This window comes from uncultured Amnibacterium sp. (genome assembly GCF_964250715.1).
Lineage (GTDB): Bacteria > Actinomycetota > Actinomycetes > Actinomycetales > Microbacteriaceae > Amnibacterium.
The window spans coordinates 170,747-225,167 of the sequence record NZ_CAXUGX010000005.1; the positions used below are offsets into that span (position 1 = coordinate 170,747).

The window sequence follows — 54,421 nt, forward strand, 5'->3', positions numbered from 1 at the left end:
GGCGCGACGGCGCAGGGCAGCGTGCCCGCCAATGCGACGCTCGTCTTCGTCGTCGACGTGCTCGGCAAGCAGTAGGAGCCCGGCGCAGTCACCGTGGTCACCCCGATCCCCAATGAGGAGCGGCTCTTCAGCCTGGTGCTGGCGCTGCTCGCGACCGAGACCGGCCTGACGAAGGCCGATGTGCTCTCCAGCGTGCAGGGGTACCGCCAGCGATACCGGCAGGGCGGCGAGAACGCCAGCCTGGAGCGGCAGTTCGAGCGCGACAAGGACGACGTGCGCGACCTGGGCGTACCGCTGGAGACGATCGAACCGATCGGCGACTCCGGCGTGCAGCGCTACCGCATCCCGAAGGGCAGCTACGACCTGCCCGGGGACGTCCGGTTCACCCCGCAGGAGATCGCGCTCCTGAATCTGGCCGCGCTCGTCTGGCGGGAGGGGTCGCTGTCCGGCGACTCCCGCAGGGCGATGATCAAGCTCCGGTCCCTGGGGATCGAGTCGGACGAGCCCTTGCTCGGCTACGCGCCCCGGCTGCGCGCGCGCGATACGGCGTTCGCGCCCCTCTCCTCGGCGATCGAGCGACGCGCGATGGTGCGGTTCGACTACCTGAAGCCCGGCGCCCCGGCCGCGGAGGGCCGGCTGCTCGCGCCCCTGTCGCTCGTGCAGTTCGGCGGCCGGTGGCACGTGCACGGCATCGACCAGGCGCGACGGGAACCCCGCACGTTCCTGCTCAGCCGCATCGTCGGCGACGTGGTCACCACCGGCGCGCGGTTCGAGCCGGCACCGGGCGACCCGGCCGCGGACGCGCTGGCGGCGCTGCGCCGCGTCACCGCGGCGAACCGTGCGCTCATCAGCGCCCGCCCCGGCTCCGACGCGAGCGCTCGGCTCGCCCGACGCGGCACGGTCCGTGACGACGGGCTGCTCGAGGTGCACTACCCGGATCCGGCCCTGTTCGCGGACGAGCTGGCCGGATTCGGCCCCGAGGTGCGGGTGCTGCAGCCGGCGGACCTCGTCGACGCGGTGCGGGAGCGGCTGGCCGCCACCGTCGCCGCGCATGTTGACGCGCAATGCGACGCACCTCGGGGGGCGGCGCGATGACCGATCCGCAGCCGCAGCGGGTGCAGGACAAGCTCGCCCTGCTGCTGGCCCTCGTGCCCTACCTGCTCGACAACGACGGCGTCACCGTGCAGCAGGCGGCGGCGCAGTTCGACGTGCCGCCGCAGCGGGTGCGCGACGCGGTGATGCTGATCGCCGTCTCCGGCGTGCCGGGGGAGAGCCGGCAGTATCAGCCGAACGACCTGTTCGACATCGACTGGGACGCGTACGAGTCCGAGGACCGCATCCAGCTGACCCATCAGGTGGCGATCGACGAGGCGCCCCGGTTCTCGGCCCGCGAGGCGGCCGCCCTGATCGCAGCGCTGCAGTATCTGTCGGCGCTGCCCGAGAACGCGGACCGTGCGGCGCTCGCCACCCTGACCGCCAAACTGACCCGGGGTGCCTCCACACCGCCGTCGGCGCTGGCCGTGGACTCCGCCGGCGACCCCCCCGCGCTGCCGCTGATCCGGGAGGCGCTGCAGGCCGGCGCCGTGCTGCGCTTCCAGTACCTGAACGGCCGGGACGAGCGGGAGGAGCGGGTGGTCGAGCCGTTGCGGGTGGAGTCGGTGGACGACTCCTGGTACCTGCGTGCCTGGGACCAGACCCGCGCAGCGCTCCGCACCTTCCGCCTGGACCGCATGCAGCGGGTGCGGCTCGACCCCGACACAGCCGCCGTCCGGCCGGACGACGTGGTACTGCCGGAGCGCATCTTCACCCCGTCGCGCGACGACCTCACGGTGGTCGTCGACCTCGCCCGCGCCGCCGTGCCGCTGCTCGCGGACTACCTGGGCGACCGGCCGGTGCTGGAACCCAGTCCCGACGGCGCCGACCGAACCCGGACGCGCCTGCGGATCGCCCACCTGCACGGTTTGAAGCGGCTCGTGGCGGGCCGGGCGGGCCTGATCCGCGTCGTCGAACCCGAGGACGCGCGCCGCGCCGTGGCGGATTGGGCGGCGGAGGCGGCGGCTCAGTACCGCGACTGATCGAGCACCGGGCACGAGGCCTGCGACCCGTTGACGCCGGACGCGCGCGGCGGGCTGGCGGTGTCGGAATTGCGGATTACACTCCGGGAAGGCGGGTCGTGCCCCACGACTCCCGCCACGAACGGCTTCGGCCGGACAGATACGGCTTCGGCCGAACAGGAGTGCGAAGCATGTTGGCTGGACTCAGCGGTATCCACATCGTCATCATCGTCGGCGTCGTCATCCTGCTCTTCGGTGCGACCCGGCTGCCGGTGTTCTCGAAGAGCCTCGGGCAGTCGATCAAGATCTTCCGCAAGGAGATGCACGACGTGAAGTCCGACATCGACCAGGACCACAAGAAGGACCGCACCGTCGCTGACGACCGTGCCGAGCCGGTCGTGGTCTCGAACGAGCCGCCGGCCGGCACGGCGCCGCGCGACTCCTCGGTCCGCTGACCGCGACCGCGCCGCGCGCGACGGCGCGCGGCAAGAATCCCGAGGGGCGTATGCCCCTCGTCCAGCACCTGCTGGAGTTGCGCAAGCGGCTGATGTTGGCCGCCCTCGGTGTGGTGCTCGGTGCCGTGGCCGGCTGGTTCGTCGCCCCGACGGTGCTGCAGTCATTGAGCGCACCCCTGCGGGGAGAGGGCAGCACCTCCCGGCTCTCCTCCGCGACCTACACGAACATCACGTCGGCGTTCGACGTGCAGCTCGAGATCGCGATCATCGTCGGTATCGTGCTCTCCAGCCCGCTGTGGCTCTACCAGATCTTCGCCTTCTTCACGCCGGCGTTCACCCGCACCGAGAAGCGCTATGTTTTCGGGTTCTTCTTCAGCGCGGTTCCGCTGTTCCTCATCGGCTGCGCCTCGGGCTGGCTGCTGATCCCGCACATCGTGACGCTGATGACCGGCTTCGCCGCGCACGGCGCCGCCACGCTGATCGACTTCAAGGGCTATCTCGACTTCGCGCTGCGACTGATGCTCGTGATCGGTATCGCGTTCGTGTTGCCGGTGTTCCTGGTGCTGCTGAACTTCATCGGCGTCGTCTCGGGCGTCGCGATCATGAAGGCCTGGCGCATCGCGATCCTGGCGATCACGCTCTTCACCGCGATCGCCACCCCGTCGGCGGACGTGATCTCGATGTTGCTGCTGGCGATCCCGATGGTCGTGCTGTACTTCGTCGCGGTCGGGGTCACGATCGTGCACGACCGGCGCGTCGCAGCCCGGCAGGAAGCCCTCCTCAGCAGCGACGTCGACGCGCTGTAGCGTGCCGGCCCGGACGCCGGGTTCCGCCGCAGCCGTGCTGAGCCCTGCCGAGCGATACGCCCTCGCGCGTGATCGCCGAGAGCATCCGGACGTCGACGCGTTCGAGGCGCAGTTGGCATTCGACCTCGACCCGTTCCAGCGGCAGGCATGCGGCGTACTCGCGGACGGCGGCGGGGTGCTGGTCGCGGCGCCCACCGGTGCCGGCAAGACGATCGTCGCCGAGTTCGCCGTGTACCTGGCGATGGCGACGACACATCAGAAAGTGTTTTACACCGCGCCGATGAAGGCGCTGTCCAACCAGAAGTACAACGAGCTGGCGGAGGCGTGGGGCACGGAGTCGGTCGGCCTGTTGACCGGCGACACCAGCGTCAACCCGCGGGCGCGCGTGGTCGTGATGACCACCGAGGTGCTGCGCAACATGCTCTACGCCGGCAGCGACCTGCTGGCGGACCTCGCCTTCGTCGTCATGGATGAGGTGCACTACCTGGCCGACCGCTTCCGCGGCGCCGTCTGGGAAGAGGTGATCATCCACCTGCCCGCGGCTGTACGGCTCGTCTCCCTGTCGGCCACCGTCTCGAACGCGGAGGAGTTCGGCGAGTGGCTGCAGGCGGTCCGCGGCGACACGAGCATCGTCGTGTCGGAGGAGCGGCCGGTACCGCTGGAGCAGCACGTGCTGATGCGCACCAAGCTGGTCGACCTGTTCGCCTCCACGGGCGCCGCCGCCTCCGGCACCTCCCGCGTCAACCCGGCGCTGGCGCAGATGGCCCGGTACGGCGGCCGGGTGCTCTCCAGCCGACAGATGGAGGATGTGGGCCGCTACCACTCCAAGGGCGGCAACCCGCGGCGCTTCCAGATGCCCCGCAGCGACCTGACCGGGCTGCTGGCGGAGCAGCACCTGCTGCCGGCCATCTTCTTCATCTTCAGTCGGGCCGGCTGCGACGCCGCCGTCCGGCAGGCGATGCGCGACGGCATCCGGTTGACCGAGGGGTGGGAGCGCGAGCAGATCCGCGCCATCGTCGACGAGCGCTGCCGCACCCTGCTGGACGAGGACCTGGCCGTGCTCGGCTACTGGCAGTGGCTGGAGGGACTGGAGCGGGGGGTCGCCGCTCACCACGCCGGGCTGCTGCCGGCCTTCAAAGAGGTGGTCGAGGAGCTGTTCCAGCGCAAGCTGGTGAAGGTCGTCTTCGCCACCGAGACTCTCGCGCTCGGCATCAACATGCCGGCCCGCACCGTGGTGCTGGAGAAGCTGGAGAAGTTCAACGGCGAGAGCCGTGTGCCCATCACCCCCGGGGAATATACGCAGCTGACCGGCCGCGCGGGCCGCCGCGGCATCGACGTGGAGGGTCACAGCGTCATCTGCTGGCAGGAGGGGATGGATCCGCAGGCGATCGCGTCGCTCGCGTCGCGGCGCTCCTACCCGCTGAACTCCTCCTTCCGGCCCACCTACAACATGGCCGTCAACCTGATCGAGCAGTTCGGCCGCGAGCGCACCCGGCAGATCCTGGAGTCGTCGTTCGCGCAGTTCCAGGCCGACCGTGCCGTGGTCGACCTGGCCCGCAAGGCGCGGCAGCAGGAGGAGTCGCTGCGCGGCTACGAGAAGGCGATGCACGACGAGACGGGTGCGTCCGGCGACGTCGCGGAGTACGCCTCGATCCGACGTGAGATCAGCGACCTGGAGAAGAAGCCCGCCGGAGGCGAGCAGCTCTCCGCCGGCAAGCGGGAGGCCCGACAACGGCAGATCGTCGAGCTGCGTCGGCGGCTGCGGGCGCATCCGGCGCACTCCTCGCCCCGCCGCGAGGAGCTGTCCCGCTGGGCGGAGCGCTGGTGGCGGCTGAAGCGGCAGACCGACGAGGTGCAGCAGCAGATCGCCACGCGCACCGGCGCCGTCGCCCGGGTCTTCGACCGCGTCACCGACGTGCTGCTCAGCGAGGACTATCTGCGGGTCGGCGACGACGACGTCGTGCGGCTGACCGGGCACGGCCGCATGCTGAGCCGCATCTACGGGGAACGCGACCTGCTGCTGGCGGAGAGCCTGCGGCGCGGTATCTGGCAGGGCCTCGACGCGCCGTCGGTCGCGGCGCTCGCCACCGTGTTCGTCTTCGAGGCGCGGCGGGAGGAGGGGGTCGTCGCCCAGCACCTGCTGCCGAAGGGGCCGTTCCGGCCCGCATACGAGCAGCTGACGGTGCTGTGGGACCGCCTGGACGAGATGGAGCGCGCGCACCGGCTGCCCGGATCGACCCCGCCGTCGGTGGGGCTCTGCGCACCGATGCACCGTTGGGCCCGGGGCGGCGCGCTCGACGCGGTACTGCGCGACGCGGACCTGGCCGCCGGCGACTTCGTGCGGTGGACCAAGCAGACGATCGACCTGCTCGACCAGGTGCACCAGGTGGCGACCGGGCAGGTGGCCCACACCGCGCAGCAGGCGCTCGACTCCATCCGCCGAGGGATCGTCGCGTATTCCAGCGTCGGCTACTCGAGCGCAGGCTAGGGCGTCGAGATGGTCGCTGACCTGCTCGACCGGCCGCTGCAGGTGACCCGCCCGCCGGTCCGTCGGCCGCGCCGCGCGGTCGGCCCGCTGGTCGTCGCACTGCTCCTGTCCATCGGCTCCGGGGTGCTGCTCGCGCTGGCCTATCCCGCCGCGAACATCTGGGTGCTGGCGTTCCCCGGCGTCGCCGGACTGCTGCTCTCGCTGCGTGGCCGGTCGTTCTGGAGCGGGGTCCTCGTCGGATTCGCCGGCGGGATGGCCTACTACCTGGCCCTGATCAGCTGGGTGTCGCTGTTCCTCGGCCCGGTGCCGCTGCTGGCGCTGGCCGGGCTGATGTCGATCTACATGGGGCTGGGCGGCGGTCTGATCGCGATCGCCTACCGGGCAGTCCCGGCGGTCTGGACGGGTCGGTGGGGGCGCCTCGGCGTCACGCCGTTCGTGGTCGCCGCCTGCTGGGAGGCGCGCGAATCGGTCGCGAACACCTTCCCGTACGGCGGGTTCGCGTGGGGTCGGGTGTCGCTCAGCCAGGCGACCAGCCCGTTCGCTCCGCTGGTCGCCTGGGTAGGCCTCTCCGGTCTGACCTTCCTGCTCGTCTGGTTGACCGCGTTCGCGCTGGCCGTGGTGCTGGAGCCGCGGGCGACGTTCGGGCGGATCGGCGCCCGCAGAACCTGGTCCCGGGCGGTCGCGGATGCGCTGCCGAAGGTGTTCGCGGTGGCCCTCGCGGTCGCCGCCCTGCTCGCGATCCCGCGGGTGCCGCTGCAGCAGACCGGGTCGATCCGGGTGGCGGGCATCCAGGCCAACACGAAATCGGGCTACTTTCAGGCGAGCCAGGTCGCCTACCCGGGCCAGATCCTGGACCAGAACATCCGCGCGACCCTGCCGGTCGTGGTGCAGCGGCCCGACCTCGTCGTCTGGCCGGAAGGAGCGAGCGACCTCTCGCCCCTGACCTCCGAGGTGGCAGCGAGCGATTGGACCGCGGTCGCTCGCGTGACCGGTGTCCCGCTGCTCGGCGGCGTCATCACCGATCGCGGCGGCAAGCTGTACAACTCCTCCCTGCTGTGGGATGCGCAGACCGGGCCGACCGCGATCTACGACAAGGTGCACCCGGTGCCGTTCGGGGAGTACGTGCCCGATCGGGCCTTCTGGACCCCGTTCGCGCCCGACCTGCTGAAGCTGATCGGCCGCGACTACACGATCGGCACGCGCAGCCCGGTGCTGACCGTGGGGGAGACCCGCATCGGGGTGAACATCTGCTTCGACATCGAGGACGACGGCCTGATGATCGGGTCGGTGCGCGACGGCGCCGAGGTCCTGATCGCGCAGACGAACAACGCCGACTTCGGCCGGACCGAGGAGAACCTGCAGCAGTTGGCCATCGCCCGGATGCGGGCGATCGAGACCGGCCGCGCCCTGATGTCCGTGTCGACGGTCTCCTCGACGGCGGCGATCGGGCCGGATGGCCGCACCCTCGGCGCGATCCCGTCGTTCCGGCCGGGCGCGCTCGTCACGGACCTGCCGCTGCTGACGGGCACGACTCCGGCCGTCGCATTCGGGGTGCAACTGGGCATCGCCATTGCGATCTTCGGCGCCTTCGCGCCCCTGATCGCCGCGCTCGCCCGTCGCCGACGCCCCCGACAGCCCTCCTGATCGCGCGGAATTCAGGAGAAATCGAGGAATCGAAGTCCGCAGGGTGCCAGATCGCCTGAATTCCTTGCGATCGCCTGAATTGCTCGGAGCCGGGCGACGGCTCGGGCGCAGTCGGTCAGCTGGCCTTCTGATCGTTCGTCTTGCCGCGCCGCGACCGCAGGTAGGTGAGGCGCTCCTGCAGCAGCTCCTCCAGCTCGTCGCGGCTGCGCCGCTCGAGCAGCATGTCCCAGTGGGTGCGGGCCGGCTTGACCTCTTTTGCCGCGCCGGCAGCGACGCTGCCGTTGTCGTTCAGCAGCACGCCCTCCTGGCTCGTCTTCGGTGACGTCCATCGCTCGGGGATCTCCGCGTCGGCGGCGAAGATCACGGAGAAAGTGTTGCCGTCGGCCGCTCGATAGTTGCGCGTCTGCCGTTCTGAGAACACGACGCCCTCTTCGCTCTGGAGGCTCTGACCCCCGAGACGCATGCCGCGCAAGCTTCTGTCCGCCATTGCTGTACCCCTTCCCCGCAGGGTCCGCTGTCGGGGCCCCGCTCTCCGTTGTAACCGCTGTTCGGAGTGCTCCGCGCTGTGGACTGCCTTTCCCAGGCATCTCCCAGTAGATGGAACGGTCGTTCCACCCCTGCGCAGTCCAGGCGGCTCAGCCCAGCAGTTCAGCCCTGCGCCTCAACCCACTACCTCAGCCGCCAGGTCGGGCCGATCGGTCACGATGCCGTCCACTCCGGCGGCGACCAGGGCGCGCATGCGCGCGGCGTCGTTGACGACCCAGACGTGCACCTCGGCGCCGGCCGCGTGCACGCGGGTCAGCAGACCGGGGGAGTCGAGTCGCACGCCGAGGATCCGCTCGGGTACCTGCAGCGCGTCGACCCCGTGCAGGGCCAGGCGCAGCAGCGGACCGACACCGCCGGCCGCGGCGAGCACGCCGAGGGCGGCCGGCGCTGCCGACGGTGACGTCGCTACCGGCTCGAGGGCCCGCACCACCGGGTGGGACCGCCGGCGCGCGAACGAGGTCACGAGCACACGGTCCGCCGCGGCCGACGCCCGGATGTCGCTGACGACGGGCGTGACTGCCGCCTGCGCCTTCACGTCGATGTTGAACCGCGCTTGCGGCAGGGCGCGCAGCGCCTCGGCCAGTGTCAGCAGGTGCGGCAGGCGGTTCCGCAGCGCCGCGAGCGTCAGGTCGGCGACGCGGTCGTGGTCGGGATCGAATTCAGCATCGTGCATCAGTACGGCGACCCCATCGGCGGTCGCGCGCACATCGGTCTCCAGGTGGGTGGCTCCGGAGTCGAGCGCGTCCTGGAACGCGATCAACGAATTCTCCGGCGCACGCCGGGCGAAGCCCCGGTGAGCCAGGATCCGCGGCAGTGGCGGGTCGAACCACGCCGTACGGGTCACGGCGCGGCGGTCTGCCCCGCCCCACCCGGACCGAACGCCCGCCCGACGCCCTTCAACGCCTCGGTCAGCTCGCTCGGCACGATCCACAGGGTGTTGGAGTCGCCTTCGGCGATCTTCGGCAGGGTCTGCAGGTACTGGTACGCGAGCAGCGGCCCGTCCGGGTTCCCGGCATGGATCGCGTTGAACACGGTGGTGATGGCCTCCGCCTCGCCCTTGGCCCGCGTCACCTGGGCCTGCGCCTCGCCCTCGGCGCGCAGGATGTCGGACTGCCGGGCGCCCTCGGCCTGCAGGATCGCGGCCTGCTTGGTGCCCTCCGCGGTCAGGATCTGCGCGCGACGGTCGCGCTCGGCGCGCATCTGCTGCTCCATGGCGCCCTGGATGCTGACCGGCGGCTCGATCGACTTCAGCTCCACCCGGTTCACGCGGATGCCCCACTTGCCGGTCGCCTCGTCGAGCACCACCCGCAGCTGTCCGTTGATGTTGTCCCGGCTGGTGAGCGCCCCCTCCAGGTTCAGCCCGCCGACCACGTTGCGCAGGGTCGTGGTGGTCAGCTGCTCGACCGCGACCAGGTAGTTCGCGATCTCGTAGGTCGCGGCGCGCGCGTCGGTGATCTGGAAGTACACGACGGTGTCGATCGAGACGACCAGGTTGTCCTCGGTGATCACCGGCTGGGGCGGGAAGGAGACGACCTGCTCGCGCAGGTCGAGCAGCGGCCGCAGCCGGTCGATGAACGGCACGAGCAGATTGAGGCCCGGGGTGAGCGTCTTGTGGTAGCGCCCGAGTCGCTCCACGACGCCGGCCCGCGCCTGCGGAACGACCCGGATCGCACGGCCCAGAACGACGAGGACGAAGATGACGACGATGATCGCCAGGGCGATCAAGAAGATCTCGCCGAGGAACGCGCCGGAGTCGATGGTGTTGATGGTCAGCCTTTCGTGCTGTCGGGAGCGGTGATCGGGTGCGGGGCGGGCGCGACCACCGCGGTTGCGCCGTCGATGGCGACGACGGAGAGGCGAGCACCGGGCGGCACCGTCACGCTCTCGTGGGCGTCGTCGAGCCGCGCCGTCCAGGTTTCGCCGTTCGCCAGCTTGGCGAAGCCGGCTCCGTCGACGAAGGCGACGGTCGCCCGCGCCCCCATGCCGGACAGGGCATCCACATTGGTCAGGTGCACGTCGCGACCCTTGACGAGCACCCGCCAGAGCAGCGGCCGGATGAGAAAGACGAGCAGCCCGGACAGCACGGCCGCGGAGAGCACCTGCACCCACCAGTCGGCGCCGAGCAGGCGGGTGCCGAGCCCGCCGATCAGACTGCCGGCGGCGACCATCAGGAACAGCAGGTGGAGCGTGATGAGCTCCATCACCACGCAGGCGACGGTGATCACGATCCAGACGATCCAGGTGTACTGGAACAGGTCGGGCATCAGCCCCGGTGCCTCCCTCGGCGTTCCGAGTGCACCTCGCGCCGTCTCATTCGCCCGGCCTGATTCATCCGGCCCTCATCATTCATTTGGGCCTCCGGTGATCGCCACGGTACACCGCGGTGACGCCCGGTAGGGTCGCCCGAGTGACGATTGCCTCCGACGCTGCCGACGGATCGCGGAAACGGGTGCTCATCACGGGTTCCTCGCGCGGGATCGGCGCGGACACCGCGCGCACCCTGGCGGGCGCCGGAGCCCGGATCGTCGTCAACTATCGCGAGAAGGCGCGCAGAGCCGACGCCCTGGTCGCCGAGATCGCGTCATCCGGCGGTACCGCCGTCGCGATCGGGGCCGACCTGACCGATCCCTCCTCGGCGCAGGCGATGCTCGAGCAGATCCGCACCGACTGGGGCGGCCTGGACGTGCTGGTCTTGAATGCCTCCGGCGGCATGGAGTCCGGAATGGCCGAGGACTACGCCCTCCGGTTGAATCGGGACGCCCAGGTCGGCCTGGTGCGGGCGGCGCTGCCGCTGCTCGGACCCGGCTCGCGCATCGTCTTCGTCACGAGCCACCAGGCGCACTTCATCGCGACCACGCCCACGATGCCGCAGTACGAACCGGTGGCCCGCAGCAAGCGGGCGGGGGAGGACGCCCTGCGTGCCCTCATCCCGGAGCTGACCGCCGCAGGAGTGGAGTTCGTGGTGGTCTCCGGCGACATGATCGAGGGCACGATCACCGTGAAGCTGCTGGAGCGCGCCAACCCGGGGGTCATCGCCCACCGTCGCGAGTCCGCGGGCCGCCTCTACTCCGTCGCGGAGTTCGCCGCCGAGGTCGCCCGGGCCGTCGACGAGCCCGTCCCCGAGTCGCACACGCGATTCGTCGGCGACGTCGCCGACTTCACGCCCGTCGCGGGGGAGTAGAGCACCGGTGCGCGTGCGGGACACCTCGCGGCTGATCGTCGCCGACGACCACGACGCCGTGCTGCTCTTCCTGACCTACGGCAAGAACCATGACGTGCCGCCCAGGTGGATCACGCCGGGTGGCGGCGTCGATCCCGGCGAGGACTTTCCGGCGGCCGCCGTCCGCGAGTTGGCGGAGGAGACGGGACTGCGCGTCGATTCCGTGGGGGCGGCGTTCGCGGTGGTCGAGGCGGCGGTCGATCAGCGCTGGCATCCCTACGACCGGGGTACCTGGGCGTGGTTCGCGATCCGCACTCCGCGGTTCACGCCGAGCAGCGCCGGATGGATGCCCGACGAGCACGTGGACATCGTCGAGCACCGGTGGTGGACCCTGGCGGAACTGCGGGCAGAGGCGCCGTCGTTCGAGCCGGACGACCTGCCCGCGCTGATCGAGCGGGCGCTCGAGCTGCTGCACGCCGACGACGCCCGCTGACCCGGCCATGCTGCTCCACGCCCCCTCCAGGCCGGCCCTCGACTCCGGAACCCGTCGCTGGCGCAACGCCGTCTTCGCGATTTTCGCGCTGACGGGGTTCGTGTTCGCGAACTACGTCGCCCGCATCCCGAATGTGCGGGACCTGCTGCATGCCGACGACGCCCAGATGGGGCTGCTCGCGGGAGGGATCGCGGTGGGCTCGATCGTGGGTCTGCTGCTGGCCGGCACGCTCGTCGCCCGCTTCGGTACCGTGCGTACGTTGGCGGTCGCCTACACGGTCGCCAGCCTGGGCGTGATGGCGGCCGGGTTCGTCGCTCAGGTGTCGCCGACCATCGCGGGCCTGCTCATCGGCCTGTGCCTGCTCGGCGCCGGCCACAGTGTCACCGACGTCGCCATGAACGTCTCCGGCGCGGCGAACGAGCGGCGCATCGGCCGGGCCCTCATGCCGCTGTTCCATGCCGCCTTCAGCATCGGCACGGTGGTGGGCGGCGGGACCGCGGCGATCTCGTTGGCCGTCGACCTCCCTGTGGGTCCGCACCTGATCGGTGTCGGTGTCATCGGCGTGGTCGGCACGATCGTGACCAGCCGCTTCCTGCAGCCGGCGGAGCCCAGGCCGGCGACGGGTGCAGTGGAGCTCCCGTCCACCTGGCGCAACCGCCTCGGGGCGTGGCGCGACCCGCACGTGCTGCTCATCGGCGTCACCCTGCTGGGGATGGCATTCGCGGAGGGCAGTGCGAACGACTGGCTGCCGCTCGCCTTCGTCGACGGTCACGGGCTGAGCAATCCGCAGGGCGCCGCCGTGTTCGCGGTCTTCGTCACCGCCATGACGGTCGGCCGGATCGGCGGGGTGCCGCTGCTGCGCCGCTTCGGCCGGGTGGCGGTGCTGCGGGGATCGGCGGGCTGCGCCGTTGTCGGAATGCTGGTCGTCATCCTGGTGCCGAGTGCGCCGATCGCCGTGGCCGGGTCGGTGCTGTGGGGTCTCGGTGCGGCGCTCGGGTTCCCGGTCTGCATGTCGGCAGCCGCGGATGATCCGCGCCGGGCTGCGGCGAGCGTCAGCGTGGTCGCCACCATCGGCTATTGCGCGTTCCTGGTGGGGCCACCCCTGATCGGCGCGCTCGCCTCCGTCTCCACCCTGCTGCAGGCGCTGCTGCTGGTCCTGGCGCTGGTCGTGGTCTCGGGGCTCACGGCCGGTGCCGTGCGGGCGCGGACGCCGGCGCGCCGGCCGGCCTGAGCCGTACGGTGCCCACCGTCCGACGGGGAGCGCCGGTCGGCGCCGATCATGGTCAGGAGCGTTCCGCGACCAGCAGGATGGCGTCTCCGGCCGGTGCGGCGAGCGCCAGCGCAGGCTGCCGGCCGGTCGCGACGAGCACCGTGCCGCCCTGCTCGTCCCGTTCGGTGACGGTGATCACCGCGTCGGGCAGCAGCCCGCGTTCCCGGAAGTAGCCGAGCCGGCCGGGGTCGGCGTCCGAGATGCGGGTGATCCGGTAGCGCCCCGGCGCCGCGGCTGCGAGCGGGACGACGTGGTCTGGGTAGGCGAGAGTGCCAGCGGGGGAGGGGATGGGGTCACCGTGCGGATCTCGCTCCGGATGGCCGAGGAGGGCGTCGATCCGGTCGATGAGCACGTCCGAGACGGCGTGCTCCAGCCGCTCGGCCTCATCGTGCACCTCGTCCCAGGCGTAGCCGAGGCTCACGACCAGGAACGTCTCGATCAGCCGATGCCGCCGAACCATCCGCACGGCGTGGCGCTCGCCGTCCGGCGTCAGCGTGATCGCCTTATAGGGCTCGTGCACGACCAGCCCATTGGCGGCCAGCCGCTTGACGGTGTCGGACACCGTCGCGGTGGTGACCGCGAACCGCACCGCGAGCGCCGTGGCCGAGATCGGCGATCCGCCCCACTCCTGAGCAGTCCAGATGGCCTTCAGGTAGTCCTGACTCGTTGCGGAGATCTCCACCCGCTCAGTCTGGCCCGCTCACCCCACCTACCCCTGCCCACCTACCCGGCGAAGAATTCAGGCCATCCCGAGAAACGCAGGCAGATCGGCGCGCGTCGCGCCCTCATTCTTCGAAATCTCCTGAATTGCTCGCAGCACGCCCCACCGGGGCGCGAGCCGATAATGGACATTATGTCAGCTCGGGCGAACTACCGGCCGGGCTCGGGCGGTCAGCCGGCCAGTGCTCGGCGGAGGAACTGGTCGAGGGTGCTCATCGCGGCCCGGCTGCTCGTGCTGTGCGGCGCGATGCCGGACGAACCGTGGAACGCCCCGCCCCACATGTGGAAGTCGACGTTGACGCCGTGCTCGCTCAGGCGCCGCGCGTAGTCGATCGCCTCGTCGCGGAACGTCTCGACCGACGCGACGTCGATGTAGGTGCGCGGCAGGCCGGACAGATCGGTCGCGCGCGCGGGTGCCGCGTAATACGAGACGTCGGGTCCGCCTCGACGCTCGCCGAGCAGCGAGGTCCAGCCGAACAGATTGTCGTTGCGGTCCCAGACGCCCTCCCCGTCGAGCATCATGCTGCTGACCGTCTCGAAACGGTCGTCGAGCATGGGGCACGACAACACCTGATGGGTGAGCTGAGGGAACCCGTTATCGCGCGCCATGAGCGCACTCCCCGCTGCCAGGCCTCCCCCGGCGCTTCCGCCGAAGATCAGGATGCGGTCGGGGTCGCCGCCCCACCCAGCGATCTCCCGCCCGGTCCAGGCCAGACCCGAATAGCAGTCCTCGACCGGGACCGGGTCAGGGAACTCGGGCGCGAGTCGGTACTCGACCGAGACGACCACGCAGCCGATCTCGACCACCAACGGCACCAGCACATGCAGGCCGTCGGTCTTCGACCCCATGATCATGCCGCCGCCGTGCGTGTGGTAGATCACCGGCCAGGGTCCCTCCCCCGTGGCCGGTCGCAGGATGAGCAGCGTGACTCCGTCACGATCGGGCAGCTCGATCTCCTCGACGACGACGGCTCCCCCGGACGTCAGATCGAACTGGGCACTGCCCGGCAGGCCCTTGGCGGCGGCCGCCCGGATGGCCGGCAGCAGTTCGTTGGTGATCGGAGCGCTGACCGAGTGGTACGCGTCGAGAATCGGGGTGAGTTCGTCATCGAACGGCGGATGGATCGGGGTTGTTCCAGACATGGTGGACGCTCCTGCATCATCGAAGGGTGGTGGTTGAGCCACGTCTTCATGGTCTGTCGGCGGCGTCGTGGTGTCCCCCGCCGAACGCTCGCGAGTGGTCCAGAGCGACCCGCCGAACGGCGGTCGTCCTCAGCGTGCGGTCGGCTCGATGCGCCGAAGGAGCAAGCCGATCTGCAGGCGGATGCGGCCGATCGGCGACACCACGTCGAAACCGAGCGCGGCCGACAGGCGTGGAAGGTGGAGCTGCACCGTCGAGTGGTGCAGGCCCGCCGCCGAAGCGATCGCGCGCACACTCGCGCCGTCGGCGATGGCCTGCAGCTCCGCGATCGACCAGTTGCGGGCAAGAACGCCCTCGATGACACCGCGGTCGGGATGGATCCAGCCGGACGACTCCGCCGCCTCGAGGACGGTCAGCAGGGGTCCGAGCGACTCCGCTGAGAATCGACCACCCTGCCCGGACAGCCGCCAGGCGAACAACGCCGACCGCCACGAATGCTGCAGCGCCAGGGGCGATGTCGGCACCCCGATACCGCCGGCCGCATCCCAGGACGTGTCCGGCTGCAGCACAGCACCGCGAACGGGACCCCACGGCGTCGCCATCAGGGCGCTCGGCCAGCGGGGCGGCCACTCCTGACCGACCGCCGAGGCGACCGCGCGGTATTTCGCCTCGGGATCCAGATGCAGTCGCGCGGCGGCTGCCCAGCGCGCCTCGGATTCGTCACCGGCCGCATCGGTGGACAGGAGCACTTCCAGTGCCGTGTGAAGCCGGTTCTCCTCCGGATCGCGGCCTTCGGTGATCTCGATGGCCAGCGCCACCCGGTCGAGCACCATCCGATGACCTGGTGCCGATGCGGCCCCGACCTCCAGCCAGACACCTGCTCCGGTCGTCACCTCGACACGCGGGACACCGGGATCCGGATTCCGGTAGCGCACCGGCAGCCCGGTCGACGAGAACTGCAGTCTGCGTGGCCCATTGACATATCCCAGGGTCGAGCGGCTGACCATGGCGGCCTCCCTGAGCAGGCTGCCGACCCCCATCTTGCCGCGCACTAGTTGGTCGAAATGCTGGATGATCCGCAGTTCCTCACTGGCGACCGGATCCGACGCGATCAGGCGACCGACGAGCTCCTTCATCGGGCCCCCTCCACTGTCACGGTCGAACGATAGTCACCGCACGCGGCCTCTCCTGGGGGAGCGGCGGCGACTCCGGCTCCGCGGTGAATCCCGCGGACGCGACCGGTCGGGTGAGCCGGTCGGACCGGCGCGGCTTCAGGTCGTGGCCCGTTTCACGGAGACCGGCACACCGGGCACCGTGGGTCCGGGTCAACAGCAGGACAGGGCCGCTGGCGCCGCCCGCGGTGCTGTCTCCGCTGGTCCGCAAGTACCTTCTAAGGCGACCACCGCGGGCGGCCGTGAAGGGGTGAGCACGCTCCGCCCACTCCCCGACCGGCCGCCAATCCGGCTCCGCCCTCCACTCCCCCCTCCCACTCCGCCCTCCGACTCCGCCCTCCCACTCCCCCGGCCGGCTACCCCTCCAATTCCGCCCTCCCACTCCCCCCCCTCCCACTCCCCGACTCAGTCGCATCCGCCCGATCCGTCCACGAAGGAATCGCCATGGTCGTCGATCTGAATCCCTCCGGTCGAGTGCGCCTCGATGCCGCCGGACTCGCACTGCTGCGCGTGCGGCGGTTCACCGAGTTCCGCATCCGACCGGCCGTGTACCGCGACGCCGCACCCGTCTCGATCGCGGCGTGGGCCGTGGACGGCGAGCCCGTTCCGTTCCACGTCGCGGCGGGTCAGCGGTACACCGACTTCGCGATCGGCGAGCCATGGGGTCGGCCGTGGGACACCGTCTGGTTCGACGTGCGCGGCACGGTGCCGGCCGACTGGGACCCGGCCGAGGCGGAACTCGTGGTCGACCTCGGGTTCACGGAGGGGATGCCCGGCTTCCAGGCCGAGGGGACGGTGTACCGGCCGGACGGCACGATCGTCAAAGCGGTGGAACCCCTGAACTCGTGGGTGCCGCTGCCGCAGGCCGGTCCGTTCCGGCTGCTCATCGAGGCGGCCGCGAACCCGATCGTGCAGGTGCCCTACGAGTACGAGCCGACCCCGCTCGGCGACCCGGCCACCGCGGGCCACCAGCCGCTGTACCGGCTCGGTCGAATCGAAGTCGCCCGCCGCGACATCGCCATGTGGGAGCTGCTGCAGGACATCCACGCCCTGACCGGCCTGGTCGACGTCCTGCCCGCGGACGGGAGGCGGCGCGCGGAGATCGTTCATGCCTTGGAAGGCATGGTCGACGCGATGGACCCTGACGACGTGCCCGGGACCGTCGCGCTCGGACGCGCGGTGCTCGCTCCGGTCCTCGCCGGACCGGCGGCCGCCAGCGCCCTCGTCGTGTCGGCCGTGGGCCACGCGCACATCGACTGCGCCTGGCTGTGGCCGACCAGGGAGACGGTGCGCAAGGTCGCCCGCACCTTCGCGAACGTGCTCGACCTGGTCGAGCGGAACCCGGACTTCGTCTTCGCGGCCTCGTCGGCGCAGCAGTACGCGTGGCTGAAGGACAGTCAGCCGGAGCTGTTCGAGCGGGTGCGCGCCGCCGTCGCCCGGGGAGTGATCCGGCCGGTCGGCGGGATGTGGGTGGAGTCGGACACCAACATGCCGGGCGGCGAGGCGCTCGTGCGCCAGTTCGTGCTGGGCAAGCGGTTCTTCCTGGAGGAGTTCGGCGTGGAGACCGACGAGGTGTGGCTGCCCGACTCGTTCGGCTACTCCGCAGCCCTGCCCCAGATCATGCGGGCCGCCGGCGCGAAGTACTTCCTGACGCAGAAGCCGTCGTGGAACGAGATCAACCGCATGCCGTACTCCAGCTTCCTCTGGGAGGGCATCGACGGCTCCCGGGTGTTCACCCACTTCCCACCCGCCGAGACCTACAACTCCGATCTCGGCGCCGGCGACCTGGCCCGCGCCGAGCGGTCGTTCCAGGAGAAGGGCGGCGCCCGCGAGGTGCTGGGACTGTTCGGCTGGGGCGACGGCGGCGGCGGCCCCACCCGCGAGATGCTCGCCGCGGCGGCCCGCAAGCGCGACCTCGACGGGTCGCCGAAGGTGCAGCTGACGGATCCGCAGTCGTTCTTCGTGACGGCCGAGGCGGAGTTGCAGGCACCGCCGGTGTGGCAGGGCGAGATATACCTGGAACTGCATCGAGGCACCCTGATCTCGCAGCAGCGGACGAAGCGCGGCAACCGCCGCAGCGAGGCGCTGCTGCGCGAAGCCGAGCTGTGGGCCACGACCGCCATGGTGCTGCACGGCGTGCCCTACCCGTATGAGGCGCTCGACGCGGCCTGGCGGATCGTGCTGCTGCAGCAGTTCCACGACATCCTGCCCGGCTCCTCCATCGCGTGGGTCCACCAGGAGGCGGAGCGCAACTACGCGCAGGTCGCCCGCGACCTGGAGGGGCTGATCCGCGACTCGCTCGACATACTCGTCGGTACCGGCGACACGCCGCTCGCCGCCAACGCCGGGCCCTACGAGCTCTCCGGCACCCCGGCGATGGGCATCGGTGCCGCCGCCGCGCCGACGGCCGCCGTCCCGAGCCGCGACGGCGACCGCATCGTGCTGCAGGACGACCTGCTGCGGGTGGAGGTCGACGCGCACGGCACGCTCCCCTCCGTCCGCGACCTGCGGACGGACCGTGAGGTGATTCCCGCCGGGCTCGCAGGCGGTCTGCTGCAGCTCTTCCGCGACACCCCGAGGGAGTGGGACGCGTGGGACGTCAACGAGGAGGATCAGCGCAGCGGGCGCGACCTGACCGATCCGGAATCGGTGGAGATCGAGGGCGACGAGGTGGTGATCCGGCATCGCCTCGGCACGACGCGCATCGATGTGCGGCTGCGACTGACCGGCGGCAGCCTGGATTACCGGTTCGAGATCGACTGGCACGAGTCGCAGAAGCTGCTGAAGCTCGCGTTCCCGCTCGACGTGCGGGCGGAGCGGGCGGCGGCGGAGGTGCAGTTCGGCCACCTGCACCGGCCCATCCACCGCAACACCTCCTGGGACTCCGCTCGCTTCGAGACGGTCGCGCACCGCTGGATCCAGGTCGGCGAACCGGACTTCGGCGTGGTCATCGCGAACGACGTCGTCTACGGGCACGACGTGCGCAGCACGGCGGCGCCATCCGACCGGCCGATGACCGTCGCGCGACTGTCGCTGCTGCGCGCTCCGCGCTATCCGGATCCGGCGGCCGATCAGGGCCGGCACGAGTTCCGGGTGCGGCTGCGGCCGGGCGGGATTTCCGATGCGGTCGTCGACGGCTACGCCGTGCACCTGCCGTTGCGCGCCGTCACGGGCCAGCCGGTGGAGCCGCTGCTGACGGTCTCCCACCCAGCCGTGGTCGTCGAGAGCGTGAAGGCGGCGGAGGACCGCTCCGGGGACGTGGTGGTGCGCCTGTACGAGGCGCACGGCACGCGGGCGCGCGCGGCGGTCACGACGCGGTTCGGCTGGGCGGCGGCGCAGGCGACCGACCTGCTGGAGCGCCCGATCGAGAGCGAGGCGGTGCGGACCGGGACCGTCGGCAGCACGGTGGATGTGCACCTGCGGCCGTTCGAGTTGACGACCCTGCGGTTCCGCTCGGTCAGCGCCCCGGCGTGACGGGCCGACCTCGAAACCCGGTCCCGTCAGCAGGTCGTCGTCCCGACGGCAGGCCGCCGGTCGACTACAGACCTGCTGATCGGACGGTGACCTGCTGACTGGGCACCGGTCCGGACCGCTGCCGGCCGCCCGCATTGCTCGGCGCTCGCCGCCGCGATAGCGTCGCGCGGGCAGCGCCGGACCCTCCCCCGATTGGAGCGACGACATCGACGACTTCGAAGGCCGGACCGGGCTCGACGCCCTCGTCGCGCGGGCCGAGGCGCTGGCCGCTTCGGGCGGGCGACGCATCCTCGGCATCGCCGGCACACCCGGCTCCGGCAAGTCGACCCTGGCCGCAGCCATGACGCGGGCGCTCGGCGGGCGGGCGGTACTGGTGGGGATGGACGGCTTCCACCTGGCGAACGAGGAACTGGTGCGCCTCGGCCGCCGCGACCGCAAGGGCGCACCCGACACCTTCGACGTGCGCGGGTACGTCGCGCTGCTCGGCGCACTCCGACAGCAGCGCGAAGGCGTGCTCTACGGGCCGCGCTTCGACCGTTCCCTGGAGGCGTCGATCGGCAGCGCGGTGCCGGTGGACGCGAACGTCCCGCTCGTGATCACCGAGGGCAACTACCTGCTGCTGCGGCACGGCGGCTGGGACGGCGTTCGCGCGATGCTCGACGAGAGCTGGTTCATCGACGTTCCCGCCGACGTCCGCCACGAGCGCCTCATCGAGCGGCGGGTCGTGGGCGGCTACACGGGGGCCGACATCGACGAGTGGGTGCGGACCGTCGACGAACCGAACGCCCGGATGATCGAGGAGCAGAGCGCGCCCGCGGACCTGCGCATCGACTCGACCGCGCTCGCGCTGTCCGCCATCACCTCGACGGACTGAGCGACGGCAGCTCGGCGCGTCGAGCTTGACGACCTATCCGATATAGGTACCCTAAGGCCATGGTCGGAGTGGAGCGGGTCACCGGCGCGACGGTGGATGTGCTGCGAGTACTGCTCGCGGCCGCGGATCCGGTGTGGGGCCTGTCGGTGATCAAGGCCACGGGCAGGAAGCCCGGCACGGTGTATCCCATCTTCGACCGGCTGGAGTCGGCCGGCTGGGTGCACTCACGGTGGGAGGACGACCCGACACGATCGGGCCCTCGCCGCCGGTACTACGTGCTGAGCGATCAGGGTCAGGTCGCCGCCGCGCAGGTCGTCGCCCGGTTCGACGCACAGCTCGACGCTCGGTCGAGCCGCCGGCAGGCCGGACCGGCAGAGGCATCGGCGTGAGCCGCATGGACGAGGCACTGCTGTCGGTTGCCGCCTCGATGCTGGCGCGGCCGGTCCGTGCCCGGTACCACGAGCAGTGGCTGGCGGATCTGCGGGATGCGCAGGAGGTCGGACTCCCCCGCGCCGCGGTGGTGCGCGGCGCGATCGGCTTCGCGCTGATCGCGGTTCCCCGCGAGGTCGTGGTGGCAGAACTGCGGGCCTCGATCGGCTGGGTGCCCATCACCGCCGCGACGCTCGCGGTGCTGCTGCCGCTGACGGAGATCCTGTTCCGCCACCAGTACCTGACCGGCGGCACGCTGACGAACTCGAACGCGGGGATCCTCGCCTCCGCGGTCGACGGAGTCGTGCCCCTGCTGTTCCCGGTGCTGCTGGTGCTGGTGGGATGCTTCCGGCTGTTCCGCGAGCTCGGCGACCGCTTCGTCGTGAACACCCGCACCCGAGTGCGGGTCGAGAGCTACGTCTACGCGAAGCTGCTCGTGGCGGTCTCGATCGCATTCGTCGTGTTCTTCGCCGCCACCTTCGTCGCGTTCACCGTCTCGTTCGTCGTCTGGCCCGCGATCGGCAACCCGGGCGTCGACACCACCGGGACGCTGATCGACGGCCGGCCGTGGCAGGCCTCCGACGCGATCCACGAGTACACCTTCACCCAGCTGCTCGCCGCCGGTCCGATGCCGTTCGGTATCTTCTACTCCGTCTGGGTGGGGCTCGGAGCGGCCACCCTGACCGCACTCGGGATGGCCGGCCTGCTGATCGTTCGGCGCCCGGCGATCGGCCTTGCCGTGCCCCTGCTGTTCGTGATCGGGCAGCACGCGACCGTGATCCTGCTCGGCCAGGACCGGCTGAGCGTGCTGAACTCGATCTTCCCGTTCGGGTACGTGCAGGCGCCCGTCATCGTGGGGCTGGCTCCGCTGCTGACGCTGATGGTCCTGGTCGCGGGGCTGTGGGTCGTGCTCCTGCGCCGGGTGGCCCGTCTCGACGCACTCTCATGATGGGCACTGCCCTGATGGGCACTGCCCTGATGCGCGCTGCCGTGCTTCGGACGGCGGTGATCACGGTGGCGGCGGCACTCGTCGTCGGTGGGTTGATGGCACAGGCGAACCCGCGGGACCTGTCGCTGTTCGATGCGCTCACGACCGCGCTGCTCGGCAGCACGGGGACCTACCTGCAGTTCATCGGGAGCAGCGTGCTGTTCGTCGGATGCGCATATCTGCTCTCCCTGCGCTACACCGACCGGACGGAGGGATGGCTTCAGCTCGAGCTGCTCCGCTGCGGCACCCACGGACGGTGGCTGGTTCGCGCGGTCGGGCGTGCGTCCGTGACGGCCGCCGCCTTCCCCGTGGTCCTCGCACTGACCGGCTCGGGCTGGTACGTGCTCTACGGCGGACGCACGGTCACTCCCCCGTCGGGCGGCCTCGCTCCGTGGGTGTATCAGCTGCTCGTCAACGGCACCCTGCAGCTCGTCGTCTACCTGCTCGTGCTGCTCGCGGCCACCATCGCGACCCCGAACCGGATCGGCGGCATCGCCTCCGCCGCGATCCTGCTCGCACTGGGCTTCCCCCAGCGGGTTCCGCTCCACCTGCTGCCCGTGCAGCTGTCCGGCATGGGCTACTCCCTCGGCGGCTGGCAGAGCACCCTGTCGGCGTCGCTCACCCTCGCTGTCACGACCGCCGCCGTCGCGGCCGCCGCGCTCCTGCTGCTGCGCCGCCGCCGCCGATCCGCCTGAGAGGCCCCGCCATGCCCGATCTGCCCGCCATGTCGGCCGCGCCGACAGTGCCCATCACGACGCCGGTCATCCGCGTCGCCGACGTCACCAAGCGGTACCGCGCCGCCGAGCTCTTCCACGACGTCACCTTCGACATCGAGCCGGGCCGCACCTACGGACTCGTCGGGCCGAACGGGTCGGGCAAGACCGTGCTGCTGAAGCTGCTGGCGGGACTGACCCTTCCCGATCGCGGGAGCATTGCGATCGACCCGAGCCACCTCGGTCGGGACCGGTCGTATCCGGATCGCTTCGGGATCACGATCAACGGCCCGGCCTACCTCGGTCATCTGACCGGCCGCCAGAATCTGCTGCAACTGGCCGCCATTCGAAGGCGGATCGCCGCCGACCGCATCGACACGACCATGGCGGCGGTCGGCCTCAGCCCCGACCTGAAGCAGAGGGTGCGGCACTATTCGCTCGGGATGAAGCAGAAACTCTCGCTCGCGCAGGCGCTGATGGAGCATCCGAGCGTGCTGCTGCTCGATGAACCCTTCAACGCGCTCGACAGGACCAGCATCAGCACGGTGCACGGCCTGCTGCAGGAGCAGCAATCGCTCGGGACCACGATCGTCTTCACCAGCCACGACTCCCGCCACATCCGGGACCTCAGCGACGTCGTGCTCGAGATCGACGCGCGGACCGTCACGGCCACCGACACTGCGCGGTAGAGCGCTCAGGTCAGGTCAGGTCAGGTCAGCAGGGGCAGACCGAGACGATCGCACACCGCCCGGCTCGTCGTCGCGGGCGGCTCGATCGGGAAGCCGCCGGTGGTCCCGTCCGCGAGCCTGCAGAACGCGAGCGGAGGGACCGGCAGCGTCGACGTGTTCGGGTCGATGTCGGGCCAGTGCCCACCATCGACGGCCGCCTGCTCCAGGCCGGACTTCCACACCAGTGCGCACATGTCGGCCTTCTCAGTCAGGCTCAGCTGCCGCACGGGCGCACCGACCGCAGAGGACATCGCGCTCGTGCCGTGCAGCGAGCCGAGGTCCGCGTGCGCGTAGCAGGTGACGCTCGTTCCGATCGTTTCGGCATCGGCCCGATGCACGACCACCGACGCGGCGACCCCGGATCCCGCAACCACCAGCATCGCCGCCGCCGCGGCCGCGCGACGACCCCTGCGACGCGCTGCGATCCGCCGCAGCAGGCGAATCCGCCCAGCAAGCAGCCGGACCTCGATGTCGTCCTCATCCCGTACGACGGCCATCAGCACGCCCCTTCCTCGTTCATCTGCGCCCCGTTCATGTGCGTCTTGTTCACGTGCGTCGTGTTCACGGGCGAATCGGGCAGCTGCGTCTCGGCCCGCAGTCGCGCCTTGAGACGACTTCTGGCGCGCTGCAGACGTTTGCCCACCGTGGTCACGGTCAGTCCGAGCCGCTCGGCGGCCTCGGCATAGCTCAGGCCGTCCACGAGCACCGCCTGCACGACGGCCCGGTCATGCGCCGTGAGCCCGGCCAGTACGGTCTCGACCGGGTCCACGTCGTCCGTGACGGAACGGTCGTGCAGCGCCGGATCGAACAGCACCTGGCGGGCGGCGCGACGCTGTCGGCGCCGCCTGGCGGACAGCGCCTCCAGTCGGGCCACCGTGAGCAACCACGGCAGCGCCGACCCGCCCACCAGCGTCACGCTGCGACGCTTTCGCCACGCGAGCAGGAACGTCTCCTGCACCACATCGTCGGCCTCGTCCGCATCGGACAGCACCCCGACGGCGAGGCGGAACACCGCGCGCCCGTGGCGGTCGTAGAGCATCGCGACGCCGGCCGAACCCCGGCCCATCAGCAGCTCGTCGCTCAGTTCCTGCTCGCCGCTCAGCGCCTGCTCGTCGACCCTCACACTCAAGAACGTCCCCGGCCGCCCGAATCCTGACGCGGAGGCATCACCTGATTCGCCGGAATCGAGCTCGGGGCAGAGCGGCCCCGGACTGTTCTACGGCTGCCGGACGAGGCCGCGGAGGACGGCGACGAGGCGCTCCGCCGTCAAGCGCTCCCCCTCGGCGGGCTCCAGCTGGGCGACCGCGCTGTCGATGACCGCCTCCATGTAGGCCCCGACGGCCAGCGTCGCGACCATGTCGGCGGGAACGGTGAACGTCGCTCCGGCCGTCCCGGCCCGCTCGGCGAATCGCACGGCGAGGCCCTGGATCACGGTGCGGAACAGCGTGTCGAACTTGGCGGCGGTCGCAGTGTCGTTGCCGCGGATCGCGTGCAGCCGGAACTCCGTGATGACCATCACCCACTTGAGGTCGTCCTCGTCCCCCTGGCCCCGCACGAGGTCGAGGAGCGCTTCTTCGTCGTCGCCGAGGCCGCCGAACAAGCCGGACATCGTGGCGCTCTCGTCCACGGTGCCGAGGCGCCGCTGGATGCTGCGCTCGATCATCGCCAAGAACAACTCCTCCTTGCTCGCGAAGTTGTAATAGAACGCGCCGCGCGAGAACCCCGCCCGCTCGCTGATCGCCTCGACGCTGGACGCGGCGAACCCCTCCTCGGCGAAGGTGTCGAACGCGGCGTCCATCAGACGCTCCCGGGTTCGCTCACGGCGCGGCGTTGCCTGCAGCGGCGGCGCGGTCTCCGTCATTGGATCCGCCTCAATGCGACTCTCATGTCGTTGGATTTTACGCGATGGACGCGAGATTTTCATGCAGGTCTGTATGATCCAGTGTTGTATTTTTTTGAGCCGGACCACACCGGTCCCCCTCGCAAGGAGCGTCCTGTGTCGTCGTTGCTCTACTCGCTCGGTCGCTGGTCCTTCCGCAATCGGCGCCGGGTACTCGCCCTGTGGGTGCTCGTCGTCCTGCTCGCTGCCGGCGCGATGGGACTGCTGAACCGCGGTACCGACAGCGTCGTCTCGATCCCCGGCACCGAGTCGCAGAACGCGCTCGACCAGCTCTCGAACACGTTCCCCGAGGTGAGCGGCGGCAGTGCGCAGGTCGTCGTTGTCGCCGCAAAGGGCATGCAGGTCACCGACTCCGCGTATCGCTCCGGGGTTGCCGCGGAACTGAAGAACGTCGAGAAGATCAAGGGCGTCGACGCCGCGGGATCGCCGTACAGCACCACGGTGAAGGGCGCCATCTCGAAGGACCGCAGTGCGGCGGTGATCTCGGTGCAGCTGACCGAGGACAGCAGCCACGTCACCGAGGCGACCCGGGCGGATCTGCTGGCGACCAAGGCGGCGTTCCTGCAGCAGTTGCCCGCGGGGACCAGCGTCGCCGTCGGCGGTCCCGTCTTCGCCACCGAGGACCAGGGCGGCAGCGTCACCGATGCGATCGGCGTGGTCATCGCGTTCTTCGTGCTGTTCTTCGTGTTCCGCTCGTTCCTGGCCGCGGGCATGCCGCTGCTCGCCGCGGTACTGGGGGTCGGCATCTCCACCCTGCTGATCTTCGCGGCGACCGCGTTCGGCGGCGTGACCTCCACCGCGCCGGCGCTCGCCCTCATGCTGGGGCTCGCCGTCGGGATCGACTACTCGCTGTTCCTGATCTCGCGATATCAGGAGTTGTTGCGCAACGGGCTCACCCCGGACGAAGCCGCACCGCAGGCGACGGCGACCGCGGGCTCGGCCGTCGTGTTCGCCGGCATCACGGTCGTGATCGCCCTGGTGGGGCTCTCCATCGTCGGCATCCCGTTCCTCTCGGTGATGGGGATCGCCGCCGCCGGTGCCGTCGCGCTGTCCGTGACGATCGCGCTGACCCTGACGCCGGCACTGCTCGGCTTCGCCGGTATGCGCCTCGCCCCGACGCCGCGAGCGGTGGCCCGAGCGGCGCGCAGGAGTGCGAAGCAGCACCGCTCGCGGCGTGAGCGGCTCGGCTTCGCACTGCGGTGGGTGCGAGCGATCACCAGGTACCCGATCCTGACCGTGCTGGCGGTGTTCGTGGGGCTCGGTGCGCTCGCGACGCCCGCCCTGACCATGCAGCTGGGCATCCCGGATGCGGGCTCGAAGCCGGTGGGCACCCAGGTGCGCCAGACCTACGATCTCATCTCCAAGCACTTCGGCCCGGGTACCAACGGTCCACTGCTCGTCACCGGCACCATCGTGCAGAGCGACGACCCGCTGACGCTGATGCACCGGATCGGCGCCGAGATCCGCTCCATGCCCGGCGTGCAGAGCGTGCCGCTCGCCACGCCCAACCGCACCGCCGACACGGGGATCATCCAGGTCGTGCCGACCACCGGGCCCAACGACCCGGCGACCGCGAAGCTGATCACCGAGATCCGGGCGCAGCACGACCACTTCCAGAGCAAGTACGGCGTCGACCTGTCGGTGACCGGTGCGGCGGCGGTCGGCATCGACATCTCCGACAAGCTCGGCGGAGCGCTGCTGCCGTTCGGCACGTTCGTGGTCGGGCTGTCGTTCATCCTGCTGATGATCGTGTTCCGCTCCATCGCGGTGCCGATCAAGGCGACGCTCGGCTACCTGCTGTCCGTCATCGCCGCATTCGGGGTGGTGTCCGCCGTGTTCGTGCACGGGGTGGGTGCCGATCAGATCGGCGCGACGCCGGGCATCGTGATCAGCTTCCTTCCGATCCTGCTGATGGGCATCCTGTTCGGACTGGCCATGGACTACGAGCTGTTCCTCGTGTCCCGGATGCGCGAGGAATATGTGCTGAGCGGCGACGCGCACGCGGCCATCGAGCGCGGCTTCGTCGGATCGTCCAAGGTCGTCACCGCCGCCGCCGCGATCATGTTCTCCGTCTTCGCCTCGTTCGTCCCGGGCGGCCAAGGGGCGATCCAGCAGGTCGGCGTCGGCCTGGCGGTCGGCGTCGTGATCGACGCATTCATCGTGCGGATGACGCTCGTGCCCGCCGTCCTGGCGCTGCTCGGCCGCTCGGCCTGGTGGTTGCCGAAGTGGCTCGACCGCCTGCTGCCCGACCTGGACGTGGAGGGCGATGCGATCCGCCACGAGCTCGGTCTGGCCGACTGGCCCGGCCAGGACGTGGCGATCGCGGCGCGCGGCCTGCGCCTCAACGGCGCGCGCGATCCGGTGTTCGCCGGCGTCGACATCCTCGTCCCCTGGGGCGGCGTGTTCGTGGTGGAGTCGCCCGAGCACACCCGCTCCACTGCGCTGCTGCTCACCCTGGCCGGCCGGGTGAAGGCGGATGCGGGCGATCTCAAGGTCGGCGGAGTCGTGCTGCCCAACCGGGTCGGGACGGCCCGCCGCCAGATCGGTCTGGCCCTGCTCGACGGCGCGGAGGATCCGGTCCGCGAGGTGCGCAGCGCCTTCCACCCCCGCGCGCGCCTCGTCTTCATCGACGGCCTCGACACCGTCCTCGATGCGAGCGCACGCCTCGCGATCGGCGAGGTCATCGACGCGGCGGCCGACCGGGCCCGGTCGGTAGGCCGGCCGCTGACGCTCGTGGTCAGCACCGCGGCCACGTCTCGCGTGCTCGAACTGCTGCCCGCTGGACGGCAGCCCGTCTCCCGGTTGGCCGTCACGGCACAGCCCGTCCCGGCACAGCCCGTCCCGGCACAGCTGTCGCCGGCCCCCACCTCCCCCGCCGGCATCGACCCGGCCCGCACCCTGAAAGAGGTGACTCGAAAGTGAGTCCCATCACGTTCGAGCGAGCCGGCGGCGTCAAGCGCGCGGGCCTGCTCACGGTCATCGGGATCGCCCTGATCCCCGTCACGGTGGGAGGCGTGCTGCTGCTCAGCCTGCACAACCCCACCGGCCGGCTGAAGTCCGTCACCGCCGCCATCGTGAACGAGGACGCCGGCGTGAAGCTGAACGGGCAGACGGTCCCGCTCGGCCGCGAGCTGGCCGGCACCCTCGTGAAGGGCACCAAGAACGCGGCCGGCACGACGGCCAACTACACCTGGGTGCTCACCAAGAAGGCCGACGCCGCGAGCGGGTTGAACGACGGCCGCTACACCGCCGTCGTCACGATCCCGAAGCAGTTCTCGAAGGCGGCGACGTCGTATTCCGACGCCGACACCGCCCGGCAGGCCACCATCCAGGTGGCGACATCGGACCAGGATCGCCTGGCGGACGGCGCGATCAGCACGGCGATCGCGAACACGGCGACCGAGGTGCTCGGCCGCACCCTGACCAAGGGCTACCTCTCCAACATCTACGTGGGCTTCAACACCCTGCACACCTCCCTCGGCAAGGCCGCCACCGGGGCGAAGAAGATCACCTCCGGATTGGAGTCGACCACCGCCGGCACCCGCAAGCTGGCGTCCGGCCAGACACAGCTCGCCTCCGGCACGTCGTCGCTCGCCGCAGGACTGCACAAGCTGGCCGACGGGTCCGCCCAGACCACCTCGGGCACCACGACTCTGGCCGACGGCACGTCGTCGCTCGCGTCGGGCACCTCGAAGCTGGCCGGCGGCCTGAAGAAGCTCGCCGCCGGCGCCCACACCACCGCCACGGGGGCCGACTCGCTGGCGTCCGGGTCGCAGAAGATCGCCTCGGGCACGTCGTCGCTGGCGGCCGGACTGCACAAGCTCAGCGACGGCGCCGCCGCCCTGCCGGCGCAGACGAAGCAACTCGCCGACGGCGCCGCCGGCGTCGCCAGCGGGGTGCAGGCGCTCACCCAGTTCCCGCCGGACACGACCCTCGCCGAGGTCGACGCGGCCCTGAAGAAGAACGGCTCGTCCCTGCAGCAGCTGGCCGGTGGCGCATCGGGCATCGCCTCCGGGACCGCCGCGCTCAGCGGCGGCCTGTCGTCCATCAGTTCGGGGATCGCGTCGTCGGCGTCGGGAGCGTCGTCGCTGGCGTCCGGGGCGCGGCAGGTGTCCGGCGGCACGACCAAGCTGGCCGGGGGTCTCGATCAGCTGGCCGACGGCACGACGGCCAGTGCGAAGGGAGCGCGATCGCTCGCGACCGGCACATCGTCGCTGGCGAGCGGAGCGCACAAGCTCGCCGACGGGTCCGCTCAGATCACCGCGGGGATCCGTAGTTCCGCCACCGGCGCCGACCAGCTCGCCTCCGGCAGTTCCAGTCTGGCGTCGGGGACGACCAAGCTGGCGTCGGGCAGCGCCGCGCTCGCGAAGGGTCAGTCGACCTTGGCGTCCGGGCTCGGTACCGCAGCGGACAAGCTGCCGACCTACTCCGCGGCGCAGCGCACGAACCTGGCCGCCGCCGTGGCGCAGCCGGTCGTCGCCCCGAACTCCGGCGGGCTCTCGATGCTGACGCGCTCCGGGCTGCCGGTGCTGATCAGCCTGTGCCTGTGGCTGGGAGCGTTCGCCATCTACCTGCTGCTGCAGGCGGCCAGCCGCCGGGCGCTCACCTCCTCGCGGTCGTCGGTGGCGCTCGCGCTCGGCGGGTACCTGCCGGGCCTCGTGATCGGGGCGCTGCAGGGACTCGCGCTGGCCGCGATCTCGCAGATCGCCCTGCAGCTCGACGTGGGCGCCTGGTTCGCGCTCGCCGGAGTCGCGGTGGTGATCGGCGCGTCGTTCGCCGCCGTGACGCAGGGGTTGACGGCGATCCTCGGCGGGGTCGGCCGGTTCCTGATCGTCGTCGTCGCGGCGCTCGCCCTGGCGACATCGCTGATCTCCACCGCACCGGACCTGCTGGTGACCATCGCGAGCGTGCTGCCGACCGCCCCGGCCGCGACCGCGGTGCTGGACGTGATCACCGGCACGGCGGGTGTCGGCGGGGCCCTGGTGTCGCTCGTCGTCTGGGGCCTGATCGGCCTGCTGCTGACCACGCTCGCCGTCGCCCGCAGCCGGACCGTCAGTGCCCGCCGGTTGCAGGCCATCACGACGGCCTGACCGCGGGTCCTGCTTGTCCGGACCCTTCCCGCCTGCGCCTACTGTCCCGCCACGAGTTCGTTCCGGATCGCGGTCAGGCCGCGGTACAGCTCGACGAAGCCCGTACTGAGGGGCGAGAGCCCCACGCGCAGTCCATTCGGCGCGCGGAAGTCGGGGATCACGCCGGCCCGCCACAGCCGCGGCACAACCTCGCGGAAGTCGGGATGCTCCAGCATCACGTGGCCGCCCAGCCGCTGCGGGTCGCGCGGCGACGCGACGCGGACACCGAGCGGCGCCAGCATCGCATCCGCGTACCGGATCGTATATGCCGTGAGCAGCATGGACTTGGTACGCACTGCATCCAGACCCACGGCGTCGAGCAGCTGCAGCATGTCCTGCATTGCCAGCATGCCGAGCACCGGAGGCGTGCCGGAGAGATAGGCGCGCATCCCGACGGCGGGTCGGTATCGCTCCTCCATGGCGAACGGGTCGGCGGCGCCCAGCCAGCCCTGAATCGGCTGGCGCAGCAGCGGCTGCAGGCGCGCCGCCACGTAGGCGAACGCGGGCGACCCCGGTCCGCCGTTCACGTACTTGTAGGTGCAGCCGACGGCCAGGTCGACGCCGTCGACGTCCAGGTGCATGGGCACGACGCCGGTCGCGTGGCTCAGGTCCCAGAGCAGCAGCGCGCCCGACTGCGCCACCAGCGCGCTGATGCCCGTGACGTCCGCCAGGAACGCCGAGCGGTACGACACCGCACTCAGCACGACGAGCGCCGTGTCCCGCGACAGCACGGCGGTCAGCGCGTCGGCGGTCGGTCCGGCGTCGGGGTCGACCTCGAGCCACCGCAGCGTGCGACCGGTCTCGGCGGCGACGCCCTCCAGCACGAAGCGGTCGGTGGGAAAGTTCTCGGCATCCAGCACGATGTCGGTGCGATCCGGGCGGGCGGCGATCGCGGCGCGGACGAGCTTGTAGAGCAGCACGGTGGTGGAGTCGCCGACGACGGTCTGGCCGGGCGCTGCACCGAGGGCGACGCGGCCGATCTCGTCGCCGACCGTGACCGGTAGGTCGAGCATGCCCTCTTCCCAAGCCCGGATCAGCCGGGGCGCCCACACCTCCCCCGTGAAGCGGCTGAGCCGGTCCGCCGAGGCGATCAGCGGACGGCCGAGCGAATTGCCGTCCAGGTATGCGACGAGTCCCGGGGTCGGCACGAAGCGGTCGCGGTGTGCGGCCAGCGGATCCGTCTCGTCGAGCCGGACCGCCTCCCGCTCGAATTGGACGTCGAGGTCGTGCAGATCGGGCAGGGCATCGGCGGTCATCGCGCTCCTCCGGTCGGTGACAGCGGGTCGAACCGCCCCGCGGTCGCAAGCCACGAGGCGAGCCTGGTTCGACCCCGCGGCACCGGCCCGGCGGCCACGATCGCCCGCGAGACCGGGATCGCCACCTGCGCGGGATCGGGGCCGGTGTCCGGCACGCCGGTGAGCATCCTCAGCAGATCGTCGACGCCGGAGGCGAGCGCTGCGAGGGCCCGCACCTCACGCGGGTGCACCCCGACGGGTGTCGCTCCGTTCCCCATGTCGGTGCCGTAGACGAGCCGGCCACCGTGGCGCAGAAAGGCGAGCGCGTTGTGCGCCGCGCGGCGCCGGGCGACCCCGCCGTGGATGGTGAGCGTGGAGATCCAGGTCATGCTGGCCGCCATCCGGGCGATCGTCTCGTCGGGCAGCACGTCGGTCCACGGGGTGTGGACGAGCACGTCGGCTCCCGCGACGAAGGCGCGCTCCGCCTGGCCCGGGCCCTGCGCGTGCACACCGACCGGCAGCCCGTGCGCGTGCGCGGCGGTCACGATCGCCTCCAGGGTGGGATCGTCCAGCCGGCCCTGTCCGCTGACGAGCGCCACCTTCACCAGGTCGTGGCCGTACGCGGCGGCCTCGTCCACCGCGGCGGTGGCGGCACGCGGGTCCGCCAGTTGCCGGACGGCGGTGTCCGGCGCCCAGGCGTGCTCGAGCGGATACCCGCCGGGCGCGGTCAGGAACGGTCCGGCGATGCGGATCGGGCCTCCGGTGTGCGGCGCGCGCTTCCAGTCGCGGGCGACCTCGGGGATCCAGCCCAGGTCGTGCACCTCGACGACCGCGGACTGCGCGAGTCGCGCACCGTCCACAAGGCCCAGGTGCACGTGCCGGTCGACGACGCCCGGCAGCAGCGTGCCGCGCAGCCGTGTGGTCGGTTCGCGCCGCGCCGTGGTGCCGGTCACCACGCGCAGGGTCGAGCCGCTCTGTTCGAGGACCGCAGGGCCGAAGGCGCGGCCCGACCAGAGCCCGTCGACGGCGAAACGGAGGCTCGCCGGCACGCAGGTCACGGTACCGCCCGTCCCCGTACGCTTGACACTCGCGGCGCTCCCGGCCACACGGCCCACGGGGGGCTGACGCACCCGGGACCGCGACGGAAGGCGAGGACACGACAGTGACGACGAGCACCATGAGTCGCCGCCCCGAAGTCCCGGCCGAGCTGGCCCGGTCCTGGCTGCTCGTGAACGCCGCGGATCCGGACTCGTTCGACCGCCTGCAGACGTCCCGCGCCGACCAGGTGGTGCTCGACATCGAGGACGCGGTCGACCCCACCAACAAGCCCGCGGCACGGGAGGCGGTCGCCGAGTGGCTCACCCGCGACGGCTGCTCGGCCTGGGTGCGCATCAACGACCACGCCACCGGGTTCTGGTCCGGCGACGTGGATCGGCTCTCCGGCCTGCCCGGGCTGCGGGGGGTCATGCTCGCCAAGACCGAGGCGGCCGAGCACGTCACCGAGACGTTCGACCGGCTGGGCGGAGCGACGCCGGTGCTGGCCCTGCTGGAGTCGGCGCTCGGCATTGAGAACGCCGTCGCCGTCGCGAGCGCCCGCGGGGCGTTCCGCCTCGCCTTCGGCAGCGGCGACTACCGGAGGGACACCGGCACCAGTGCGGACGACCTGGCGATGGCCTACCCGCGATCCCGGCTCGTTGTCGCCAGCCGAATCGGCGACCTTCCCGGGCCGATCGACGGCCCGACCGTCAGCAACAACCACCAGGTGCTGCGGGACCAGTCGGCGATGACGGTCTCGCTCGGTCTGACCGGCAAGCTGTGCCTGGACCCCGGCCAGGTGCCGGTCATCAACGAGGTCATCAGCCCGACCCCCTCGGATGTCGCCTGGGCTCGTGACTTCGTGGCGGAGTTCGAGGCGCGGGGCCGCGTGGTGCGCGACGGCAGCGACCTGCCGCGGCTCGGTCGAGCGCGCAAGATCGAGCGCCTCGCGACCGCCTTCGGGGTGCAGCCGAGCTAGTACAGAGCTGACGCCGAGCGCACCGCGCACTCCCAGCAGAAGCCGGGATGCTCGGCACCGCGCCCGCGCGACGCTCGCGTCGGTTCGGGATGCGTCGGTCCGGATAGGACCGTCCGATACGAATGACCCCGATAGAAAGGAATCCGACATGGGTTTGGACGACAAGATCTCCAACGCCGCCGAGAAGCTGGGCGGCCAGGCCAAGGAGTCCACCGGCAAGGCCACCGGTGACGAGCAGTTGCAGGCCGAGGGCCAGGTCGACCAGACGTCCGCGGGCCTGAAGAAGGTCGGCGAAGACGTCAAGGATGTCTTCAAGTAGAACGATTTCTGCACCTCGCGGTTCCAGAACACGCCCCCATCGTTCGGTGGGGGCGTTTCTGTCGTCCGGAGCCTGAGTTCGAGCCGGATCGTACGGAGATGTCGTTACCAGGGCACCGGGCCGTCGTTGCCGACGAAGGTCCCGGTCGGCCCGTTGGAGCCGATGAGTGCCATCTGGACGATGACCTCGGATCCTTCCTCGACCGTGTTGATCTGCAGACCCGCGGCGCGCAATTCATCGACGCTCGGCGCGTCGTGACGGGGGCCGGTGAAATCGGTCGCAGTCAGTCCCGGAGTGGCGGAGTTGACTCGCCACCGTGGAAACGCGCGGGTGTACTGGATGGTGAGCATATTGAGCGCCGCTTTCGACATCGGGTAGGCCAGCATCGTCCAGGGTGAGTTCGGGTTCGAGTTCCGCGCGAGCGAGCCGACCGCGCTCGAGACGTTGACGACGACCGGGGCCTCGCTCGCTTCGAGCAGGGGCGTGAAGGCGTCGACGACCGCGGCCGCGCCGAAGACATTGGTCTCGAAGACGGTGCGGAGGTCGTCGAGGGTCGCCGTGCCGGGCGGTTGCTGCGCGCCGGCGATACCGGCGTTGTTCACGAGCACGTCCAGATACCCGACCTCGTCCTTCAGCCTGTCCGCGGCGGCGGCGATCGAGGAGGCATCGGTCGCGTCGAGCTGGATGGGTGTGGCGCCGATCACAGCCGCAGCTTCGGCGCCCCGGTCTGGATCTCGGGCGCCCAGGTAGACGGTCTGGCCGGCCTCGACGAGGCGGCGAGCGACCTCGCGACCGATCCCGCGAGTGGCTCCGGTGACAAGCGTGATGGTCATGGCGCCATGGTTGCACTTCGTCGTCGTCGCCGGCGCCGGTGCACTGGCGAGACCTGTTGGACGTCCTGGCGACCTGGTACCTCCGCTCCGCCGAGCACGACGAACGAACGAGACCGACCGCTCACGCCCAGGCGCGGGCGAGTGCGGCGCCCGCCGCACGCAGGTACGGCAGCGGGTCGGCGATCGTCGACTCCGCCGGCGCCTGGTCGGTCAACGCCACCGCTGCGGCGAAGCCGGTGGTCGGCGCGTCGATGCGGCCCGCGACGAGCAGCACGGGGACGCGGGCAGCCGCAGCGAGCGTGGCGACGTGCGCCGGCGCCTTACCGGTGGTGGATTGGCCGTCCCAGCGCCCCTCCCCCGTGATCACGACGTCCGCCGCCGCGATCGCCGCGGGCAGCCCCACCAGCGCGGCGACCGCGGCGGAGCCGGGAACGACCCGGCCGCCCCACCACGCCAGCCCGTAGGCACTGCCACCGGCGGCACCCGAGCCCGGCACGTCGGGATCCGCGCCGAGGATCGCCGCATAGGCCGCCAGCGCGGCGTCCATCCAGGACACCTCCGGGGCGGTCGCGCCCTTCTGCGGCGCGAAGACCGCGGCGGCTCCCGTCGGTCCTGTCAACGGCGCATCGACGTCCGTCAGCAGGTCGACCCCGCCGACCGGGATCGGCACCAGCCCGGCCCGCTCGATGCGGGCCAGCTGCGCGAGTCCGGCGGCGCCCGCCCCGATCGGCGCGCCGGCACCGTCGAGCAGCAGCGCTCCCAGAGCGGCGAGCGCACCGGCCGCTCCGTCGGTGGATGCGCTGCCGCCGAGGCCCACCACCAGCCGCGACACACCGGCGGTCAGGGCGCCTCGGATCGTCTCGCCGAGGCCCGTCGTCGTGGCCGTCATCGGCAGCAGGCGACCGCCGAGCAGCGGCAACCCGCTCGTCTCGGCTACCTCCACGACGCCGGTCCCGCCCGGCAGCCCCGGAGTCGCGGGCAGCAGCAACCACGTCGTGGCCCGAACGCGCCCGTCGGGTCCGGTCGCCAGCACCGGCTGCCGCTGCCCACCCGGCACTGCCGCCTCGAGCGCGTCGAGCGTCCCCTCGCCGCCGTCGGCCATCGGCAGCACGACGACGCGGTCGCCGGTCCGCTCCGTCGACCAGCCGGCCGCCAGCGCAGCACCGACGGCGACTGCGGTGGCGGAGCCTTTGAACGAGTCCGGTGCGATCACCACCGTGCGGGACGGATTGTTCACGGCGACGTCTCCCGCGCTGGTCCGGGCTGCGCCGGCCCGGATTCAGGCGCGGATTGCAGCCCGGCATCCGCCGACTCCGTCCCGGCCGGCAGCCGTGTCGCGCGCAGCACGACGAGCACCACTGCCGCGAGCACGCCGAGCACCACCAGGCCGCCGACGATCGCGAGCGCGACGACGAGCCCACCCGGCGGTCCGGCCACGGCTCCGGGCGCTGCCGCGGCGACTCCGCAGTCCGGGCCGTGCGGGGAGCCGGCCGCGGCCCGCTGCCCGGCGGGCGGCGCGTAGGTGAAGCGGATGGAGTTGGACACCGGATGCCCGTCCGCCGACACGACGCGCCACGTCTCGGTGTACGTACCCGGACCGCCGAGCGCCACCCGCGCCGTCACGGTGCGCCCGTCCACCACGGCGCAGCCGGTCTCGAAGTGGCGGGTCGCGCCGCCGGGTCCCGTGACCTGCAGCGCGGTCGATCCGCGGCCGTAGTCGAGCACCACCGCGTCGAACGTCAGGCTGACGGCCCGGGGCGCGGCGCGTACGGTCGAGTCGACGGCAGGATCGCTCGTCACCAGGTAGTCGTGGGCGAAGGCGGCCGCCGCCGGCAGCAGAGCCAGCACACCGCCGAGCCCCAGCACCGCCAGCATCCGGGCGAGCAAGCGCACGGGCCGGCGCCGGGTATGCCCCGCCTCAGTACCAAGGGCCGCAGCACTCATGGCCGCGACGATCGGCGCACCCGCAGCAGCGCAGCGATCGCGAAGATCAGCGCAGCCAGTCCGACGAGCAGTGCGCCACCCGACAGCGCGATCGGCAGCAGCGGCGTCCCCCCGGTCGCGGAGACGGTCACTCCGCCGGGCTGCGGATCGGCCTCGGGCACGGCGTCACGGATGTAGACGGTGGGCGCGGGGTGCTCCGGCTCCTCCCCGGTCGCGGGTGTGGGCTCGTTCCAGTGCTCGACCGACCCGTCGGAGTACGTCTGGGTCGCCGGCAGCACGACCCTGCCCGTGTCAGGCATGGGCCCGACCGAGACAGTGAACAGCTGCACCTGACCCTCCTTCAACCGCGTTCCGCGCGCCGCGGTCCACACGATTCGCACGGGCGCCTCGGTGACCGTCGCGCCGTCGATCTTCGCCGGCTTGGGCAGCCGTGCGGTCGTGACCTCGGCGGTCCAGCCGGGCACCGGGTCGTAGTCGACCTCGCCGAACGGGGTCGCGGTGGGCAGGTCCACCTGCACGCGGGTGGTGAAGGCACTGTCGGACTCGTTCGGCACGGCGAAGGTCAACAGGGTGTCGTCCGCTCCCGCGGCGGCCGTGATCGGCGTGATGCGCACATGCGCGGAGGCGCTGAGGGGGACGGCCAGCACGAGGGCAGCCGTGAGTGCGAGCGCACCGGCCGGTCGCGCCCAGTGGCGTTGAGGGACGACGGGCGGAGGAATTCGATTCGGCACAACGGAGTGCGACGAACGATCGGATGGACGGTCGGCTGGAGAGTCGGCTGGCGACATGAGGTTCCTTCCCGGCGGATCCGCCAGGGTCGAGACGGTGCGACACGGGCTGACGATGTGCCCGAGTCGACGATGTGGTTGCCGGAGCCGGTCGCGCTGCAGCGCGACGGCCAGCCGGTCGAGGATGGCGAAGGTGAGAAGAGCGCCGGTGAGCAGCGCGCCGGAACGGGCGCGTCAGACGGCGAGCGGCGGGCCGCGGTGCGGATGCGCGGTCCGGATCGCTTCGATCACCCGACCGAGTCGGTGCGCGACGGGCGGTAGCGCCGCGACGGGTGCGGCGAGCCGCACCGGCCCGGGCACCCGCAGCAGTCGCCCGAGCCCGCGTCCCGCCATCGCGAGCACGCGGGCGACATCGGTCTCGCCGCGGCGCCACAGCAGCACGGTGACCGCCGCGGCGGCCGCATGTGCAAGCCACATCCACGCCGGCATCGCGACGGTGTGCGACATCGAGGCCGCCCCCACCACCTGAGCGGCCGCCGCGGAGGCGGAGCCCGCTGCATGGCCGGCACCCATGCCGGCCATCCCGACCCCGCCGACCGGATCGGCCGAAGGCAGCGGACGCATCGGGGCCGCTCCGGCGCCACGCTGCAGGGCGAGTACGCCGTGCAGCATCGCCTCGGCGACCACGATGACCGCAGCCTGCCGCCAGAGGCGCACCGCGACGCCGATCAGGGCCACGCCCGGCAACCAGGAGAGCACCAGCACCGCGGTCAACAGCGCCGGTGCCGGCATCGCTCCCCCGGCCGCGACATGTCCAGCGCACGCGGCGAGCACCGCGACGGTGGAGGCCAGCACGCCGCGGGCGGCGCGGACACTCCGGACACTCCGACGCCCGTCGGGAACGCTCGCCGTGCCGACGCCCGCCCGGTCCATGCCAGCAGCCTAGATTCCGCCCGAACGATCGGCTGCGAGCCGCACGCGCCGAGAGACATGTGCCCCGGGACGCATGCCGATGCGCCCTACCTGATCCGGCCCGCGCCGTCGACCCCCTCCCGTACAGGATGGGCGTTCTCCTAGAGCACCTTGGGAGACACCTGATACCCGGTGGACCGATGCCAGCATCGGTGTGCCACGCCTAGAGCAGGGGCGCCGGTACCAGCAGTGCCGGTACCAGCAGTGCCGATACCAGAGATGCCGATAACAGAGATGGGGACTGCCATGAAGGGCAGACTGATGTTCGCCGCCGGAATCACCACCGGCTTCATTCTCGGCTCGCGCGCGGGCCGGCAGGCCTATGACCAGATCAAGGAGCGGGTGCAGACCGTCGCGGGTAACCCGCGGGTGCAAGACGCGGTCGACAAGGCCAAGGACGTCGCAGAGACCAGGGCGCCGAAGGCGACCGCGCGGGTGAAGCAGGTGGCGCAGGCCGCCAGCGAGTCGGCCAAGGCCGCCGGTGAGACCGCGAAGAACGTGGCCGACGAGGCGACCGACTCGACCGACGACGACAAGCCGTCATCGGAGTCGTCCGCGGATGCGAAGTCCGTCTCCAGCGCCCCGAAGCCGACGTCCACACCGACGCCGGCCTCCGCGCTGCCACCCACGCCCAAGACGGTGGCGGACTTCTCGGCCGCCGACGAAAGCATCACGCCGACCGCTACGGTCTGACCGGCGGGCGCCGACGCGGGACGGAAGGCCCCGCATCGGCGATGCAGCATCCCTGATCATCGAGGAGCACCATGGCGACGAGAACAGCATCCGGTCCGAGGCGAGGTACCGACTCGGGAGGCGTGCAGCGCGCGGTCGGCGTCTCCGCGATCTCCGCCGGTGCCATCGGCATCGCAGCCGCCGCGGTCGGCCTGGTCTCCACCTCCAGTCCCCGGACCACGGGCAGCCGTCCGACACAGAGCGTCCGGGCCACCGATACCGGCGAGAAGTCCAAGGGTTCTGATCAGAAGCAGTCCGATCAGAAACAGCCCGATCAGAAGAGCGGCAAGCAGCCGGAACCGTCCGGGGGCTCGGGGGGTCGCCCGTCCGGCGGCTCGGATCCGTCGGCGGACTCGGCCAGTTCCGAGCGCGCCAGCACCGCGCCGGCACCGGAGGACAGCCGCAAGCCGGAGGGTCCGGAGGATCTGAAGCCCAAGTCGTGGACGTATGCGCTCAAGAAGGTCGGCCGCGAATTCGGCGCGGACAAGTGCACGGACCTGGCCGCCTCCCTCGTCTACTACTCGGTGCTCGCCCTCTTCCCCGCCCTGCTGGCGATCGTCTCGATCCTCGGTCTGTTCGGGCAGGGCAAGGCGCTCGCCTCGCAGCTGACGCAGACGATCATGACCGCGTCACCATCGACCGCGGGCTTCATCGGGCCGGTGCTGAAGGAACTCGCGTCGTCCAACGCCGCCGGCGTCACGTTCGTGATCGGCGTCCTCGGCGCGCTCTGGTCCGCCTCCGGCTATGTCGGAGCGTTCGGCCGGGCCATGAACCGCATCTACGACATCGACGAGGGGCGGCCGGTCTGGAAGCTGCGCCCGACGCAGCTCGGTATCACCGTCGTCGTCGTGCTGCTCGTCGTGCTCGCCGCGCTGATCCTGCTGCTGAGCGGCCCGGTGGTGCAGGCGGTCGGCAGTGCGATCGGGCTGGGCCCAGTCGTCGTCTTCATCTGGGGCATCGTGAAATGGCCGATCCTGCTGGCCATCGTGATCGCCGCGATCGCGCTCCTCTATTACTTCTCGCCGAACGTGCGGCAGCCCAAGTTCAAGTGGACGTCCACCGGCTCGATCATCGCCATCGTGGTGCTCGCGATCGCGTCGGTCGCCTTCGTCTTCTACCTGGGCAACTTCGCCAACTACAACAAGACGTACGGCACCCTCGGCGGCATCATCATCTTCCTGCTGTGGCTGTGGATCGCGAACCTCTCGCTGCTATTCGGCGCGGAGTGGGACGCCGAGGTCGAGCGTGGGCGCGAGTTGCAGGGCGGCATCGCGGCGGAGGAGCACATCCAGCTGCCCCCGCGCGACACCAGCCAGGCCGACAAGAAGGCGAAGAAGCACGAGGAGGATGTGGAGCAGGGTCGCCGCCTCCGCGAAAGCCGGGGCGCTCGCACCTGACCAGTGCGAGGGACCAGTGCGAGGGGCCGCGCGGGATCTAGCCGCGCGGGCTCTAGCGTTGTGCGGTGAGCGCTGCGCCGAGCGGTTCGTGCACGACCTGCTGCTGTCCGTTCGCGCGATCGGCCTTGCGCAGCATCGGCCCGACGACCAGTGCCAAGGCGAGCGACGCGACACACCACGCGGTCACGGCCGCGAGCACCCACACCAGCGAGAAGAGCATGGCGGGAGCGTGCCATCCACGGGTGCCCACGGCGCGGAGCCGCACCGGCGTGCCGTCAACCTGAGGTTGAAGGTTTGTGGCCGAGCGGCCCGAATCGAGGGGCCCCTTCCTCCAGCTCGCTCAGCCGCTCAGCCGCCGACTCGGCGCAGCTTGGAGAGCGGAGCCAGTTCGCCCGGAAAGACCCGCTTCACCCCGTCGCCCTGCGCGCGCCCCACGATGCGGATGTCGCGCACCAGGCTCATCAGCCCGTGCGGCTCCAGGGACGCCGCGTGATCGCTGCCCCACATGGTGCGGTCCAGGGTGACGTGACGCTCCACGGCCAACGCACCCATGGCGACCGCCGCGATCGAGATCTGCAGGCCCGGTTCGTGACCGGAGTAGCCCACCGGCACGCCGTAGCGGGCGCGCAGGGTCTCGATCATCAGCAGGTTGGCCTCCTCCGGCGGCAGCGGATAGGTGGAGGTGGCGTGCAGCATCAGCAGCCGATCGGTCCCGAGGATCGCCACCGCCGCGTCGATCTGCTCGATCGTGGACATGCCGGTGGACAGGATCACCGGCTTGCCGGTCTCGGCCACGCGCTGCAGCAGGCCGTGATCCGTCACCGACGCCGAGGCGATCTTGTGAGCGACGACGTCCATGGATTCCAGGAAGTCGACAGCGGGCTCGTCCCACGGCGACGCGAACCAGTCCACGCCCCGGCTGCCGGCGTACGCGGCGATGTCGACGTACTGCTCGCGCTCGAACTCCACCCGGTAGCGGTAGTCGAGATACGTCATCGTGCCCCAGGGCGTCTCGCGCGGCACCGTCTTCATGTGCTCGGGGGTCGAGATCGCCGGTGTGCGCTTCTGGAACTTGACCGCCTGCACTCCCGCCACCGCCGCCACGTCGATCAACTGCTTCGCGATCGCGACATCGCCGTTGTGGTTCAGGCCGATCTCCGCGATCACGTAGACGGGCTCGCCCACCGCCACCCGGTGGCGTCCGATCTGCACCGCATCCGTCATCTCTCGTCTCCTTCTGATCTGGCTGTATCGGCTGCTTCGGGCCGGCCGGCCGCTCTGGACTGATCGGCTGTTCCGGGTTGGTCGGTCGCTCTGGCCGCCAGGACCATCTCGGCCACCTCCCGCACTGCGCCGCGTCCACCGGCGGTGGTCAGCACATGCCGGGCCAGCGGCAGCACGGAGGGATGAGCGCCCGGCACGACGATCGGCCAGCCGACCAGCGCCAGCGCTCCCGCGTCGTTCACGTCGTTGCCCACGTACGCGATCCGCTCGAGCGGGATGTGCTGCGCCTGCGCCCACGCGGTCAGCGCGGCGGCCTTGTCGTCGACCGCCTGCAGCACCTCCACCCGCAGCTTCGCGGCCCGGGCGGCGACCACGCGGTTGCGCTCCTTCGACATGATCAGCACCTGCACGCCGGCGTCACGCAGCATCTCCACGCCCAGGCCGTCCGCCCGGCTGACCTGGACCGACTCCCCGCCGTCGGCGTCGGTCCAGGCGCGGTCGTCGGTGTGCACGCCGTCGAAGTCGGTGATCACCGCGTCTACGTCGAGCGCCGCCGGCACCAGCCGGCGCGCGGCACCGATCCGCTCCGCCGCCGCCAACTGGGTCGCGTCGTCGATCTCCACGGCGGTGGACTCCTCGACGGGCTCCACACCGATCCGGCCGAAGAACCGGAAGCGGTTCGCCAGGAACCCACTCGCAGACAGGACGTAGAACGCCCCCGTCTCCTGCCAGTGCGGTTCCCGGTCCTGGCGTCGCGGACGGACCCCCTGGTCGTGGTTGACGGCGGAGGCGCCGCGGTCGCCGAGCGACCAGAGGAAGGCGTAGGTGGGGAAGGCCGCGATGACCACATCGTCGCTCCCCCGTTCCACGCGGCCCACGGCTCGGGCCAGCGCGGCGGCGTCGATGAACGGCGACGTCGCCTGCAGGAACGCGATCGTGCGGGGCAGCACCCCGCCCTCGGCCAGCTCGTCCAGAGCGTGCAGCAGAGCCGACTCGGACGACGCATCGTCCCCGGCCAGCTCGACCGGCCGGATGATCACGCCGGCACCCGCCGTCCGCGCGATATCCGCGATGACCGGGTCGTCGGTCGAGACCCAGACCGCCTCGATCCCGGCGGCGCGGGCCGCGTGCACCGCGCGGGCGACGAGCGGCACACCGCCGATGCGGCGCAGGTTCTTGCTCGGTACGCCCTTGGAACCGCCGCGGGCCGGAATCAGCGCGACGACCGAGGGACCGGATGCGCCGCCGGCGGGGACCGACCGGCCGCTCATCCGCCGTTCACCGAAGGTTCCCCGAGCGTTCGCGCGCCTGCCGACCGCGCGCGCGCGTCGCGGCCTCGACCGCCTCCAGCCGCTGCTCGTAGGCGGCGATCGCGCCGAGCCGGGCGGCGACGATGCGCTCCTCGATGCGCTCCTCCGTGCGGGTATCCGGCACCCTCTCGGCGTCCGGCGCTCCGGCGTGCTCGACTCGGCCGGCGTGCTCGACGCGGCCGGTGAGTGCCGCGACGTGCTCCGCGAGCAGGGCGTGGTCGCGCTCCAGGCCGTGCACGCGTCCGCGCAGCTCGGCCACCGTCGTCACCAGGGTGGCCTGCCGACGAAGCGCCGTGCGCAGCACTCCGAGGCGTCGCGCACCCGCGGGATGGCGGCCCCGCCAGGTTCGCCAGGCGGTGCGCAGTCGCACGGCCGTGGCGGGCGCTGCGCCGGTCACTGCAGCATCCGCAGCCGGCGCTCGGCGACCAGGCGGTCCAGGTATCGGCGTTCGGCGGCCAGCCGGTGCTCCGGCGTCAGCAGTGCGGCGCCGCCCCAGGCGTGCTCGAGTGAGCCGCCGTCGGCGCGCAGGCTGCTGCCCGCCAGCTCGATGTCCACGGTCGGGAACAGTGTGCTCATCAGGTGAACGGCAAGTGTCCCCGTGGTCGGCCAGGTGGCCTGGCGACGGCCGAGACCGAGCGAGTGCCGAAGGCTCTGCACGATCGCCCGATTGCCGATGGGGATCGGCGCCAGATCGGCCGGCCACCACGGCGGCTGGGCGGCGGGCTCGCCGTGGTCGCGGCCCGGCTCGGCCAGCAGGTAGAGGCGCCGGTGATAGTCGGCGAAGGTGGAGGGACCGGCCCGGGTCGCGCGATGCACGATCACGACGTCGGTCCGCCAGCCGAGCGACGGCGGCGCGGCCCCCACGTCGTCCGTGCGGAACGTGGTCATCCGCACCACCAGGTCGGCCGCATCGATCCGCGCCGCGCGGGCGGGGCTGGCATCCATCGGCGCGTTGCCCACCACCGCGATGCGACGTGGCGTCAGACCCCCGGCCTGGGCGACGAGCAGCGCCGCGAGCGCCGACGGACCGGTCGGCACGGCCGCGGCGCGGCCGGCGGAGCGCGTCTCGGAGCGAGCGGTGGCCGACACGGCGCGGAGCGTACCGCCGCCCGGTTACCCGCTGGCGGCGGTTCCTCTGTCATACCCTTCCCCCGCGGGCGCCCGGCCTCACGCAGTCACCACACCGAACTGGAGCAGCCGATCGACGAGAAGATCCTGCTCGTGGCGGGCTTCGACTCGGGCCTGAAGTACGCCGCCCGACTCGCCGACGCCTTCGCTGCGGCCGGCGCCGCGCCCGTGCTCGCCCTGCCGACGACGGTCGCCCCGCACGGACTCGGCGCCGAGCAGATCGCCGCGGCGACCGACCGCCCCGTCACGACCGCGACGTGGGCGGAGCTGGTGGTCCGTGCGCGCGGCGCCGCGGCGGTCGTCCCCGTCTTCGACGGTCCGATGGTGCAGCGGTTCATCCGCGACGTGCACGGCGACGGCGAAGGCGACCCCGCAGCCGGAGCCGGAATCGCAGCCGGCCCACTGCCTGTGTTCGTCGCCGGGTACGTGGGCATGGCCCTCTACGACCGCGTCGGCGGCTACCTGATGCGCTCGCTCGCGGACGTGGTCGCCGTCAACTCCCGCACCGACCTGGCGGAGTTCAGCGCTGCGGCTGCGGCGCTCGGCCTGCCCGCGCAGAGCCTGCTGCTCTGCGGACTGGCCCTGCTGCCGGCGACCCCCGCGCCTCCCGCCGACGGGCCCATCCGCTCGGTGCTCTTCACCGACCAGCCCACCGTGCCGCGCACGGACGTGGGGCGGGCGATCATCTGGGACCGGCTGGCGGCCTACGCGGCGGCGCACCCCGATCGGTCCGTGGTGCTGAAGCCGCGCCACCGGCCGACCGAGACGACCTTCCACCGACAGCGCTTCTCGCCGGAGCAGTGGGCGGCCGGGCGCACGCTGCCGCGCAACCTGCGGATCGACTACGCCCCGATCGCCGGCCTGATCGAGGCCAGCGACCTGGTGCTGACGGTGTCGTCGACCGCGGCCCTGGAGGCGATCGCCGCCGGAACACGCGTCGCGTTCATCGCCGACACGGTGAACGACGCGTCCCTGAACCCGCCGTTGATCGCGTCCGGACTGCTCCGCCGATTCGACGACATCGACGCCGACCGCATCGGCGTCCCCGACCCCGCCTGGCTGCGCGACATCTTTCCCGACGGCGACCTCCCTGCAGACGGCGGAGCGTCGCCCGCCGCGCGGGTCGCGGAGCGCGCTCTGCACCTGATCCGCAGTGACGAGCCACGGCCGCACCGCGCCGCCTGGGACAGCGGGTTCCACACCCTGCGGCGAGTCGACGATCAACTGCTGCCTGCCCGCACCAGGGCGGCTCGCCTGCGGCTCACCCCGCGTCGCGCGGCGGCCGGCCTCCTGCGTCGCATCCTGCGACGGCTCGACGCCTGAGCGTCCGCTCGCACCTTCGCTCGCCGTTCACCCGATGTTCCCGGCGCCGTCACCGGTGGGATGCGCTCTGATCGAGGCGCCTGGATAGGGTCGCGTCGATGTCCGACGTCACCCTGCGTCAGCTGCGCACCGCCGACGGCGCTGCGCCCACCGCTCTGCCCACTCCAGCTGTGCCCGTCACCGCCCGGCCGCCCGCAGCCTGGGTCTCGGTGCACGACGTGGTGGGGCCGCTCGCCGAACCCGCCTCCGGCACCCGCGCCGGCACTCCGACTGGCACCGCGGCGCTCTACGTGCGCGACGCGATCCTCGGCCGGCCCGGCCGCACCCCCACCGGCACCCGCCTGGAGATGCGGGTCGCACCGCACGGCAGGGCCTCGTTCGCCACCTACTTCAACGCCTTCCCCGCCGGCTACTGGCGGCACTGGACGGCCGTGCGCCGCATCCGCCTGCGCGCCGTGGTCGATGCCCCGGCCGTGCTGGTCGTCCGTCGCTCGGCCGCGGACGGGACCGCGGTCGCCGTGGGTGCACTGCGACTCGCTCCCTTCGCATCCGCAGTCTGCGAGGTCGACATCGCCGACTGTCTCGACGGCGGACTGGTCTGGTTCGAGTTGCTCGGCCAGGGCAGTGACGTCGCATTGATCGAAGCGGCCTGGGAAGTGCCCGACAACGCCGTCGAGGCCGGCGGACTCGTCCTCGGCATGCCCACGATGGACCGGCCGGAATTCGTGCTGCAGAACCTGCACCGCCTGGCGGACGCGCCGGCCCTGGTCGCCCGCATCGCCGAGCTCGTCATCGTCGACCAGGGCGTCCATCGCCTGTCGGACGAGCCGGGCTTCCGGGCCGCGAGCCGGGCGGTCGGGCGGGTGCGGGTCGTCGAGCAGGCGAACCTCGGCGGCTCGGGCGGCTTCTCCCGCGTCCTGCACGAGGCCTCTCAGGCGGATGCGACGTTCGTGACCCTGCTCGACGACGACATCGCGCTCGAGCCGGTCAGCGTGCTGCGCGCGTACGAGTTCGGCCGGTTCTGCTCCTCCCCCGCCATCGTGGGCGGTCACATGCTCGACCTCGACGCGCCGACCGTGCTGCAGGCCGTCGCGGAGGTGGTCGATCGCCGCGACTTCTGGTGGTCCGGCGCACCGTCCGGCGTCGCGCGGCACGACCTCAGCACCGCGGTCGAGCACACGCCGTGGCTGCACGCCCGGCACTCCGGCGACTTCGCCGGCTGGTGGATGTGCCAGGTGCCGCTTGCCGCCGTACGACGGATCGGCCTCGCACTGCCCCTGTTCCTCAAGTGGGACGACGCCGAGTACGGTCTGCGGGCCGCCGCCGCCGGAGTACCCACCGTCAGCCTGCCGGGTGCCGCGGTGTGGCACCTCGCCTGGGCCCGCAAGGACGACGCGCTGGAGTGGCCCGCCTACTTCCATGCCCGCAACCGCATGGTCGCCGCCCTGCTGCACGCGCCCGACGGCGCCGGAGCGCTCCGGGCCAGCCGACAACTCGACATCAAGCACCTGCTGAACATGCAGTACGGCACCGCCGACCTGCGGGCGCGGGCGCTCGCCGACGTGCTCGCCGGACCGGAGTCGCTCGACGCCCGGCCCGGCGCCTCCTCACGGCCGGTGACCACGGACGCTCCGGACCTGCAGCGTCATCACCCACTGACGGCGCCGGTGGCGCCGGACGCTCCAGTCAGCGCTCTCCGGCCCGCCGCCCGCCCGCAGGGCGCCCGGCTGACGGTCTGGACTGCGGCGATGCTCCTGCGGCACGCGGTTCGCCCGAACCTCGTTCCGCCGGGCACCGCGGAGGCGCGGCTGAGCGTCGGCCGACGCCGCTGGTGGGTGCTGCCGGGTCACGACAGTGTGCTCGCGCCGACCGCCGACGGCGCCGCGTACTTCTGGTACCGGCGCGATCCCCGGCGCTTCCGGACCTCGCTGACGGCCAGCGTCCGCCTGCACGCGCGCCTCAAGCGGGAGTGGCCCGCCCTCGCGACCCGCTACCGGGCGGCCGCCGTCGGGCTCGCGTCCAGCGACGCCTGGCAGGCGCGCTTCGCCGCCGCCCGCGACTGAGGCGCGTTCCGAACGTCACTGCCGCTCAGAGGCCGCGATCCACTTGTCGAGGAGCGCCGCCGCCCGGCCGTCGTCGACCGCCGCTGCCGCGGTCGCGATGCCCTCACGCAGCCGCCGTGCCATCGGACGCTCGGCGTGCGCCGGCTCGTGCAGCAGCTCCCAGGCGACCAGCCCGGCAGCCGCGTTCAGCAGCACGATGTCGCGCACGGCACCCTGCTCGCCCGACAGCACCCGCCGCAGGATGTCGGCGTTCTCGGCGGGGGTGCCGCCGGCCAGGTCGGCCAGCCGCGCCCGCGGCAGGCCCAGGTCGCCGGGGTCCACGTCGTGCTCGGTGACGGCGCCGGCCGACACCTCCCAGATGTGGCTGTGCCCGGTGGTCGACAACTCGTCCAGCCCGTCGTCGCCGCGGAAGACGAGCGCGGTCGCTCCGCGGGTCTGCAGCACCCCGACGACCAGCGGCACGGCGGCGGCGCTCGCCACGCCGATGGCGTTTGCGTCGGGTCGCGCCGGATTGCAGAGCGGGCCGAGGAAGTTGAAGACGGTGGGCACGCCCAGGGCGCGTCTGGCCTCGGCCGCATGCCGGAACCCCGGGTGGAAGGCGGAGGCGAAGACGAAGGTGATGCCCACCTCGGCCAGCACCCGGGCGACCTCGGCCGGCCCGCCGTCCAAGGGGATGCCGAGGGCCGCCAGCACGTCGCTGGCCCCGGAGGCGGAGCTGGCGGCCCGATTGCCGTGCTTGACCACAGGAACACCGGTCGCCGCCGCGACGATCGCGGCCGTCGTGGAGATGTTCACGGTGCGGAAGCCGTCGCCGCCGGTCCCGACGATGTCGAGCGCGGCGGGCGAGACCGGCAGTGGCACGGCCCGGCCCAGCACGGCGTCCCGGAAGCCGACGATCTCGTCGACCGTCTCACCCTTGGCACGCAACGCCACCAGAAAGCCGGCGAGCGCCGCATCGGGCGCCTCGCCGTCCATCACCCGCTCCATCGCCCAGGTGGCATCCGCGATGGAGAGGTCCTCGCGCCGCAGCAGCGCCGCGATCAGCGACGGCCAGTCCGGTTCCGGCCACCCGGTGTCGAAGCGCATCGCCGGGGTCGCCACCGGCCGATCGTACCGGGGGCGGCATGGATACCGACGGGATGCCCCGTGGATGCCGACAGATGCTCGCGGCCCACCACCGCCGTCCGCCCCGTGAGTGATAATGGCTCCGTGAGCAGCGCTTCGGTCCTCCAGTCGACGAATGCGCCGATGGTCAACCGGCCCAACTCCATCGCCGTCGGCACCATCGTGTGGCTCGGCAGCGAGGTGATGTTCTTCGCGGGGCTGTTCGCGATCTACTTCACACTGCGTACCTCGCTGCCCCAGGTGTGGGCGGCCAACACCGCGCACCTCGATGTGCCCTACGCGCTGACGAACACGATCGTCCTGGTGTCCAGTTCGTTCACCTGTCAGTTCGGCGTCTTCGCGGCGGAGCGGCTGCAGGCCCGCGCGACGGGTTGGCGGCCGAGCGAGTGGGGCATGGTGGAGTGGTTCTTCCTCACCTATGCCCTGGGCGCCATCTTCGTGTCCGGCCAGGTGTGGGAGTACGCCACCCTCATCGGTGAAGGCATCCGCATCAACTCCAGCCCCTGGGGCTCGGCGTTCTTCCTCACCACCGGATTCCACGGCCTGCATGTCACCGGCGGTCTCATCGCGTTCCTGCTGACCATCGGGCGTGGATTCGCCGTCAAGAACTTCGGTCACCGCGAGGCCACCACCGCGATCGTGGTCTCCTACTACTGGCACTTCGTCGACGTCGTCTGGATCGGTCTGTTCTTCGTCATCTACGTGTTGAAATAGACATGCGGACGGACAGGGCAGGCTCGTGAGATCGATGCAGGAACCGGAGCGGGAGCACATGCGGCAGGGCACGGCCAGAACACCGCGGCGATCGCGAGGGGGCCGGCGCGGGCGACGTTCGCCGCTCGCCACTCTGGCACTCATCGCCGTCGGACTGTTCGTCACCGGCGGCGCGTACGCGGGCTTCACCGCCACATCCAGCGCCTCGGCCGACAGCAGCCTCACCAACGCACAGAACATCGCCCACGGCAAGCGGCTGTTCCAGGCCAACTGCGCCACCTGCCACGGCCTCGCCTTGCAGGGCAGCGCCTCCGGCCCCGCCCTCATCGGCGTCGGCGCGGCCGCGTTCGACTTCCAGGTGCGCACCGGCCGCATGCCGTTGGAGCAGGACGCGCCGCAGGCCCAGAAGCACCCCGTGTCGTTCACGGCGACCCAGGTACGCGACATCGTCGCCTACGGCGCCTCCGTCTCGCCCGGCCCCGGCCTGCCCGACCCCAAATACCTGAAGGGCGACGGCAACGCCACCCTGGGCGCGCGCCTGTTCCGCACCAACTGCGCCATGTGCCACAACGTGGCCGGCGCCGGCGGTGCCCTGACCGAGGGCAAGTACGCCCCGTCGCTGAAGGACTCCTCGCCCGCCACGATCTACGAGGCGATGCTCACCGGTCCGCAGAGCATGCCGGTGTTCAACGACAACAACCTCACCCCGCAGGAGAAGGCCGACATCATCACGTCGCTGAAGTACAACGCCGCGGCCTCACAGGTCGCCGGCTTCGACCTCGGCAGCATCGGCCCCGTCACCGAGGGTCTGTTCCTGTGGATCTTCGGGCTCGGCTCCATCATCGCGTTCACGGTCTGGCTGACCGCGAAGTCGAACTGACCGCCGCGATCAACTGACGCCGAAGACGAACGGGGAGGGGCGAAGCATGGCAGCAGACGAGCACACCGCGGTCGTGCCGACCGACGGCACGAACACGGCGACCCACGTGGTCAAGACCGGCACGGCCGTCGAGCGGTCCGACGCACTGCAGAACCCGGGACTGCCGCCGCACCGCCCACGGGTGACGGACGAGAGCCCCAAGGCGGCCGAGCGGGCCGAGCGGGCCGTGATCGGGCTGTTCTTCCTGTCCTTCATCGGCACCGTCTTCTCGATGACGGCGTACTTCGCGTTCCCGATCACGGCGAACAACCTGATGTCCGTCCGGCTGAACAACCTGTTCCTGGGACTCGGGCTGGCCCTCGCTCTGCTCTGCATCGGCATCGGAGCGGTCCACTGGGGCAAGGCCCTGATGCACGACCACGAAGGCATCGACATCCGGCACCCCGTCCGCGGCAGCGACGAGACCCGCCAGAAGGCCATCGAGATCATGCACGTGGCCAACGTGGAATCCGGGTTCGTGCGTCGGTCGCTGCTGCGCAACTCGATGATCGCGGCCGTGGCCGCCCTGCCGTTCCCGGCCATCTTCCTGTTCCGCGACCTGGGGCCCTCGTCGGGCACGCCCGCCGAGGCGTACTCCCACACCATGTGGAAGGCCGGAACACGCCTCACCAAGGACCCCACGGGCACGCCGATCCGGGCCGCCGACGTCACCATCGGCTCGGTCTTCCACGTGATCCCGGACGGTCTGAACGACACCGCCGACCCGCTCGAGGAGAAGGGCAAGGCCGCGGTGCTGCTCATGCGCCTCGACCCGGCCGATCTGCATCCCCGCCCGGAGCGCCGGGGGTGGGCGTACGACGGTATCGTTGCCTACTCAAAGATCTGCACGCACGTCGGGTGCCCGGTGGCCCTCTACGAGCAGCAGACGCATCACCTGCTGTGCCCGTGCCACCAATCGCAGTTCGACATCACTCACGAGGCCGACGTCATCTTCGGACCCGCGAGCCGTCCGCTCCCGCAGTTGCCCATCAAGGTCGACGCCGAGGGCTACCTGATCGCGCAGAGCGATTTCCATGAACCGACCGGACCGAGCTTCTGGGAGCGTCGCGGTGACTACAACACCTGAACCACAGACCCGCCTCTTCGACGGCACCACGTCGTTCGACCGCACCAAGCCCGCGGTCGACCGGCAGCGCACGGGCGGCGTCACCGGCTGGGCGTCGAACTACGTCGACGAGCGCACCGGCATCTCCGCCGTGGTGCGTGAGTTCGGCCGCAAGATCTTCCCCGACCACTGGTCGTTCATGCTCGGCGAGGTGGCGCTCTACAGCTTCGTCGTCATCCTGCTCTCGGGCACGTTCCTGACGTTCTTCTTCCAGGCATCCATGGCCGAGGTGATCTACGACGGCTCCTACGTGCCGTTGAAGGGCCTGCAGATGTCCGCCGCCATGTCGTCGGCGCTCGACATCTCCTTCGACGTACGCGGCGGGCTGCTGATGCGGCAGGTGCACCACTGGGCCGCCCTGCTGTTCGTCGCCTCGATCGGCCTGCACATGCTGCGGGTGTTCTTCACCGGCGCGTTCCGCAAGCCGCGCGAGATCAACTGGGTGACCGGCTTCCTGCTCTTCATCCTGGCGATGGGCGAGGGGTTCACCGGCTACTCGCTGCCCGACGACCTGCTCTCGGGCAACGGTCTCGCGATCATCAACGGCATGGTCCGCGCCGTCCCGTTCGTCGGCAGCTGGATCACCTGGCTGCTGTTCGGCGGAGAGTTCCCGGGTACCGCGATCGACGGCCGGCTCTACACGTTGCACATCCTGCTGCTGCCCGCCGTGGTGGTCGCTTTGATCGGCGTGCACCTGGTGCTCGTCGTCGTCAACAAGCACACGCAGTTCGCCGGCCCCGGTCGCACCAACGAGAACGTGATCGGCTACCCGGTGCTGCCGGTGTACGCCGCTAAGGCGGGTGGATTCTTCTTCATCGTCTTCGGCGTGATCATGCTGATGGGCGCGTTCTTCACCATCAACCCGATCTGGACCTACGGGCCGTACGACCCGTCGCCGGTGTCCGCGGGCACGCAACCCGACTGGTACATCGGCTTCGCCGACGGAGCGCTGCGCCTGGTGCCCGGCAAGTTCCTGGAGTTCGTGCTCTTCAACACCACGTGGTCGTTCAACGTGCTGCTGCCGCTGATCGTGCTGCCGGTGTTCCTCATCCTGGTGTTCGCCTACCCGTTCATCGAGGCGTGGATCACGGGCGACAAGCGGGAGCACCACATCCTCGACCGGCCGCGCAACATGCCGACCCGCACGGCGATCGGGGCCGCCGGAGTGACGTTCTACGCAGTCCTCTGGGCAGCGGCCAGTTCAGACATCATGGCGACCCACTTCATGCTGACGATCGAGGGCATCATCCGCACGCTGCGGGTGCTGCTGTTCCTGGCGCCGATCATCGCCTACTTCATCACCAAGCGCATCTGCATCGCGCTGCAGAAGAAGGACCGCGAGATCGTGCTGCACGGCTACGAGTCGGGCCGCATGGTGCGGCTGCCTGGCGGCGAGTACGTCGAGGTCCACGAGGAGGTCGACGAGTTCGAGCGCTGGAAGCTCGTCAGCTTCCCCGACTACGAACCGCTGATGATCCGGCCCAACGCTTCCGGCCGCATCTCCCCCGCGGAGCGCGTGCGCGCCGTGGCAAGCCGCTGGTTCTTCGAGGATCGCATCGAGCCGGTCACCTCGACGGAGCTCGTGCACAACTGACTCGGGCGCAGCTGAACAGGGCTTCAAGCCGAAGAAGGGCGATGCCGGTGCGAATGAGCGCCGGCATCGCCCTTCTTCGTGCGACCACGGCTCGTGCCGGTGACGACGGCGTCGAGATACTGATCGGCCACCTTGGCGGCCCGTTCTGGGCCGCCAAGGACGCCGGCGCCTGGTCGGTACCCAAGGGCGCGGTGGAGGACGACGAGGCGCCGCTGGACGCCGCCTACCGCGAGTTCCTGGAGGAGACGGGCATGGCGGTGCCGCCCGCGCCCGCCGTCGAGCTGGGCTCGGTGCGGACGAGCGGCAAGACGGTGCACCTGTGGGCGGTGTGGGCGGACCTCGACCTGGACGGGTTCGCTCCGGGTACGTTCGAGCTGTCCTGGCCGCCCCGCAGCGGACGGACGATCACCGTGCCCGAACTGGACCGCGTGCGGTGGGCGACCCTGCCCGACGCGACGACGCTGCTGGTGCAGGGTCAGCGGCCGTTCCTGCCCCGCATCGCCGCCCTCCCCCGCAGATGAACCAGGGGTGACCTGGAGCGATCAGCGCGCGAAGAGGCCCCGGTAGTACTCGTACACCCAGCCGGTGATGGCGATCAGGAAGAACGCTCCGGCGATGATCGTCATCCAGTAGCCGACGGCCAGGCCAGCGAAGCCGAGCGCAGCGGTACCGCCCAGGATGACGGGCCACCAGCTCCAGGGGCTGAAGAAGCCCATCTCGGGATCGCCGTCGTCGATGCTGGCGTCCTGCCGGTCCTCCGGCAACTCACCGCCCTGCGCCTTGTACGACCGGTACAGGTAGAAGCCGATGAACACCGACAGGATCGCCGTCAGCGCGATGCCCACGGTACCGACCCACTCGACGCGGCCGTAGGCGATGAGTGCCCAGATCGTGTACGCCGTGTCCGACAGCACGAAGAAGACCGTCAGGATCCAGAAGATGTTGGTGTTGACGCGCATGAGGCCTCCTGCCGACCGCTACCGCACCGAGCCACGTGACGCGTCGTACGTCGGCGCATCCGGAGCATCCTTCGCCGGGCCGATCCCGACCGGGATGCCCGCCTCGGGATGGTTCAGATCGAACGCCGGCGACTCCGACCGGATACGCGGGATCGAGGTGAAGTTGTGGCGCGGCGGCGGGCAGCTGGTGGCCCACTCGAGCGAGCGGGAGTAGCCCCACGGGTCGTTGACGGTCACGAGCGGCGCGCGACGGGCGGTGATCCACACGTTGTACATGAACGGGATCATCGAGACCCCGAGGATCATCGCTCCGACGGTCGAGACCTGGTTCATCCAGGTGAAGCCGTCGGTCGGCTGATAGGTGGCGTAGCGGCGAGGCATGCCGAGCACGCCCAGCCAGTGCTGCACCAGGAAGGTGGTGTGGAAGCCGATGAACAGCAGCCAGAAGTGCACCTTGCCCAACCGCTCGTCCAGCATCTTGCCGGTCCACTTGGGCCACCAGAAGTAGAAGCCCGCGAACATCGCGAACACGACGGTGCCGAACACGACGTAGTGGAAGTGCGCGACGACGAAGTAGC

54 protein-coding genes (1 of these 54 only partly in view) are annotated in these 54,421 nt (G+C 71.2%); 29 read left to right on the forward strand and 25 right to left on the reverse strand.

Annotated elements, in window-relative coordinates; translation table 11 throughout:
• The 7 genes from ACFE7H_RS07115 to lnt form a co-directional block, all read left to right on the forward strand.
• Window positions 1–75: the 3' end of an FKBP-type peptidyl-prolyl cis-trans isomerase gene (locus ACFE7H_RS07115; RefSeq protein WP_375400529.1), read on the forward strand. Its footprint begins 894 nt before the window's first position; 75 of the gene's 969 nt are visible here — the last part of the coding sequence; the start codon falls outside the window, past its left edge; the stop codon is at window positions 73–75.
• Between the two features lie 18 nt (window positions 76–93).
• Window positions 94–1,095 (forward strand): helix-turn-helix transcriptional regulator, encoded by a 1,002-nt coding sequence (locus ACFE7H_RS07120; RefSeq protein WP_375400530.1) that lies wholly within the window; start codon window positions 94–96, stop codon window positions 1,093–1,095.
• Complete coding sequence (locus ACFE7H_RS07125) at window positions 1,092–2,075, forward strand: helix-turn-helix transcriptional regulator (RefSeq protein WP_375400531.1); 984 nt, start codon at window positions 1,092–1,094, stop codon at window positions 2,073–2,075. Before ACFE7H_RS07120 ends, ACFE7H_RS07125 begins: the two co-directional genes overlap by 4 nt.
• Window positions 2,076–2,245: 170 nt before the next feature.
• Complete coding sequence (locus ACFE7H_RS07130) at window positions 2,246–2,509, forward strand: twin-arginine translocase TatA/TatE family subunit (protein WP_375400532.1); 264 nt, start codon at window positions 2,246–2,248, stop codon at window positions 2,507–2,509.
• A gap of 50 nt (window positions 2,510–2,559) precedes the next feature.
• On the forward strand, window positions 2,560–3,315 hold the full coding sequence (tatC, locus tag ACFE7H_RS07135; protein WP_375400533.1) for a twin-arginine translocase subunit TatC: 756 nt from the start codon (window positions 2,560–2,562) through the stop codon (window positions 3,313–3,315).
• Between the two features lie 34 nt (window positions 3,316–3,349).
• Entirely contained in the window at window positions 3,350–5,803 is a 2,454-nt protein-coding gene (locus tag ACFE7H_RS07140) for a DEAD/DEAH box helicase (protein WP_375400534.1), read from the forward strand.
• Window positions 5,804–5,812: 9 nt separating this feature from the next.
• A complete protein-coding gene (gene lnt, locus ACFE7H_RS07145; RefSeq protein WP_375400535.1) occupies window positions 5,813–7,447 on the forward strand; it encodes an apolipoprotein N-acyltransferase in 1,635 nt (544 codons plus the stop codon).
• A gap of 115 nt (window positions 7,448–7,562) precedes the next feature.
• Here the strand turns inward: lnt and ACFE7H_RS07150 are convergent, their stop codons facing one another.
• From ACFE7H_RS07150 to ACFE7H_RS07165, 4 genes are all read right to left on the reverse strand, one after another.
• On the reverse strand, window positions 7,563–7,934 hold the full coding sequence (locus tag ACFE7H_RS07150) for an RNA polymerase-binding protein RbpA (protein WP_375400536.1): 372 nt from the start codon (window positions 7,932–7,934) through the stop codon (window positions 7,563–7,565).
• Between the two features lie 174 nt (window positions 7,935–8,108).
• Entirely contained in the window at window positions 8,109–8,753 is a 645-nt protein-coding gene (locus tag ACFE7H_RS07155) for a glycerophosphodiester phosphodiesterase family protein (protein WP_375400537.1), read from the reverse strand.
• Window positions 8,754–8,833: 80 nt separating this feature from the next.
• The gene (locus ACFE7H_RS07160; protein ID WP_375400538.1) at window positions 8,834–9,718 is read right to left on the reverse strand and encodes an SPFH domain-containing protein; all 885 of its coding nucleotides are present in this window, start codon (window positions 9,716–9,718) and stop codon (window positions 8,834–8,836) included.
• Between the two features lie 44 nt (window positions 9,719–9,762).
• Window positions 9,763–10,257 (reverse strand): NfeD family protein, encoded by a 495-nt coding sequence (locus ACFE7H_RS07165; protein WP_375400539.1) that lies wholly within the window; start codon window positions 10,255–10,257, stop codon window positions 9,763–9,765.
• 143 nt (window positions 10,258–10,400) lie between these two features.
• Between ACFE7H_RS07165 and ACFE7H_RS07170 the strand changes: the two genes are divergently transcribed.
• From ACFE7H_RS07170 to ACFE7H_RS07180, 3 genes are read left to right on the forward strand one after another with little or no spacing between them, the layout of a single operon-like run.
• Window positions 10,401–11,174: an SDR family oxidoreductase gene (locus ACFE7H_RS07170; RefSeq protein ID WP_375400540.1), complete on the forward strand. Its 774-nt coding sequence runs from the start codon at window positions 10,401–10,403 to the stop codon at window positions 11,172–11,174.
• Window positions 11,175–11,187: 13 nt separating this feature from the next.
• On the forward strand, window positions 11,188–11,646 hold the full coding sequence (locus ACFE7H_RS07175) for an NUDIX hydrolase (protein WP_375400541.1): 459 nt from the start codon (window positions 11,188–11,190) through the stop codon (window positions 11,644–11,646).
• A gap of 7 nt (window positions 11,647–11,653) precedes the next feature.
• Complete coding sequence (locus tag ACFE7H_RS07180) at window positions 11,654–12,877, forward strand: MFS transporter (protein ID WP_375400542.1); 1,224 nt, start codon at window positions 11,654–11,656, stop codon at window positions 12,875–12,877.
• Window positions 12,878–12,929: 52 nt separating this feature from the next.
• Here the strand turns inward: ACFE7H_RS07180 and ACFE7H_RS07185 are convergent, their stop codons facing one another.
• From ACFE7H_RS07185 to ACFE7H_RS07195, 3 genes are all read right to left on the reverse strand, one after another.
• Window positions 12,930–13,598 (reverse strand): metal-dependent transcriptional regulator, encoded by a 669-nt coding sequence (locus ACFE7H_RS07185; RefSeq protein WP_375400543.1) that lies wholly within the window; start codon window positions 13,596–13,598, stop codon window positions 12,930–12,932.
• A gap of 209 nt (window positions 13,599–13,807) precedes the next feature.
• Window positions 13,808–14,779: an alpha/beta hydrolase gene (locus tag ACFE7H_RS07190; RefSeq protein ID WP_375400544.1), complete on the reverse strand. Its 972-nt coding sequence runs from the start codon at window positions 14,777–14,779 to the stop codon at window positions 13,808–13,810.
• 129 nt (window positions 14,780–14,908) lie between these two features.
• Entirely contained in the window at window positions 14,909–15,913 is a 1,005-nt protein-coding gene (locus ACFE7H_RS07195; RefSeq protein ID WP_375400545.1) for a hypothetical protein, read from the reverse strand.
• Window positions 15,914–16,393: 480 nt separating this feature from the next.
• Between ACFE7H_RS07195 and ACFE7H_RS07200 the strand changes: the two genes are divergently transcribed.
• The 6 genes from ACFE7H_RS07200 (at window position 16,394) to ACFE7H_RS07225 (ending at window position 23,116) form a co-directional block, all read left to right on the forward strand.
• Entirely contained in the window at window positions 16,394–19,423 is a 3,030-nt protein-coding gene (locus ACFE7H_RS07200) for an alpha-mannosidase (protein WP_375400546.1), read from the forward strand.
• Window positions 19,424–19,628: 205 nt separating this feature from the next.
• The gene (locus ACFE7H_RS07205) at window positions 19,629–20,297 is read left to right on the forward strand and encodes a nucleoside/nucleotide kinase family protein (protein WP_375400581.1); all 669 of its coding nucleotides are present in this window, start codon (window positions 19,629–19,631) and stop codon (window positions 20,295–20,297) included.
• A 59-nt stretch (window positions 20,298–20,356) separates the two neighbouring features.
• Window positions 20,357–20,686 carry a PadR family transcriptional regulator gene (locus ACFE7H_RS07210; RefSeq protein ID WP_375400547.1) on the forward strand — a complete coding sequence of 110 codons (330 nt, stop codon included), beginning with the start codon at window positions 20,357–20,359 and terminating at the stop codon, window positions 20,684–20,686.
• A complete protein-coding gene (locus ACFE7H_RS07215; protein ID WP_375400548.1) occupies window positions 20,683–21,675 on the forward strand; it encodes a hypothetical protein in 993 nt (330 codons plus the stop codon). The genes ACFE7H_RS07210 and ACFE7H_RS07215 overlap by 4 nt, the downstream gene beginning before the upstream one ends.
• Window positions 21,676–21,689: 14 nt before the next feature.
• Entirely contained in the window at window positions 21,690–22,409 is a 720-nt protein-coding gene (locus ACFE7H_RS07220) for a hypothetical protein (protein ID WP_375400549.1), read from the forward strand.
• An 11-nt stretch (window positions 22,410–22,420) separates the two neighbouring features.
• Window positions 22,421–23,116, forward strand: a complete 696-nt coding sequence (locus ACFE7H_RS07225; RefSeq protein WP_375400550.1) for an ATP-binding cassette domain-containing protein — start codon at window positions 22,421–22,423, stop codon at window positions 23,114–23,116.
• 20 nt (window positions 23,117–23,136) lie between these two features.
• On the opposite strand, the gene ACFE7H_RS07230 is transcribed toward ACFE7H_RS07225, so the two are convergent.
• The 3 genes from ACFE7H_RS07230 to ACFE7H_RS07240 form a co-directional block, all read right to left on the reverse strand.
• Window positions 23,137–23,658, reverse strand: a complete 522-nt coding sequence (locus ACFE7H_RS07230) for a hypothetical protein (RefSeq protein ID WP_375400551.1) — start codon at window positions 23,656–23,658, stop codon at window positions 23,137–23,139.
• Window positions 23,652–24,278: an RNA polymerase sigma factor gene (locus ACFE7H_RS07235; RefSeq protein WP_375400582.1), complete on the reverse strand. Its 627-nt coding sequence runs from the start codon at window positions 24,276–24,278 to the stop codon at window positions 23,652–23,654. Before ACFE7H_RS07235 ends, ACFE7H_RS07230 begins: the two co-directional genes overlap by 7 nt.
• A gap of 93 nt (window positions 24,279–24,371) precedes the next feature.
• Window positions 24,372–25,016, reverse strand: coding sequence for a TetR/AcrR family transcriptional regulator (locus ACFE7H_RS07240; protein ID WP_375400552.1), 645 nt, complete (start codon window positions 25,014–25,016; stop codon window positions 24,372–24,374).
• A gap of 135 nt (window positions 25,017–25,151) precedes the next feature.
• On the opposite strand from ACFE7H_RS07240, the gene ACFE7H_RS07245 reads away from it, so the two are divergent.
• Both ACFE7H_RS07245 and ACFE7H_RS07250 read left to right on the forward strand, forming a co-directional pair.
• Window positions 25,152–27,977, forward strand: a complete 2,826-nt coding sequence (locus ACFE7H_RS07245; RefSeq protein ID WP_375400553.1) for an MMPL family transporter — start codon at window positions 25,152–25,154, stop codon at window positions 27,975–27,977.
• On the forward strand, window positions 27,974–30,145 hold the full coding sequence (locus ACFE7H_RS07250; RefSeq protein WP_375400554.1) for a YhgE/Pip family protein: 2,172 nt from the start codon (window positions 27,974–27,976) through the stop codon (window positions 30,143–30,145). The genes ACFE7H_RS07245 and ACFE7H_RS07250 overlap by 4 nt, the downstream gene beginning before the upstream one ends.
• 38 nt (window positions 30,146–30,183) lie before the next feature.
• On the opposite strand, the gene ACFE7H_RS07255 is transcribed toward ACFE7H_RS07250, so the two are convergent.
• Both ACFE7H_RS07255 and ACFE7H_RS07260 read right to left on the reverse strand, forming a co-directional pair.
• On the reverse strand, window positions 30,184–31,440 hold the full coding sequence (locus ACFE7H_RS07255; protein WP_375400555.1) for a kynureninase: 1,257 nt from the start codon (window positions 31,438–31,440) through the stop codon (window positions 30,184–30,186).
• The gene (locus ACFE7H_RS07260) at window positions 31,437–32,468 is read right to left on the reverse strand and encodes a hydrolase (protein ID WP_375400556.1); all 1,032 of its coding nucleotides are present in this window, start codon (window positions 32,466–32,468) and stop codon (window positions 31,437–31,439) included. Before ACFE7H_RS07260 ends, ACFE7H_RS07255 begins: the two co-directional genes overlap by 4 nt.
• A gap of 128 nt (window positions 32,469–32,596) precedes the next feature.
• On the opposite strand from ACFE7H_RS07260, the gene ACFE7H_RS07265 reads away from it, so the two are divergent.
• Together ACFE7H_RS07265 and ACFE7H_RS07270 are read left to right on the forward strand one after the other, a co-directional pair.
• Window positions 32,597–33,433: an HpcH/HpaI aldolase/citrate lyase family protein gene (locus ACFE7H_RS07265; RefSeq protein WP_375400583.1), complete on the forward strand. Its 837-nt coding sequence runs from the start codon at window positions 32,597–32,599 to the stop codon at window positions 33,431–33,433.
• Window positions 33,434–33,581: 148 nt separating this feature from the next.
• Window positions 33,582–33,752, forward strand: a complete 171-nt coding sequence (locus ACFE7H_RS07270) for a CsbD family protein (RefSeq protein WP_375400557.1) — start codon at window positions 33,582–33,584, stop codon at window positions 33,750–33,752.
• A 104-nt stretch (window positions 33,753–33,856) separates the two neighbouring features.
• Here the strand turns inward: ACFE7H_RS07270 and ACFE7H_RS07275 are convergent, their stop codons facing one another.
• The 5 genes from ACFE7H_RS07275 to ACFE7H_RS07295 all read right to left on the reverse strand — a co-directional run bounded on the left by ACFE7H_RS07275 (window position 33,857) and on the right by ACFE7H_RS07295 (window position 38,190).
• Window positions 33,857–34,585 (reverse strand): SDR family NAD(P)-dependent oxidoreductase, encoded by a 729-nt coding sequence (locus tag ACFE7H_RS07275; protein ID WP_375400558.1) that lies wholly within the window; start codon window positions 34,583–34,585, stop codon window positions 33,857–33,859.
• A gap of 121 nt (window positions 34,586–34,706) precedes the next feature.
• Window positions 34,707–35,822 carry a glycerate kinase gene (locus tag ACFE7H_RS07280; RefSeq protein ID WP_375400559.1) on the reverse strand — a complete coding sequence of 372 codons (1,116 nt, stop codon included), beginning with the start codon at window positions 35,820–35,822 and terminating at the stop codon, window positions 34,707–34,709.
• Window positions 35,819–36,478: a copper resistance CopC family protein gene (locus ACFE7H_RS07285; protein WP_375400560.1), complete on the reverse strand. Its 660-nt coding sequence runs from the start codon at window positions 36,476–36,478 to the stop codon at window positions 35,819–35,821. The genes ACFE7H_RS07280 and ACFE7H_RS07285 overlap by 4 nt, the downstream gene beginning before the upstream one ends.
• A gap of 47 nt (window positions 36,479–36,525) precedes the next feature.
• On the reverse strand, window positions 36,526–37,176 hold the full coding sequence (locus ACFE7H_RS07290) for a YcnI family protein (protein WP_375400561.1): 651 nt from the start codon (window positions 37,174–37,176) through the stop codon (window positions 36,526–36,528).
• A gap of 315 nt (window positions 37,177–37,491) precedes the next feature.
• Complete coding sequence (locus ACFE7H_RS07295) at window positions 37,492–38,190, reverse strand: hypothetical protein (protein ID WP_375400562.1); 699 nt, start codon at window positions 38,188–38,190, stop codon at window positions 37,492–37,494.
• Between the two features lie 285 nt (window positions 38,191–38,475).
• Here ACFE7H_RS07295 and ACFE7H_RS07300 point away from each other — a divergent pair, with 285 nt between their 5' ends.
• The gene (locus ACFE7H_RS07300; RefSeq protein ID WP_375400563.1) at window positions 38,476–38,922 is read left to right on the forward strand and encodes a hypothetical protein; all 447 of its coding nucleotides are present in this window, start codon (window positions 38,476–38,478) and stop codon (window positions 38,920–38,922) included.
• A gap of 71 nt (window positions 38,923–38,993) precedes the next feature.
• Complete coding sequence (locus ACFE7H_RS07305) at window positions 38,994–40,358, forward strand: YihY/virulence factor BrkB family protein (protein WP_375400564.1); 1,365 nt, start codon at window positions 38,994–38,996, stop codon at window positions 40,356–40,358.
• 52 nt (window positions 40,359–40,410) lie between these two features.
• Here ACFE7H_RS07305 and ACFE7H_RS07310 read toward each other — a convergent pair whose 3' ends face one another.
• The 5 genes from ACFE7H_RS07310 to ACFE7H_RS07330 form a co-directional block, all read right to left on the reverse strand.
• On the reverse strand, window positions 40,411–40,578 hold the full coding sequence (locus ACFE7H_RS07310; RefSeq protein WP_375400565.1) for a hypothetical protein: 168 nt from the start codon (window positions 40,576–40,578) through the stop codon (window positions 40,411–40,413).
• Window positions 40,579–40,706: 128 nt separating this feature from the next.
• Complete coding sequence (locus ACFE7H_RS07315; protein ID WP_375400566.1) at window positions 40,707–41,582, reverse strand: N-acetylneuraminate synthase family protein; 876 nt, start codon at window positions 41,580–41,582, stop codon at window positions 40,707–40,709.
• Window positions 41,579–42,853 (reverse strand): cytidylyltransferase domain-containing protein, encoded by a 1,275-nt coding sequence (locus tag ACFE7H_RS07320; protein WP_375400567.1) that lies wholly within the window; start codon window positions 42,851–42,853, stop codon window positions 41,579–41,581. The genes ACFE7H_RS07315 and ACFE7H_RS07320 overlap by 4 nt, the downstream gene beginning before the upstream one ends.
• 7 nt (window positions 42,854–42,860) lie before the next feature.
• On the reverse strand, window positions 42,861–43,289 hold the full coding sequence (locus tag ACFE7H_RS07325; RefSeq protein ID WP_375400568.1) for a hypothetical protein: 429 nt from the start codon (window positions 43,287–43,289) through the stop codon (window positions 42,861–42,863).
• Window positions 43,286–43,981, reverse strand: coding sequence for a hypothetical protein (locus ACFE7H_RS07330; protein ID WP_375400569.1), 696 nt, complete (start codon window positions 43,979–43,981; stop codon window positions 43,286–43,288). The genes ACFE7H_RS07325 and ACFE7H_RS07330 overlap by 4 nt, the downstream gene beginning before the upstream one ends.
• 132 nt (window positions 43,982–44,113) lie before the next feature.
• Here ACFE7H_RS07330 and ACFE7H_RS07335 point away from each other — a divergent pair, with 132 nt between their 5' ends.
• Both ACFE7H_RS07335 and ACFE7H_RS07340 read left to right on the forward strand, forming a co-directional pair.
• Window positions 44,114–45,343 (forward strand): DUF6716 putative glycosyltransferase, encoded by a 1,230-nt coding sequence (locus tag ACFE7H_RS07335; protein WP_375400570.1) that lies wholly within the window; start codon window positions 44,114–44,116, stop codon window positions 45,341–45,343.
• Window positions 45,344–45,441: 98 nt separating this feature from the next.
• Complete coding sequence (locus ACFE7H_RS07340; RefSeq protein WP_375400571.1) at window positions 45,442–47,406, forward strand: glycosyltransferase; 1,965 nt, start codon at window positions 45,442–45,444, stop codon at window positions 47,404–47,406.
• 15 nt (window positions 47,407–47,421) lie between these two features.
• Here ACFE7H_RS07340 and trpD read toward each other — a convergent pair whose 3' ends face one another.
• The gene (gene trpD, locus ACFE7H_RS07345; protein WP_375400584.1) at window positions 47,422–48,492 is read right to left on the reverse strand and encodes an anthranilate phosphoribosyltransferase; all 1,071 of its coding nucleotides are present in this window, start codon (window positions 48,490–48,492) and stop codon (window positions 47,422–47,424) included.
• A gap of 162 nt (window positions 48,493–48,654) precedes the next feature.
• Between trpD and ACFE7H_RS07350 the strand changes: the two genes are divergently transcribed.
• Genes ACFE7H_RS07350 through ACFE7H_RS07370 form a run of 5 tightly spaced genes read left to right on the forward strand, consistent with a single transcriptional unit; the run spans window position 48,655 to window position 53,405 of the window.
• Complete coding sequence (locus tag ACFE7H_RS07350) at window positions 48,655–49,245, forward strand: heme-copper oxidase subunit III (RefSeq protein ID WP_375400585.1); 591 nt, start codon at window positions 48,655–48,657, stop codon at window positions 49,243–49,245.
• Between the two features lie 58 nt (window positions 49,246–49,303).
• Window positions 49,304–50,125, forward strand: a complete 822-nt coding sequence (locus ACFE7H_RS07355) for a c-type cytochrome (RefSeq protein ID WP_375400586.1) — start codon at window positions 49,304–49,306, stop codon at window positions 50,123–50,125.
• 46 nt (window positions 50,126–50,171) lie between these two features.
• Window positions 50,172–51,251 (forward strand): Rieske 2Fe-2S domain-containing protein, encoded by a 1,080-nt coding sequence (locus ACFE7H_RS07360; RefSeq protein ID WP_375400572.1) that lies wholly within the window; start codon window positions 50,172–50,174, stop codon window positions 51,249–51,251.
• Entirely contained in the window at window positions 51,235–52,884 is a 1,650-nt protein-coding gene (locus ACFE7H_RS07365) for a cytochrome bc complex cytochrome b subunit (RefSeq protein ID WP_375400573.1), read from the forward strand. The genes ACFE7H_RS07360 and ACFE7H_RS07365 overlap by 17 nt, the downstream gene beginning before the upstream one ends.
• Before the next feature lie 41 nt (window positions 52,885–52,925).
• The gene (locus ACFE7H_RS07370) at window positions 52,926–53,405 is read left to right on the forward strand and encodes an NUDIX domain-containing protein (protein ID WP_375400574.1); all 480 of its coding nucleotides are present in this window, start codon (window positions 52,926–52,928) and stop codon (window positions 53,403–53,405) included.
• Window positions 53,406–53,426: 21 nt separating this feature from the next.
• On the opposite strand, the gene ACFE7H_RS07375 is transcribed toward ACFE7H_RS07370, so the two are convergent.
• Both ACFE7H_RS07375 and ACFE7H_RS07380 read right to left on the reverse strand, forming a co-directional pair.
• The gene (locus ACFE7H_RS07375; RefSeq protein WP_375400575.1) at window positions 53,427–53,843 is read right to left on the reverse strand and encodes a cytochrome c oxidase subunit 4; all 417 of its coding nucleotides are present in this window, start codon (window positions 53,841–53,843) and stop codon (window positions 53,427–53,429) included.
• Window positions 53,844–53,861: 18 nt separating this feature from the next.
• Window positions 53,862–54,421: cbb3-type cytochrome c oxidase subunit I (locus tag ACFE7H_RS07380; protein WP_375400576.1), on the reverse strand; the 560-nt coding region annotated here is incomplete at its 5' end.

What these genes read in the sequence shown, in the direction of transcription:
- ACFE7H_RS07200 (WP_375400546.1), top strand. Translation starts at nt 16,394, where the DNA reads ATGGTCGTCGATCTGAATCCCTCCGGTCGAGTGCGCCTCGATGCCGCC.
- ACFE7H_RS07300 (WP_375400563.1), top strand. Translation starts at nt 38,476, where the DNA reads ATGAAGGGCAGACTGATGTTCGCCGCCGGAATCACCACCGGCTTCATT.
- ACFE7H_RS07220 (WP_375400549.1), top strand. Translation starts at nt 21,690, where the DNA reads ATGGGCACTGCCCTGATGCGCGCTGCCGTGCTTCGGACGGCGGTGATC.
- ACFE7H_RS07350 (WP_375400585.1), top strand. Translation starts at nt 48,655, where the DNA reads ATGGTCAACCGGCCCAACTCCATCGCCGTCGGCACCATCGTGTGGCTC.
- ACFE7H_RS07130 (WP_375400532.1), top strand. Translation starts at nt 2,246, where the DNA reads ATGTTGGCTGGACTCAGCGGTATCCACATCGTCATCATCGTCGGCGTC.
- ACFE7H_RS07305 (WP_375400564.1), top strand. Translation starts at nt 38,994, where the DNA reads ATGGCGACGAGAACAGCATCCGGTCCGAGGCGAGGTACCGACTCGGGA.
- ACFE7H_RS07315 (WP_375400566.1), bottom strand. Translation starts at nt 41,582, where the DNA reads ATGACGGATGCGGTGCAGATCGGACGCCACCGGGTGGCGGTGGGCGAG.
- ACFE7H_RS07265 (WP_375400583.1), top strand. Translation starts at nt 32,597, where the DNA reads ATGAGTCGCCGCCCCGAAGTCCCGGCCGAGCTGGCCCGGTCCTGGCTG.
- ACFE7H_RS07190 (WP_375400544.1), bottom strand. Translation starts at nt 14,779, where the DNA reads ATGTCTGGAACAACCCCGATCCATCCGCCGTTCGATGACGAACTCACC.
- ACFE7H_RS07240 (WP_375400552.1), bottom strand. Translation starts at nt 25,016, where the DNA reads ATGACGGAGACCGCGCCGCCGCTGCAGGCAACGCCGCGCCGTGAGCGA.
- ACFE7H_RS07150 (WP_375400536.1), bottom strand. Translation starts at nt 7,934, where the DNA reads ATGGCGGACAGAAGCTTGCGCGGCATGCGTCTCGGGGGTCAGAGCCTC.
- ACFE7H_RS07360 (WP_375400572.1), top strand. Translation starts at nt 50,172, where the DNA reads ATGGCAGCAGACGAGCACACCGCGGTCGTGCCGACCGACGGCACGAAC.
- ACFE7H_RS07180 (WP_375400542.1), top strand. Translation starts at nt 11,654, where the DNA reads ATGCTGCTCCACGCCCCCTCCAGGCCGGCCCTCGACTCCGGAACCCGT.
- ACFE7H_RS07255 (WP_375400555.1), bottom strand. Translation starts at nt 31,440, where the DNA reads ATGACCGCCGATGCCCTGCCCGATCTGCACGACCTCGACGTCCAATTC.
- ACFE7H_RS07165 (WP_375400539.1), bottom strand. Translation starts at nt 10,257, where the DNA reads ATGCCCGACCTGTTCCAGTACACCTGGATCGTCTGGATCGTGATCACC.
- ACFE7H_RS07275 (WP_375400558.1), bottom strand. Translation starts at nt 34,585, where the DNA reads ATGACCATCACGCTTGTCACCGGAGCCACTCGCGGGATCGGTCGCGAG.
- ACFE7H_RS07195 (WP_375400545.1), bottom strand. Translation starts at nt 15,913, where the DNA reads ATGAAGGAGCTCGTCGGTCGCCTGATCGCGTCGGATCCGGTCGCCAGT.
- ACFE7H_RS07225 (WP_375400550.1), top strand. Translation starts at nt 22,421, where the DNA reads ATGCCCGATCTGCCCGCCATGTCGGCCGCGCCGACAGTGCCCATCACG.
- trpD (WP_375400584.1), bottom strand. Translation starts at nt 48,492, where the DNA reads ATGCGCTTCGACACCGGGTGGCCGGAACCGGACTGGCCGTCGCTGATC.
- ACFE7H_RS07210 (WP_375400547.1), top strand. Translation starts at nt 20,357, where the DNA reads ATGGTCGGAGTGGAGCGGGTCACCGGCGCGACGGTGGATGTGCTGCGA.
- ACFE7H_RS07295 (WP_375400562.1), bottom strand. Translation starts at nt 38,190, where the DNA reads ATGGACCGGGCGGGCGTCGGCACGGCGAGCGTTCCCGACGGGCGTCGG.
- ACFE7H_RS07125 (WP_375400531.1), top strand. Translation starts at nt 1,092, where the DNA reads ATGACCGATCCGCAGCCGCAGCGGGTGCAGGACAAGCTCGCCCTGCTG.
- ACFE7H_RS07270 (WP_375400557.1), top strand. Translation starts at nt 33,582, where the DNA reads ATGGGTTTGGACGACAAGATCTCCAACGCCGCCGAGAAGCTGGGCGGC.
- ACFE7H_RS07355 (WP_375400586.1), top strand. Translation starts at nt 49,304, where the DNA reads ATGCGGCAGGGCACGGCCAGAACACCGCGGCGATCGCGAGGGGGCCGG.
- ACFE7H_RS07340 (WP_375400571.1), top strand. Translation starts at nt 45,442, where the DNA reads ATGTCCGACGTCACCCTGCGTCAGCTGCGCACCGCCGACGGCGCTGCG.
- ACFE7H_RS07310 (WP_375400565.1), bottom strand. Translation starts at nt 40,578, where the DNA reads ATGCTCTTCTCGCTGGTGTGGGTGCTCGCGGCCGTGACCGCGTGGTGT.
- ACFE7H_RS07370 (WP_375400574.1), top strand. Translation starts at nt 52,926, where the DNA reads ATGCCGGTGCGAATGAGCGCCGGCATCGCCCTTCTTCGTGCGACCACG.
- ACFE7H_RS07375 (WP_375400575.1), bottom strand. Translation starts at nt 53,843, where the DNA reads ATGCGCGTCAACACCAACATCTTCTGGATCCTGACGGTCTTCTTCGTG.
- ACFE7H_RS07320 (WP_375400567.1), bottom strand. Translation starts at nt 42,853, where the DNA reads ATGAGCGGCCGGTCGGTCCCCGCCGGCGGCGCATCCGGTCCCTCGGTC.
- lnt (WP_375400535.1), top strand. Translation starts at nt 5,813, where the DNA reads ATGGTCGCTGACCTGCTCGACCGGCCGCTGCAGGTGACCCGCCCGCCG.
- tatC (WP_375400533.1), top strand. Translation starts at nt 2,560, where the DNA reads ATGCCCCTCGTCCAGCACCTGCTGGAGTTGCGCAAGCGGCTGATGTTG.